This window comes from Chryseobacterium sp. ISL-6, from assembly GCF_018613715.1.
Taxonomy (GTDB): Bacteria; Bacteroidota; Bacteroidia; order Flavobacteriales; family Weeksellaceae; genus Chryseobacterium; species Chryseobacterium paludis.
Genome location: NZ_JAGGPT010000011.1, coordinates 1 through 57,671, shown reverse-complemented (window position 1 = coordinate 57,671; position 57,671 = coordinate 1). Strand labels below are relative to the sequence as shown.

The window sequence follows — 57,671 nt, the reverse complement described above, 5'->3', positions numbered from 1 at the left end:
TTTCCAGGTCTGTTTCAAGTTTTTTATAATCACTGTGAGATTGAAATAATCCGGCTAATATTTTTGTCATGATCGTGTGTTTTAAATTTCTACTTAAAGGTAATAATTAAATTTCAATTTTTTTGAATAAAATGTAATAAAATTAACTATATAGTAGTTTATCTATAATTTTATGTTAAAATGTTTGATGATCTCTATCAATCGAATGTTTGAATTTTTTGAGACATTAGCACTTGATCAGTTGCTGTATTAATTGTTTTCAGGACTATTGTGTACTTGTCTTAAAAAGCTCAAATTAGCGGTAAAAATAAATAACTATGAAGAGAATTTTACTTGCTTTTTCTCTGTTGTCTTCGTTCTTAGATGCGCAGCAATATAATTGGACCGCTTTTTCTAATCCACCGCCTGCTAGTGGGGTTGGAAGATATGATGACGTCTTTTTTCTTGATGAAAATGTAGGTTGGGCTGCACGTGGAGGAAGTGCTGCTGTTTTTAAAACGATCAATGCCGGTAGCACCTGGACTCAACAGGTTGTAAGTTCCACTCCAAATGAGTATTATAGAAATATTGAGTTTTTAAATGAAAATATTGGCTTTTTAGGAACTTTGAACAATAATTTCTATAAAACTACAGATGGAGGAAGTTCGTGGCAAAGAGTCAATAATATATCACCCTATCCTCAGGGGATCTGTGGTTTGGATTGTGTAGGAACTTCTACTGTTTATGGATGTGGAGCTTGGTTTTATCCCGCTTATATTATAAAATCAACGGATAGTGGGAATACGTGGCAATATATTGACATGTCTGCATATGCTACGGCCTTAGTAGAAATTACTTTTATCGATGAAAATATTGGTTTTGCAGCTGGAAGTGATGATGATGGAGCAGTAGTTCTTAAAACTACTAATGGAGGGGTAAGTTGGACGAAAATTTATAACAGTAACATTCCGTTTGAATACGTTTGGAAAATGCAGCTTCTGGATAATAATAAAATATTTTGTTCCATTGAAGCAGAGTCCCCGAATATTGGTAGATTGTTAAAATCATTGGATGGGGGACTTACCTGGGAAACTAAGGATTTTCCAGATACTTATGTGCAAGCTGTTGGTTTTACTTCTGCAACACACGGTTGGATGGGTGGACATAACACAGGCTTCTATGAAACTTTTGATGGAGGTACTACCTGGAACAATACGGGTGTAGGAGGATCTTTGAACAGGATTTTTTTTGTTAATAACAGTCTCGCTTACGCAGCTGGAAAAAGTATTTATAAAATGACCACCGGAAATCTTGGAATACATGAAAGTACAGATGACCATTCGGAAGGAAAACTTCAGATTGATGTTGCTCCAAATCCTGTTAAAGACAAACTGAATTTAAATATTCATTTTGAACACTCGGACCATGTTATTATTGGTTTATATGATGGGTCTGGAAAGTTTATCACAAATATTCTGAAAGATAACATCAGTGAAAAAGGAATGAAAAAATATTCTTTGGATTTTAATTATCCTAAAGGAAATTACTTACTCAATGTGCATTCTAATCTCGGAAGACAAGCTATTAAAATCATAAAAGAGTAAATTGATAAAAGAAGGCGTAGAAATTTTCTACGCCTTTTTATTATACCTGTCTGTTTAGATTAATCTAGTCTTTCGTTTTTAATTTCCTCGACAATTTCAGGATTCAATAAAGTTGAGATATCTCCGAAGTTGCTAAAATCTCCTTCAGCAATTTTTCTAAGAATTCTACGCATAATTTTTCCTGAACGTGTTTTAGGAAGTCCTGAAACAAACTGGATCTTATCAAGTTTCGCAATAGGTCCGATCTGATCGGCAATAAGCTGATTGATTTCCTTTTTAAGGTTTTCTCTTTGACGGCCCTCTCCTGTTTCTTTTAAAACGACATAGCCGTATAAAGCATTCCCTTTGATATCATGGGGGTAGCCTACAATAGCAGATTCTGCGACTGCAGGATGCTGATTGATGCTGTCTTCAATAGGAGCAGTTCCTAAATTATGTCCGGAAACAATGATCACATCATCAACACGTCCTGTGATTCTGTAATATCCAACTTCATCTCTCAAAGCACCATCACCGGTAAAGTATTTCCCGGGAAAAGCGGTGAAATAAGTTTCCTTATATCTTTGATGATCGCCCCAGATCGTTCTGGCAATACCAGGCCATGGAAAACGGATACAAAGATTTCCTGTAACCTGATTTCCGGTAATCTCATTACGCTTGTCATCCATTAAAACAGGTTGCACACCTGGAAGTGGCAGCGTAGCGTAGGTGGGTTTGGTAGGGGTTATAAACGGAAGCGGTGAAATCATAATTCCTCCTGTTTCTGTTTGCCACCAGGTATCTACAATAGGACATTTTTTTCTTCCTACATGATCGTTAAACCAATGCCAGGCTTCATCATTAATAGGTTCTCCAACAGAGCCAATTACTTTCAGGGTACTTAAATCATGTTTATCCACCCATTCTGCGCTTTCTTTTGCTAAAGAACGAATGGCAGTAGGTGCAGTATAAAATTGAGTGATTTTATGTTTTTCAATGACCTCCCAAAATCTGTCAGGCTCCGGATAAGTAGGAATACCTTCAAAAATAACGGTGGTCGCTCCATTCAGTAATGGACCATAAAGAATATAAGAATGTCCTGTGATCCAGCCAATATCTGCGGTACACCAGTAAATGTCATTTTCCTGATAATTGAAAATATTCTTAAAAGTATATGCGGTGTACACCATATATCCTGCACAGGTGTGAAGCATTCCTTTAGGCTTTCCTGTAGATCCGGAAGTATAAAGGATAAATAACGGATCTTCTGCATCCATAATTACAGTGACGAAATCGGCAGAAGCTGTTTCATAGAGTTCAGAAAGCCAATGGTCTCGGCCTTCTTTCATTTTGATTTCATTATCTGTCCTTTTTACCACCAATACATTTTCGATGGTTGGAGTCTTTTCAAGAGCTTCGTCTACGATGCTTTTTAGGTCTAAAACTTTATTTCCCCTGTAGCTTCCATCGGAAGTGATCACCAATTTTGCTCCACAATCATTTATTCTTGAAGCAACAGCATTAGCTGAAAAGCCTGCGAAAATAACAGAATGTACAGCTCCTAATTTTGCACACGCTAACATGGTAATTGCTAGTTCAGGGATCATCGGAAGATAGATACAGACACGATCTCCTTTCTCAATACCCATTTCCCTTAGGATATTAGCTGTTTTATTGACACGGGTATATAATTCGTTATAAGATATGTGCTGTGCTTTTTCTTTTGGATCGTTAGGTTCCCAGATAATCGCAGTTTTATCTCCTCTTTCGTTCAAGTGCCTGTCGATACAGTTTTTTGTAATATTTAATTTAGCATTCTTAAACCAAGTGATCTTTGCCTCATTCATATCATACTTAACCACTTTGCTCCATCTTTGGTACCAGACAAAATTTTGATCAGCTATTTTATCCCAGAATTTTTTAGGATTTTTAATAGACTTTTTATATTCCTCAAAATAATGTGGTAAATCTTCTATTAAGTAATTTCTCATATCCCTTTTGTTTTTGAAATTTGAATTTTATTGATATTTAAATTTATGTTTAATTTGTGAATTTAGTCCTGTAATCCACGATTTTTTCTTGTATTTCTTCTATGATCTGATCGTCATCTATAGTAGATGGTATCTGAAATTCTTTACCATCTAAAAGTGTTCTGATGAGTTTCCGTAAAATTTTTCCTGAGCGGGTTTTAGGTAAGCGTTTCACAACCATAGCATTCTTTAAAAAAGCGACAGCTCCTATTTTCTCACGAACCATTTTAATAATTTCTTTTTCTAAATCTTCCTCGGAGATTGTAGACCCATTTTTTAAAACAACAGTAGCAAAAGGTACCTGTCCCTTTAATTCATTATCAATTCCTACCACAGCACATTCTGCAACCTGTGGATGTGAAGAAAGAATTTCTTCCATTTCTGAGGTAGAAAGCCTGTGTCCTGCGACATTGATTACATCATCCACTCTTCCCGTGATAAAGAAGTATCCATCTTCATCCTGTATAGCACCATCTCCTGAAAAATAATAACCTTTATATTGAGATAAATAACTACTTTGAAAGCGTTCATAATCTTTCCAGATTCCTAAAAGAGCACCTGGAGGAAGAGGAAGTTTGATAACCAGATAACCTTCCTGGTGTGGATCAAGTTCAAAACCATTTTCGTCAAAGATTTTAATATCATATCCGGGGATCGGTTTTCCGGCTGAAGCTCTTTTAATCTTATAATGATCATCAAAAGTCAGTAATCCAAGCATTGGCCAACCTGATTCTGTTTGCCACCAATGATCGATGGCGGGAACTCCAATATGCTCATTGAACCAATCTAAGGTAGCAACATCGCAGCGTTCACCAGCAAGAAACTGTTTTTTGAGATTTGAGAGGTCGTATTTTTTAACCAATTCACCATTAGGATCTTCTTTTTTTATGGCTCTGATAGCAGTTGGGGCAGTAAACATTGCAGAAACTTTATATTCTGAGATGATACGCCAGAAAGTTCCTGCATCTGGAGTCATAATAGGTTTCCCTTCAAAAACAATGGTGGTATTACGGTTCAATAAAGGTCCATAAACAGAGAAGCTGTGTCCTACAGCCCATCCAAAATCAGATGCAGCCCAATAAGTTTCTCCAGGTTCGATTCCATAAATATATTTCATGGAAAATTTCAAAGCGGTAGCATAGCCTCCCGTGTCACGGACAATTCCTTTAGGCTTTCCTGTAGTTCCTGAGGTGTATAATAAATAGAGTGGGTGTGTAGATGCTACAGGAACGCAGGCTACGGAAGAAGATTGCTGAATAAGTCCCTCATAATCTATTAATCCATCAAACATTTCGTCCTGGTTATCGATTAGTTTCCGGTTGTAAACGATGATGTGATCTACTTTATCCTGGGCTAATTCAATTGCTTTTTCTACCAATGGTAAATAAGGGATTCTTTTAGCAATCTCAACTCCTGCAGTAGCTGTGATCAAAGCTTTTGGTTTGCAATCATCTATTCTTACCACAAGTTCGTGAGGCGCAAAACCACCGAAAACAACATTGTGGATGACTCCGATTCTTGCACATGCTAACATGGCAAAAAGGGTTTGCGGAATCATCGGCATGTAAATTACCGCTGTATCTCCTTTTTCTAATCCCAGAGAAACCAAACCACCTGCAAATTTTGAAATCTCTTCTTGTGCCTGGTTAAAAGTGTATGTTATCTTCTGATCAGTAACCGGAGAATCATAAATAATGGCAATTTGATCACCATAGCCATCTTCAACGTGCTTATCTATGCATAAATAACAAATATTAAGTTTTCCATCGGAATACCATTCAGTGTAATTGTTTTCATTTTGTGAAAGAATCTGACCAGGAAACTCAAACCAACTGATTTCCTGAGCTTGTTCTTTCCAGAAATTTTCTTTGTCTTCTATACTTCTTTTAAATAAATCGTTTGCATTCATATCAATAATTGTGTTTCGTATTTTGCTGGTTCTGTCACTGCAGGCAACGGGGAGCTGTCTTTTAGGAGACTCTGGTTAACTATATTTTAAGTTTAGATTCCTTATTCCCCTTGCTGCATTCTGAATGACAGGATATATGTTTTGATTATGTAAAATAATAACGCTTCATTTTCAACTTTTATCCTGACTCTTATACCTCAAACAATTCCTCTATCTGCTGCATCAGCTTCTTGATTGAATATGGTTTGGTAACATATGCGTCAGCACCCATTTTCAGTCCTCTTTCAATATCTTTTGGATTGTTTTTGGCACTCAGGAAGATTACTTTTGTGTTCTTTAGCCTTTCCTGTTCTTTGATTATTTCAAGTGTACTATATCCGTCTAGATTGGGCATCATGATATCTAGTAAAATAACATCAGGAACCATGTCTTTTAAAAATTCTAATACTTCCGTTCCATCCCTGGCAATGAAAACATCATAACCGTTTTTCTTAAAACTGTACTCCAGGGACATTAATATTTTGTGCTCATCGTCTGCTATGATTATCTTTTTCATAATGTGTTTGTATGGTTATTCAACTTCATTTTGATTTTCTTTTATATCTTCAGGAAAGCTTATCGTAAAGGTGACACCCAAGCCATTATTTTCAGCAAGTATTGAGCCTTGATGGGCTTCAACGATTTGTTTTGAGATGGCAAGCCCAAGTCCGCTTCCTGTAGGTTTTAAAATATTCTGATTTTTAGATTGATAAAATTTGTTGAAAATCATTTCCAGATCTTCTTCCGGGATCTTTTTTCCGGTATTAAAAATGGTTATGACCAAATGATCTTCTTTTTTAGAAAACTTCGTTTGTATCGTTCCCTGATCATCTGCAAATTTTAAAGCATTTCCAAGAATATTTTGAAATAACTGAATGAATCTTGCTTCATCATATTCAAACAAATGGTCGCTGAGAAGGTCCACTTCACTGATGTGGATATCTTTCTGTTGTATCAAATGAAGTAGTGGATTGAGCGCTTTTTTATAGGTGTCAAGGATGTTATTCTGTTTAATATTTAAAGCAATTTCACCATGTTCTAATTTATCAAGATAGAGGATGTCGTTGATGATCTCACTTAACCGGTCAGATTCTGTAATGATATTGTTTAAAAATTCCCTTTTAATATCTAAAGGAATATCGTCATCATCAGCCAGGATTTCCCCGGCGGAACGAATTGCTGTAATGGGTGTTCTCAGCTCATGCGCAACAGAATCCAGGAAGTCATCCTTTTGGCGATCTTTAATAATTAAACTTTCGTTAGCTACAGTTAACTCCTCTGAAAGTTGCTTTAATTCCTCAGATTTTTCTGTTAGCTTTTTGTTTAAAGTAATATTCTCTTTAGATTCTTCCAGTATATCTAAAACTTCTTTTAAAGATATTTTATCCTCCTTTGTGACACCTTCAATTAGGATTTTAGCAGAGGCGGTTCCTATTCTTCCTGCTAAAAGGTTTTCAGAAAATTTAATAAATCTTGAATCTGCAGTTTCAGTTTGGGAATCAATATTGTATTTTAAATTAAATATTCTCAATGCCTGTTCTGTTTTCTTTTTACCTAAAAATCGTTCCAGAATATTTTTGATATCTGAAACATAAGCAGTACCGCGCCAGATGAAAGCATTCTCATGGTTTTGAATATATTTATCAACATCCACATAAAGTTCAGCGAAATTTCTTTCCCTGTAGTTTCCTTTAACGCTAACAGAAATAATAGTAAATAATCCCGTATTAATTAAAATAGACCAGAAGAAAATTTCCGGAATCCTGCTTAAATAAGGAATGCTAAAGACATCAAAAATGTTATAAATATCTCTCAAAACTCCTTTGAGCTCTTGATTGTAAGAGAAGTAATATTGAGGAATAATTAGGCCGAAGTAACAAATTACCAATCCGGCAAGAAGTCCTGCAACAGCACCCTTATAAGTTCCTCTACGCCAAAATAAAGCGCCAAAAAATGCAGGTGCCAGCTGACCAATTACTACAAATGAGATTAGTCCTACAGAATCTAATGAGGTTTTAAGGATGAAATACTTGTAGAAGGCGAAAGCCATAATAATCAAAGCAAAAATGCTTATTTTCCTAATATTGGTAATGTTTCGGGTGTTCTGAGTCTCATTCTCAGATTTAAATTTCCCAAGCAGTCCATAGGGAATGATGAGGTTGTTGGAAAGCATGATCGATAAAGTAATAGCCGATATGATGATCATAGAGATACATGAACTTAAGCCACCAAGAAAAACCAAAACGGTAATTAATGTATTGTCAAAATATTGTGGAATTAATATAGAGTAAAACTCAGGATTTACATTTTGTCCATCAAAAATAATCCTTCCACCCCAGGCAATAGGAAAAATAAAAATGGTAAAAATTAAAAGATAAAGCGGAAAAAACCAGATCGCTGTTTTTATATGTTTTTCCTGTCTGTTTTCTACAATAGCTGTATGGAACTGTCTGGGAAGAATACAGATCGCCGTTCCCGAGATCATGCACAAGATCATCCAGTTCATGGCTCCTTCAATTCCATTAAAAGTATTTTTCTGTTTAAAGTCCTCAAATTTGCTCGCTTTTTCATAAATATCTGAAAAACCGTCAAAGGCAAAATAGATAACAAATAATCCGAGAATGATAATGAAAAATAATTTTAAAAAACTTTCTAAGGCAATAGCAGAGATGATTCCAAGGCGTTTTTCTGAAGCGTCTACATACCGGGTTCCATAATATGATGAAAACAAAGCAATTAAAACAACAACAAATGTCGCGTTGTCCGTAAGTATATTTTGAGATGTCGGAGTCTTTGTTACCAGGTGAAAAGTTTCAGAGATCGCTTTGATCTGTAATCCGATATACGGAATAATGGCTAGAAGGCAAACAATAGTAATAATAGCGCTAAAGTTTCTGCTGTTACCATATCTCAAAGAGATGAAATCTGCCAGGCTGCTTATTTTATTGATCCTGGAAATCCGCACAATTCTGGTATTAATGAAAATCCATGCGGGAATAACAATGATAGGGCCAACATAAATAGGTAAATAATTTAATCCACTTGTTGCCGCAACGCCTATACTTCCATAATAAGTCCATGCTGTACAGTAAACGGCTAATGATAATGCGTAGATATAGGGATTGTTGATCCAGAGCTTACTTTTTTTCTTTTCTGCCAAATAGGCAACCAGGAATAGGAGAGCCAGATAAAGGAGAACAACAGCAAATAGGGCAAAACTACTCATCATACTTTTTTACAATTATAAAAGATATGATGATAGAAAGCATCCAGACAGCGAATATATAGATCAGAATTATTGGATAGCCAAAAGTATCTTTTTCACTGTTAAATAACAATGAAATGGGAATACTGAAAGCGATCATTAATCCAATGCTTAAGATGATCAGTTTTTGTTCGTGTCTCTTCTTCATAAATGATGATTGATAAAAGATAATTGATGAACAGATTCTTTAATATAGATCATTCATCAATTATCATATATCATTTATAATTAAATTTTGTCGTCAGAATATTCTCCTGTTAGAGCATAATAACCAAAAATGGCTAGTCCACCTGAAATAATTGGCATCAATACAAAAAGGATAATAATACCAAATACCAGATCCTCCTGCTTTCCTGAGGTTATTTTTGGAATACCTAATACGGTTATCCCAAAATAGCCCACAACTAAAGCAATTAAAATCCATAGAATGCCTAATATTTTTTTTAGTCCGTTCATTTTAGTAGTTTTAAAATTAATAAAAATTTAAGTGATTCCGTTCCTAATCGTGAATATTATTGTTTTTCCTTTTAAGATAAAATAATCCGATCAACAAACAGACGCCTGCAACTCCTATAGGATACCAAAGCCCCTGAAGATACCAGGTAGGATGGCCGGCATCTTTTCCTGCTGTTACCAGATAAGTAGCCACTGCCGGAAGAAGTCCTCCAAATACCCCATTACCAATATGGTAAGGTAATGACATTGAGGTGTAGCGGATTCGTACCGGGAACATTTCTACAAGGAATGCTGCTATGGGTCCATAAACCATGGTTACAAATATCACCTGAATAAACACCATAAAGACCAGATACCATTTCGTGTCGTCATTAAGTTTCAACGATTGAGAAACTTTTGGTTCTTCCGCTTTACCGTCTTTTATTACCGGACCACTTGCTGACCAATGAACGATGCTGTCTTTTTTAATTAAAGTACCATCTGTAAACAGCGTTTCCTTATGGAAGGTGACCAGGCTGTCGCTTGCGATATCTTTATGGATTTTAGCAGTTCTCTTTTCTGTAATTCCGTTTGTGGCAATGGTTTTACTTTCGATATTAACACTTTTATACATGCTGTCATAAATAGGACGGTAGGCTAAAATAGCAACCAGCATTCCGGTCATCATAATGGCTTTTCGACCAACCTTATCAGAAAGCCACCCAAAGAATACAAAGAATGGAGTTCCTAAAAGTAAGGCCGTAGCCATTAGTGAATCTACCTGTGCAGATTCAACATTCATTACCTTTTGCAGGAAGCTCATTGCATAAAACTGTCCCGTATACCAGATGACTCCTTGTCCCATCGCAGCTCCGAATAAGGCCAGTAAAACAAATTTGAAATTGTATTTATTTCCAAAACTTTCTTTTAAAGGATTTTTAGAGGTTTTACCTTCACTTTTAGCTTTTGCAAAAAGAGGAGATTCTTTCATGTTTTTTCTGATGACATAAGAAACGCCAACCATTAGAATAGAGATCCAGAATGGAACTCTCCAACCCCAGCCATCAAATTCTTCTGCTGAAAGGGTATTTTTAGTGATTAGAATAACAATCAATGAAATAAATAACCCTGCCGTTGCGGTAGTCTGGATCCATGAGGTCCAATATCCTCTTCGATGTGGTTGTGCATATTCAGCAACATAAGTGGCAGCACCCCCGTATTCGCCTCCTAATGCTAATCCCTGTAATAATCTTAAAATTAAAACCAGAACAGGAGCCATGAATCCAATGGTTTCATAACTTGGAATACATCCGATTAAGAAAGTGGAAAACCCCATGATTAATAGTGTGACAAGAAAAGTATATTTCCTTCCGATAATATCTCCCAATCTTCCAAAGAATAAAGCTCCAAATGGTCTCACTACAAATCCCGCTGCGAAAGTCGCTAAAGTAGATAAAAATGCAGCTGTAGGATTGTCTGATGGAAAGAATTTGGTAGCCAATACAACGGCTAAACTTCCGAAAATATAGAAATCATACCATTCTATCAATGTTCCGAGAGATGATGCAGTAATAACACTCCAGATGGTTCTGTTTTTCTGCTTTTCAGTCATATTCTCGTAATTTTCATGATGAGTATCGCTCATATCACTTGATTTTTGATGTTAATTAAATTTTTTTTAAAAAGTATATTCGATCATCCTTTTTATAGATAAATCTGAAACTGCACAATAAATTCTCCTTTTGATTTTGGTTTTTCAGTAGGATTATAGTAAACAGGTCTCGTTGAATACTGTGTGGTAATCTTTGCGTGATGACCATCGATGAACCAATTGGCTCCGACATCAAATTGAGAAGAGGATTTATCAAAAGCTTCAAAATTCTTATGGGTGTAGGCTGCGAAAGGTTGAATTCTGATCTTCGGTTTTTCTGCCTGACTTGGTAATAGTAAACCGGCCTGTGCGTAGATAATATTACCTGTTCCGATCGTAGGCTGTAAATTTCCGGGACCGGCAATTGCTTTTTGTCCAACAAAATTTGGATCGGTAGCAGCAATATTCATGGTGCCTAGATTTCGTACATAATTAGGACCGAACTGATAATTATAATACCCGGCATAAGCTGAAACAGCCATTTTATTTTTAGCATTTCCTAATGGAATATCTGCAAAAGCATCAACAGCTAAAAGGGTAATATCATGTTTTTCAATATTGGAATTCACTGAAGTTCTTGTACCGTCTGCCTGGTGGTAAAAACCTGCACCAACATTGAATACTCTTTTAGTTCCGAGATAAGATCCAACTTTGAAAGGAAGCGTGTTAGATTCCTCATCTAGAAACTGATATTCTAAATATCCTGCTTTCGAAAAACTAGGGTTTCCGTTATTGTCTACGGCAATAGCTCTTGAAGGATCCGTAACATTTACGGGAACCAGATCAGTAGCGAAGGGCTTATTTAAGCTTAACCGGTATTCAAGTTTTCCATATTTTCCTTTAGCAAACATTCCCAGCTGTCTTGCAAACTGATCGGAACTATCAATTAAAGGCCATGAAAAAACAGGAGAATCAAGGGTAAGGAAATTGAGGGTTGAGGCCATTGTCATTCTGGATAATCCCATGTAGTAATGGAGACCGGCTCCTAAGGTTAGGCTGAATTTACCTGCTTCTCCAGGCATAATTACGGCATATTCGTTCCATGCATCATGGAAAAAAAGCTGTGGCTTTTTCCCATTTCCGTAACCACCTGTTCCTGTTGTTCCTGTTGCTCCGCCATTAATAAAGGTTTGGTTGTTAATTCCGAAATGAAGCAAGATCATATATCTTTTGGTGACCTGTGCATAGGCTAAGGCCCGAAGTCTTCGGTTTCCTACGCTCCAGGTATTGTCTGTGGGTTCGCCTCCAACCATACTTCCGGGATTCATTTGGGAATTTCTTAGCCAGAACTGGTCCCATAAAATGAATCTGACAAATTTATCTCCCTCTGGATTTAGATTTATTTTTAACCCATTTCCATAATCTGGTGATCCTTGGGAGTATAGAGAATTACTGATTAGAGCTAATCCAATAAAAGTGAGTATTTTCTTCATAAATTATCAATTTTTTGGCGTTAATTTTGTGAAAGCCAAATTGTAATTAATAATTTAGTTATAAAAATTTAATATATATTATTGGTAATTATATAGTTATTACCTGTATCGCAGGTTACTTGTTGAGAGTTAAAAGTTTCGCGATCTAGGATTCGAGTTAGGTGGTGGCTTGTTTAAAACAGTTTTCGCAAATAAGTAATTTTACAATTTTAGTCTTTATTTTTTAAATCGTTCCCATTTGATCAACATGTATTTATCTGCAAATTGGGTAATAATTAATCCGGAGTTTTTAATATTCTCTTCATTGGACATATATTCAATAAGTTCATTTTGTTTTAAAATTTTATATACGGGATGGAACTCAGAATGAGGCGGTCTGGTGATGTTGTACTTTTTGATCCACGAGCTGATCGTGACATGAGAAACCCCGATAATTCTTTCTATTTCACGAAAACTTAGCCCCTCAAGGTATAGTTGGAGAGCTTTGGTTACGTAATAATCATCAATTTGTTTTCCTATTTTTTTTACAGTAAAATAATACTTACAGTCTTTGCAATGGAATCTTTGTTTCTCATTAATAACCCCGCTTTTTACGAAATTAGTGCTATTGCATTTGGGACATTTATTTTCCATATATAGTATTTTAGCAAATATATAATAATTTAGCAAAATTATATATTTCAAATAAGATATATTATCTTGTAAAATTGATTTAAACAAAAATAATATCTTTTTAATTTGGTTTTTAAAGTTATTATGCTTTAAATTTGCTAAAAAATTCAGATAAATAAATGGAAATAGAAATTTCCTCATGCGAGCATTTAATGTATGTGAGTGAAATACAGCAGGAAATGTATGATTCTGCACAACGGAGAGGGACGGGGATCGCAAAACGTTCCATAGAATATTTAAGTAAAAAGATTTCAGAAGGTAATGCCGTGGTTGCTACTGAAAATGGAGAATGGGTGGGATTCTGTTATATAGAAACCTGGTCACATGGTCAGTTTGTGGCAAATTCAGGACTTATTGTATCTCCAAAATATAGGAACGGAGGTGTTGCCACTTTGATAAAGAATAAGGTTTTTCAATTATCAAGAGACAAATATCCGACCGCTAAAGTATTTGGATTAACGACAGGGCTTGCGGTGATGAAAATCAATAGTGACTTAGGATATAAACCGGTTATTTATTCTGAATTGACGCAGGATGAAGAGTTTTGGAATGGGTGTAAGAACTGTGTGAATTATGAAATTTTAATGAAGAAGGAACGTAAGAACTGTTTATGTACAGCGATGCTTTTCGTTCCGCAAAATAATGTAATTAACGGGGTTGGAAATGAACATCCCCAAAAAGAATATAACAAGGAAATGATTCAGGAAAGTTTTTTGTCCTCAGAACAAATCACGGCTGATGAATTAGATCTTGTAAATAACAATACGAAAAAGAAGACAGATGAAAAAGAAAGTAATCTTAGCGTTTAGTGGTGGTTTAGATACCTCTTACTGTGCTAAATATCTTAGTGAAACACTTGGATATGAGGTGTATGCAGTAACTGTAAATACAGGGGGCTTTTCTAAAGAAGAAGAAAAGGAACTGGAAAAGAAAGCCCTGAATCTTGGGGTGAAAAACTACAGGTGTATTGACGCTCAGGAAGATTACTACAATTCTTGTGTAAAGTATCTGATCTTCGGGAATGTATTGAAAAATAATACCTATCCGCTTTCCGTAAGTGCTGAACGCACCATTCAGGCTCAGGAGATTGCAAAATGTGCTTTGGAAATTGGGGCTGATGCTATTGCTCATGGAAGTACAGGAGCAGGCAATGATCAGGTGCGTTTTGATTTGATCTTTCAGGTGATGGCTCCAAATGTGGAAATCATTACGCCGATTCGTGATATGGCATTGTCAAGAGAAGAAGAAATTGAATTCCTGAAAAGTCATGGTTATAATATGGAATTTCATAAAGCTCAATATTCGGTTAATAAGGGACTTTGGGGAACTTCTGTAGGTGGAAAAGAAACATTGACTTCAAGAAATTATCTGCCTGAAGAAGCCTTTCCTTCACAAATTAAAGAGAGCCAACCTTCTGAACTGGAAATAGAATTTAAGAATGGAGAAGTGGTAGCAGTGAATGGCGAATACTTTAGCCATTCTGTCTATGCGATTCAGAAGATTGAAGAACTGGCTTCCGCTTACGGTATTGGTCGTGATATTCATGTAGGAGATACGATCGTTGGAATTAAAGGACGAGTAGGATTTGAAGCTGCTGCTGCATCAGTCATTATCAAAGCGCATCATTTATTAGAGAAGCATACTTTATCTAAATATCAGCAAATGATGAAATCGCAGTTGTCCGATTGGTATGGCAACTGGCTTCATGAAGCATTGTTTCTAGATCCGGTAATGAGAAATATAGAATCTTTCTTATCTGACTCTCAGGGAATGGTAACAGGGAAAGTTTTTGTAACACTTTATCTATACCGATTTGTTCTGAACGGAATCGAATCTGAACATGATCTGATGTCTGATAAATTTGGAAGCTATGGAGAAGCTAATCGAGCATGGAGTGGTGAAGATGTGAAAGGTTATACTAAAATCGTGAGCAATTCCCTAAATATTTATCATCAGATTAACGGAGTGAAAGCATGATAAAGACGGTAGGAATTGTTGGGGCTAACGGATATACTGGTAGTGAATTGATTCGTTTATTAGCTTTTCATCCTAATATTAAATTGAGTTTTTTATATAGTCGTTCTAATTCGGGTACTAAGATTTCAGATCTGTATCCGGATTTAACGACGGTTTGTGATATGGTTTTAGCAAATAAGCCTTCACAAGTTGATATTCTTTTTCTTTGCTTACCACATAAGGAAAGTCAGAATTGGTTAAGTCAAAATGTTGTTAGTGATGATACACTGGTTGTTGATCTGGGAAATGATTTCCGTTTAGATGGGAAATTTGCAGATAGAAATTTTATCTATGGATTACCGGAAATCAATAAAAAAAATCTTTTAGGAGTTAAAAGTATTGCGAATCCTGGTTGTTTTGCGACAGCAATTCAGTTGGCTTTATTGCCATTAGCTGAAAAAGGATTGCTCAATGAAATATTTACTACCGGAATTACAGGTTCTACAGGTGCTGGGCAGTCTTTACAGTCAACAACGCATTTTACCTGGCGCAACGATAATATTTCTGCTTATAAAACATTGACACATCAGCATGTGGATGAAGTTTTACAGCAATTGAATTCTTTTAATGATAAAGAGGTTAGCTTAAATTTTGTTCCATGGCGTGGAGATTTTACGAGAGGGATTTTTACCAGCTCAACGGTTAAATCAGATTTGAAGCTTTCAGATTTGGAGCGATTATATAGGGAATTTTATGAAGAAGCAGTTTTTGTAAAGGTTAGTGAGAGGGCAATTGATTTAAAACAGGTTGTCAATACGAATCGCTGTGTGATTCATATAGAAAAGAATGAAAATGTGGTCGTTATTCATTCAGCGATCGACAATTTATTAAAAGGAGCTTCCGGACAGGCGGTTCAAAATATGAATCTTGCAATGGGCTGGGAAGAGAGGACAGGATTGAACTTAAAGCCAATAGGTTTTTAAAAATAATGAAGAGGTAGCAGATAGCAGATAATAAATAAGATCGTTGATCAAATCAATCTCAATCTCGGATGCTGGAATTCGTAAACCAAACTTTAAACTTTCAATTATCAACTTTCAATTTAAAAAAACATGAACTTATTCAACGTATATCCATTATTTAATATAAATCCTGTAAAGGCTCAGGGATCATTTCTTTGGGACGATAAGGGAGAAAAATATCTTGATTTTTATGGTGGTCATGCTGTGATCTCTATTGGTCATAATCATCCGCATTATCAAACGAAACTTAAAGATCAATTAGATAAAATTTCTTTTTATTCTAATTCTGTTCAAAATGAGCTGCAAACGGAACTTGCTGAGAAATTAGGGAAGTTATCAGGTTATGAAGATTATAATCTTTTCCTGTGTAACTCAGGAGCAGAAGCCAATGAGAATGCTTTAAAACTGGCTTCTTTCCATAATGGAAAAAGCAAAGTTCTTTATTTTTCAGGGTCTTTCCATGGAAGAACTTCTGCAGCAGTTTCTGTGACAGATAATCCAAAGATTGTGGCTCCCGTTAATTATTCTGAACGATTCATCAAATCGGAATGGAATAATGTAGAGCAGCTGGAAAAGGTTTTTGAAACTCATGGGGATGATATTTCTTCTGTAATTATTGAAGGAATCCAGGGAGTAGGTGGGATTATGATTCCAACAGCAGAGTTTTTATCTAAAATTAAAGAACTGTGCGAGCAGTATAATACTGTTTTGATTTTGGATGAAGTACAATCCGGATATGGAAGATCGGGTTATTTCTTTGCACATCAGGAGTTTGGTGTTCAGCCGGATATAATTACAACAGCTAAAGGAATGGGAAATGGTTTTCCGATTGGTGGTGTTTTGATCCATCCGAAATTTGAAGCCAGCAATGGATTACTGGGAACTACTTTTGGTGGAAATCATTTAGCTTGTGCTGCAGCGATTGCCGTTCTGGATGTGATGAAAGATGAAAATCTTATGGATAATGCTGAAAGCATGGGAAATTATATTGAAAATGAAATTAAAGATTTTCCACATGTTCAATCTATTCGAAGGAAAGGATTGATGATCGGGATAGAGCTTGACAGAGATTGCGCTGAGGTGAGGAAAAGCCTGCTTTATGATCATCATATTTTTACAGGAAATTCTAATGATAAAGCTGTGCTGAGAATTCTTCCGGCTCTTACCATTAAAAAAGAAGAGACTGATCTTTTCATTAATGCTTTGAAAGAGATCCTTCATCAAATAGATTAAATATTCAAACTTCAAAAGTTTGATTCAGACTTTCAAATTTTAATAAAATGAAAAATTTTACCGCTGTAAGTGATATTGAAAACTTACAGGAAATCATAAAAAAAGCTTTATATATAAAAGAAAACCCCCATTCAGAAACTGAAAAAGGAAAGGGGAAAACTATAGGATTGGTATTCTTAAATTCAAGTTTAAGAACCCGTTTAAGCAGTCAGATTGCAGCCCAAAACTTGGGATTAAATGTCTTAACACTAAATGCAGCCCAGGAAGCATGGAATCTTGAATTTGCTGATGGAGCGGTGATGAATGGCGATACTGTAGAGCATATCAAAGATGCTATCGAGGTGTTGAATCAATACTGTGATATTATTGCGGTTCGTTGTTTTGCGGGAATGAAAAACAAGGAAGATGATGTAAATGAAAGTATTTTAAGTCAGTTCCTGAAACATGCAAAAGTTCCGGTAATTTCTTTGGAATCGGCAACCCGTCATCCTTTGCAAAGTTTAGCAGACTGTATCACCATCACTGAAAACTGGAAAGAAGAGCGTAAGCCAAAGGTTGTATTGACCTGGGCTCCACACATTAAGCCAATTGCTCAGGCTGTAGGAAATTCTTTTGCTGAGTGGATGCAGGAAATGGATGTGGATTTTGTCATTGCGAATCCTAAAGGGTATGATCTGGATCAAAATTTTACAAAAGATACCAAGGTTATTCATAATCAGGAAGAAGCTTTGAAAGATGCGGATTTTATCTATGTTAAAAACTGGTCGTCTTTTGATGAATATGCTGCCATACCTGAAGTAAAAGAAAATTGGATGCTGACTGCTGAAAAGCTGGCAGAAACGAATAATGGAAAGGTCATGCACTGTCTTCCGGTTCGTCGGAATGTAGAACTAAGTGATGAAGTAATGGATGGTGAAAATTCGATTATTTATCAGCAGGCTAAAAACCGTATTTTCTCTGCACAGGCTGTGTTTAGTGAGATTTTAGATGAAATCAAATCCAGTAAATAATCTATTATGAAAGAGAAACTTTTTGTTGTAAAAATAGGAGGTGCCTTGATTGATGATGAGGTAATGCTAAATCAGTTTCTGGAAGAATTTTCCAATATTAAGGAAAAGAAAATTCTGATTCATGGTGGTGGAAAACTGGCAACGATACTGGCGGCTAAATTGGGAGTAACTCAGCAGTTGGTCAATGGAAGAAGAATTACGGATAAATCGACATTAGATATTGTGACAATGGTGTATGCGGGAAATATTAATAAAAATATCGTTTCGAAACTACAGTACAGAAATTGTAATGCTTTAGGGCTTTCAGGTGCTGATGCTAATGTAATTCAGGCAAAAAAGAGAAATCACTCTGAAATTAATTTTGGATTTGTTGGTGATATTGATGAGGAAAGCGTCAACAAAAAAATGCTTTCTTATTTTCTTTATCTTGATCTGGTTCCTGTTTTTTCTGCCATCACACATGATAAGAAAGGAAATCTCTTAAATACCAATGCAGATACCATTGCTTCGGTAATTGCTCAGTCTTTATCAGAAATATATGATGTTGAATTGTTGTACTGTTTTGATAAAGAAGGGGTATTGGAAGATGTTGATGACCCTGATTCTGTTATTAAAAGTGTATCTCAGGAAGATTTTTCAACTTTAAAAGAAGCAGGAAAATTGCATAAAGGGATCTTGCCGAAACTTGAAAATGCACTTGGAGCCATTAAAAATAATGTAAATAAGGTTTTCTTAATTAAAGAAACCCAATTGAAGAACCATATAGAAAATCATCATGCAGGAACTGAAATCTGTTTATAATCAAGAAGAGTTATTCAATAATGCAATTGAATTGCTTAAAAAACTGATTGAAATGCCTTCATTCAGCAAGGATGAATATAATACTTCTGTAGAAATAGAAAGTTTTTTTCAAAAACACGGAATTCCTGCGAAGCGTTTTAAAAATAACATCTGGGCGGTCAATAAACATTTTGATGAGGCTAAACCTTCTGTATTGCTGAATACACACCATGATACGGTAAAACCTAATAAGGCCTATACTTTAGATCCGTTTGTAGCAATTGAAAAAGAGGGAAAATTATATGGATTGGGTAGTAATGATGCCGGGGCTTCCCTGGTTTCTTTAGCACAGACGTTTTTATATTTTTATGAAAGAGGAGATTTAAAATATAATTTAGTTATTGCTTTAACGGCAGAGGAGGAGATTTCAGGTTTTGATGGGATTGAAGCCTTATTTCCACGACTGCCCAATGTGGAATTGGCTATTGTAGGAGAACCTACGCAGATGAACCTTGCGATTGCTGAGAAAGGACTTTTGGTAATTGATGGTGAAATGAAGGGTACAGCTTCTCATGCTGCTCATCCTAATAATGATAATGCTATTATAAAATGTATGCGGGATTTGCAGCATATTACAAATTTTAAGTTTCCAAAGGTTTCAGATTATCTGGGAGAAGTTAAAATTACGCTATCTGCCATTCATGCCGGAGTTCAGCATAATGTAGTTCCTGAAGCATGTCAATTTACTTTGGATGTAAGAGTGACGGATGAATATAGCAATGAGGAAGTTTTTGAAATTATTCAATCACAAATGAAATCAAACCTTACGGCAAGATCCTTCAGGTTAAATTCTTCGAAAATAGAATTGGATCACCCTTTTGTGCAGGCTGGTTTGGCAATTGGAAGGACAACGTACGGATCTCCAACCTCTTCAGATCAGGCAATCATACCTTGTACCTCTGTTAAAATGGGTCCCGGAGACAGTAGGCGCTCTCATACGGCGGATGAATATATAGAACTCAGTGAAATAAAAGAAGGAATTGAAATTTATATCCGGATTTTAGAAAAGGTGTTATAAAAGACGTAAGATCTCAGACATCAGTTATCAGACATTTAAATGGATTAAATAAGTCTAGCATCTGATATCTAGTATCTGAAATCTGAAAAAAAAATATTGGTTTTAGTTAGTTTTTAAATGTTTTGACTCAGCATGATTATAATGAAGAAAGCAGTTTTTAATAAGATTTATGCAAGAAGACCATTAAAAATGAAAGACTTTATTGAATGTGGAAGATGTTAAAGTTTTTAGCAGTAAGAAATATCATGCTGAGCACAAAACAGCTCTAAAACCGAATTATAGTAATATTTTAAATAGACAATTATGAAAAAGATATGGCAGAAAGATAATCTTGCCACCAATATATTAGTCAACCAGTTTACAGTAGGAAAAGACCTTGATTTCGATGAGCGATTAGCAAAATATGATGTTAAGGGTTCTATGGCTCACTGTAAGATGCTTGCAGAAGTTGGAATTATTTCCAATGAAGAATCAGAACAGATGACCTCTGTTTTGGAAATTATATTAAAAGATATTGAAAACGGAAGTTTCGAACTCGACAAAGAGGCAGAAGATATCCATTCTCAGATTGAAGCGATCTTAATTGAAAAATTAGGAGATGTAGGGAAAAAGATTCATACGGCAAGATCCCGAAATGATCAGGTTTTATTGGATATCAAGCTTTATTTACTGGATGAGATTCGTGAAATAACAAGCCTTACTGACGAGTTTTTTCAGCTATTGATAGGATTGGCAGAAGAGCATAAAGAGGTTTTGCTTCCAGGATATACACATTTGCAGATTGCAATGCCTTCGTCTTTTGGATTATGGTTCGGAGCGTATGCAGAGGCTTTATTAGATGATGTTGAAATGCTGTTCTCGGTAAAGAATATCATTAATAAAAACCCATTAGGTTCTGCAGCTGGTTATGGTTCTTCCTTTCCGATCGATCGAGAAAGTACAACCTACAACCTTGGGTTTCAAACGATGAATTATAATGCTGTATATGCTCAGATGACCCGTGGGAAATCTGAAAAGTTACTGGCAATGGCCATGGCAACAATAGCAGGAACCCTTGGGAAATTTGCCTATGACGTATGTTTGTATTTAAGTCAGAACTTTAATTTTATAAGCTTTCCTAAAGAATTTACAACGGGAAGCAGTATTATGCCTCATAAAAAGAACCCGGATATTTTCGAGTTGGTGAGAGCGAGATGTAATAGAATTCAATCTTTACCGAATGAGCTTATACTGTTGACGAATAATCTTCCTTCAGGATATCACAGAGATGTACAGCTGACAAAAGAAATTCTTTTTCCAGCTATTGATTCCTTAAAAGAATGTCTGGAGATCTTAAATTATACTTTGCCCAACATAAAAGTGAGAGAGGGTATTCTGGAGGATGAAAAATACAAATATCTTTTCAGTGTAGAGAAAATTAATGAAGAGGTTAAAAATGGCAGTTCCTTCCGGGATGCTTATGTAAAAGTAGGCCAGGAAATAGAGAATAATGAATTTGATTTTAAAATTGCGAATCTTAGCCATACCCATCAGGGAAGTATAGGAAATCTATGTCTGGATAAAATAAGTTATCAGTTTAATAAACTGAAAAATAAAATACTGGGTTAGGCGAGATCAATTTTAAATTTAGTGGATTTTTTCACTTCATGTAAAACGATGGAACTGTGGTATTGTCCGATATTAGGAATATTTGAGATCACACTTACAGCAAAATCATTATAAGAGTTGATATCCTTGGCAATGATCTTCAGCATATAATCATATTCGCCAGAGAGGCTGATGATTTCCTGAACTTCGTCATATTTTCCAATGTTCTTCTCAAAAGTCTCCAATACCTTTTTGGACTGCTCTTTAAGACGGACATTACAATAAACAACAATATTGAGTCCCAGTTTTTCACGGTTCAGAAGGCCAACATATTTCTCAATAACCCCTTGTTTCTCTAATTGTTTGATACGCTCATAAGTTGGAGTGAAGGTAAGACCAATCTTCTCGGAGATTTCTTTTACAGATAGAGTAGAGTCTTCCTGAATAATACTGAGAATCATTTTGTCTTTAGCGTCCATAGTGTAGATTTGAGATTTAACAAAAATATTAAGAAAAAATGAGAATAATGGGTGATTGAAGTTTTTTAATTTATTTGGGATTTTGATTTTGTAGTATCGCTGAAATGTTATATCTTTGCACCTAATGAATAAAAGAGTATTTATATCATTAGATTTACCGGGCGACAGCGCCCTTTACGATATTTATTGTTATTAAGCGAAGATTTTGTCTTCGCTTTTTTTATGTAAAAAATTAAGATATTATGTTTACGATTACAGAACTAAGTACCGAGAAAATCAACAGTATACTGGCAGAAGCACTGGCTTTTGCTAATGGAAAAACTGCTAAAATAGAGGGCGAAGTTTTTTGCTCAAATCTATTCTTTGAGGATAGTACAAGAACAAAGACAAGCTTCGATTTAGCTGAAAGAAAATTAGGATTGCAGGTCGTTCCATTTGATGCTTCACACAGCTCAGTAAATAAGGGCGAAAGTTTATATGATACAGTGAAGACGATTGAGAGTATAGGGGTAGACTTAGTTGTAATAAGAGATAAAAAAGACGGATTCTTTGAAGAATTAAAAAATATTAATATTCCGGTGATCAACGGTGGCGATGGAAAGGGAAACCACCCATCGCAGTGTATGCTGGATCTTATGACGATCCATCAGGAATTTGGAAAATTTGAAGGTCTGAAAGTTGGAATTGTAGGGGATGTAAAGCACAGCAGAGTCGCTAACTCCAATGCAGAAGCATTAAGAAGACTAGGTGCTAAAGTATATTTCTCAGGACCAGAGGATTGGTTTGATGAAGGTGCTTTGATTAACGGAACTTACCAGTCGGTAGACCAGCTGATCAATGAAGTGGATGTTTTAATGTTATTAAGAATTCAGCATGAAAGACACGACGCTAAAATGAGTTTTTCGGCTTCAGATTATCATAGAAAATATGGTTTGACGAAAGAAAGGGAAAAAGCGATGAAAAAAGAAGCAATCATCATGCATCCAGCTCCTATCAACAGAGGAGTGGAAATCGATACCGATTTAGTAGAATGTGAGCGTTCAAGGATTTTTAAGCAAATGCAGAATGGAGTTTTTGCAAGAATGGCGATACTTAAAAATACGCTCGAAGAAAAAGGATTTAAGTTTAAATAATTGTAAAAAGTATTAATGTAAAAGGTATTCATGAAAATCGTCTATAGGTTTATATATGAATACATGGTACAACAAAAATAAAAATGAAAAAGAAATTAATATTAGAATCCGGAGAGGTTTTTAACGGAGAAGGTTTCGGAGCAGAATTGGAAACAGCAGGAGAAGTGGTTTTCAATACCGGAATGACGGGATATCAAGAATTGATTTCCGACCCATCTTATTGTGGTCAGATTGTATGTATGACTTATCCGTTGATCGGAAATTATGGGATCAACCGCGATGATTATGAAAGTATTGAACCAGCTATTAAAGGTCTTATTGTAAAGGAAATTTGTGATCTACCATCCAATTTCCGTACTCAGATCACCTTGGATGAATTGTTCAAAAAGAAAAACCTTTCAGGAATTTCAGGAATAGATACAAGAAGACTGACAAGAATTCTTCGTAACTCAGGTGTGGTAAAAGGAAAAATTGTAAATGCAGATGCTGATGAAAACGCAATTGTAGAAGAGTTAAAATTAACAACTTTCCCTACCAACCAGGTAGAAACTGTTTCTACTAAAACACCTTACGCAAATCCGGGAAGAGGTTTCAAAGTAGTATTGGTAGATTTCGGTTCTAAATTAGGAATCATCAGAGAGCTTTCTCAAAGAAACTGCGACATTATCGTTGTATCACATGATACAACAGCTGAAGAGATCTTACTAATGGATCCGGATGGTATTATGCTTTCAAATGGTCCTGGTGATCCTGAAGATAACCAACAGGCCTTAGAAATGATCCGCGGTCTTTTAGGAAAAGTTCCGATCTTTGGAATTTGCTTAGGACACCAGTTAATAGGGTTAGCTTGTGGAGCGAAAACATTCAAACTGAAATTCGGACACAGAGGAGGAAATCACCCGGTTTTAGATTTAGTGAAGAATAAAGTTTCGATCACTTCCCAAAACCACGGTTATGCAGTAGATCAGGAAAGTCTTAAAGGAACAGACCTTATCGAAACCCACATCGCTCTAAACGACAGAACAAATGAAGGATTGAAACACAAAATCCACCCTTGTTTCTCAGTTCAGTATCACCCGGAAGCAAGTCCAGGCCCGGAAGATGCGAATTATTTGTTTGATGAGTTTATTGATTTAATGGAAGACTTTAAGAAGCTATAATACAGACATCAGATAGCAGACACTAGACATCAGACTTTTGAAAATTAAAGTAATTATGCACAATTTTGAGAAATTAATTTTAACAAAAGAGTTAGAACTACTTAATGTGGAAAAAGTTGATAGTCTAATATCAAATCTGAATGAAATTCAAAGAATGATTTATACATTCAAATCTAATTTAAAAAAGTAAAAACAGAATGTTGGAAGTCTGAAATCTGGCATCTGACATCTTGTATCTAAAAAAAGAAAATGGCAAAACGTACAGATATAAAAACAATTTTAGTAATCGGTTCTGGTCCTATCATCATTGGGCAGGCGGCAGAATTCGATTATGCAGGAACGCAGGCTTGTTTATCCTTAAGAGAAGAAGGTTACAAGGTAATTTTGATCAACTCAAATCCTGCAACGATTATGACGGATGTGGAGATCGCTGATAAAGTATATATCGAGCCGATATCCCTTCAGTTTGTAAGTCATATCATCAGAAAGGAACGTCCGGATGCGTTGCTTCCTACTTTAGGGGGGCAGACTGGATTGAATATGGCAGTAGAATTGGAGAAATCAGGGATCCTTGAAGAATGTAAAGTTGAGGTATTGGGAACTACACTTTCAGCGATCAACAGAGCGGAGGACAGAGATCTGTTCCGTGAATTAATGAGAGAGCTGAACGAGCCGGTTCCGGAATCTGATATTGTAACTACAGTAGAAGGAGCTCTTCATTTCGCTGAAGAAATCGGATATCCTGTTATTGTTCGTCCTGCCTTTACCATGGGAGGGACTGGAGGTGGAATCGCTTCCAATGAGGCTGAATTAAAAGAGATCGCAGAACTGGGATTGAAATACAGTCCGGTAACGCAGTGTCTTATTGAAAAATCAATCGCAGGTTTCAAAGAAATCGAATACGAAGTAATGCGTGATGCGAACGACAATGCAATTGTGGTTTGTAACATGGAAAATATAGACCCGGTGGGAGTTCATACGGGAGACTCAATTGTGGTAGCGCCTTCACAGACGCTTTCAGACAGAGAATACCAAATGTTGAGAAATGCTTCCCTAAAAATCATCAGAGCACTGGGGATTGAAGGGGGATGTAACGTACAGCTGGCTTTGGATCCACATTCATTTGAATACTATATCATTGAAGTAAACCCGAGGGTTTCAAGATCATCAGCTTTAGCAAGTAAAGCGACGGGATATCCGATCGCTAAAATTGCAGCTAAGATTGCAGTTGGGTTAACCCTTGATGAGATCATGAATCCGGTTACAGGAAAAACTTACGCATGTTTCGAACCAGCTTTGGACTATGTGGTAACTAAATTCCCAAGATTTCCTTTCGATAAATTTGAAACTGCGGACAGAAGACTTTCAACACAGATGAAAGCGACCGGAGAAGTAATGGCTATCGGAAGAAACTTTGAAGAATCTTTACAAAAAGCGGTACGTTCCCTGGAAACAGGTTTAAGACACTTAGGATTAAAAACAAAACAAGCTGCAGCTTTAACAGACGAAGACATCGAAAGAAGAATCAGAGTTTGTGATGACGAAAGATTATTCATCATTTGTGATGCTTTAAGAAGAGGTTACGATTGGGAACAGATTGTAGAATGGAGTAAGATTGACAAGTTCTTTATCTATAAATTAAAGAAACTGGTTGACTTCGAAAAAACAATTGCTGAACATAAATTTGATAAAGAGATTTTAATTAAAGCTAAAAAATTAGGTTTCTCAGATCAGAATATCGCTCACTTATGGGAATCTACTCAAAGAGAGGTTTACAATTTCAGAAAAGAAAATGGAGTGATACCGGTTTACAAAATGGTAGACACCTGTGCGGCAGAATTTGAAAGTGAAACACCCTATTTCTACGGAACTTATGAAGAGGAAAATGAAAGTGTGGTTTCAGATAAACAAAAAGTGGTCGTTTTAGGCTCAGGGCCAATCAGAATAGGACAGGGAGTAGAATTTGACTATGCTACAGTACATTCAGTTTGGGCGATCAAAGAAATGGGCTACGAAGCGATTATCATCAACAATAACCCTGAAACAGTTTCTACAGACTTCTCAATCTCAGATAAATTATACTTCGAACCTTTAACGGAAGAAGATGTAATGAGTATCATCGACCTTGAGAAACCAATGGGAGTAGTTGTTCAGTTTGGAGGACAAACGGCGATTAACTTAGCAGATAAACTGGCAAGCTATGGAGTAAAGATCTTAGGAACTTCATTAGAAGACCTTGACAGAGCTGAAAACAGAGATAAATTTGAAAAAGCGCTGCAGGAAATGGGAATTCCTCAGCCTTTAGGAAAAACCTCGACATCAAAAGAAGAAGCGATAAAAATTGCTAATGAGATTGGTTATCCGGTTTTAGTTCGTCCAAGTTATGTACTGGGAGGGCGAGCCATGGAAATCGTGTATACAGAATCAGAATTGGCTCATTATATGGAATTTGCGGTAGATGCAAGCCCGGAACACCCGGTATTGGTAGACCGTTACATTACCGGAAAAGAAGTTGAGGTAGATGCGATCTGTGACGGAGAAACGGTAATCATTCCTGGAATTATGGAACATATCGAAAGAGCGGGAGTTCACTCCGGAGACTCTATAGCGGTATATCCACCACAAAATGTTTCTCAAGCTGAAATTGACACCTTAGTAGATTACACCCAAAGACTGGCAAAAGGCTTGAATGTTATTGGATTAATGAATATCCAATATGTTCTGTTTGATGGAAATGTATTCGTGATCGAAGTGAACCCACGTTCATCAAGAACAGTTCCTTTCCTTTCAAAAATTACAGATGTACCGATGGCTAACTTAGCGACAAAAGCTATCTTAGGTCAGAAGCTGAAAGATCTGGGATATAAAAACGGATTGGTTCCGAAAAAAGAAGGTGTGTTTGTAAAAGTTCCGGTGTTCTCATTCTCAAAATTAACGAAAGTTGATATCTCTTTAGGACCAGAAATGAAGTCTACAGGAGAAGTGATGGGGAAAGACACCACTTTAGAAAAAGCTCTTTATAAAGGACTTATTGCAGCAGGAAGAAAAGTTCCGATGCACGGATCAATATTATTCACAGTAGCTGATAAACACAAGCAGGAAGCTGCTGATCTGGCTGCAAGATTCCATGAAGTTGGATTCAGAATCTGGGCAACAGAAGGAACGGCTAAATTCTTTGAAGAAAAAGGAATCCCTTGTAAAATAGGATACAAAATCGGAGAAGAAAGTGTAAACCTTATCGACCTGATCCAAAAAGGAAAAGTACAATATGTAGTCAACACCATGACCAAAGGAAAGCAGGTTGAAAGAGATGGTTTCCAGATCCGAAGAATGAGTGTTGAAAATGGAGTACCATGTTTAACATCAATGGATACGGTAGAGGCTATTTTAAAAGTGATCGAAAGTATGACTTTTAAAATGAATGCGATGTAATCTTTGAAAAGCAAATATATTTTAAAACCCCGTAAGAAAACTTACGGGGTTTTTTTATAAAAATTAAATTATTTGTATAATTTAGATAGTATTAATATTATATAGAAATTCAAATAAACTCAAAGATTTTTTATAAACAATGAAAACTAAAATAACAATTCTAGGAGTCCTAATATTAGGTTTTTTAGCCGCTTTCTTTTATGTGTTGTTAGCGAATCCATATAAGACTGAAAAAATAAAAATACTTGATTGTGAATCTACTTACAGGGACTATTATTTTGATGATTGGAGTTTAAGAGATTACTACATAAAGCCTAGGGCAACAACGTCATTCGGAAAACAATTTGCTGAAAAAGAAGTTGGAATATGTTTGTATGATAATTATTTTAAGTCACTCAACTCTAAATATAAAGCTGAACTTTTAAAATTATTCAAAAACAATAAAGAGATTATTATTACAGAGAAAAATTTTGAAATTGAGGAAGATTTTAAAAATAGGACAGGAATAAATAAACCTAAAAATCCTATTGAATTTGATCAATATTATCTTGAATAGGGAGTATTTAAAAAGTAATCGAAAGAATGTGATTTATCAAAACCTAACTAATTAATAGGATTTATGATTAAAACTTACAGAGAAGGTGCCGTTGGTGCATTGCTCGACGAATATGAAAGGGCAATTAACGACTTGCAACAGGTAATTACTGACATTTCAGATGATGAACTAATTACAATTATTGATGCTGAAACAAGTGACTCTAACTGCAAATCGATTCAGACAATACTGGCACATGTGGTTAGTGCAGGATTTGCTTATGCTATCGATATCCGATTAATGGGGCAAAATGTAAAATATCCAGACATTGTACTTCGTTGGACAATAGATGATTATCGTAAAGACTTTGACCGCTTATTCGTCTTTACCGTAGAAACTTTCAGAAATATTCATGATGATCAGCTTGAAGAATTTGACAACACCAAAAAAATAAATACTTTGTGGGGACAAGTTTATGACATAGAACAGTTAACGGAACATGCAATTGTTCATGTTTTACGTCATAGACGACAAATTGAAAAATTCAAAATTATATTGCATGGGCAAAAATAAAAATAGTTGAACATGTTATTGTTGAATGGGTAAATTGATGTAATTAAAAATTAATTTTGCAGAGTTTTGTGAGATCAGTTTAAAAATAAATAATATTTGCTGATTTATTTATAAATTAGAGCGTTAAAATTCAGGCTGTTAATACTATTTAAAAACCAATAGAAATTCCACCAAATTAAAAAATAACCATGGCAGAATATCAAGCAAAATCAAGCAATTCTTTATTTTTTGAAGTAACAAAAGAGAGCAGGTTAATTGGAAAACTTATTTATAATAGTTGGTTTAAGTTTAATGCTGTAATAGAAATTGTAGATGGTTTGGAGTATCATATTGAACCGAAGGGGTTTTGGGGAACAACCATTGAGTTAAAGGACAATGAAAAGATCCTTTTAAAATTCAGACTGAACTGGAATGGGGAAATTGTTATACAAACCTACTTTGACGACTTGAAGAGAAGCTATGCTTTTAAGCACAGAGGTATTTTTAAAGAATCATTTGTACTAACAGATCAGGAAGGACTTGAACTTTTGGTAATGAAGCCGGATCTCAAATGGAGCACCATGAATTATGAATACCAAATAACAACATCAGAAGCTTTTGAGATTCTACCCAGTAAAGAAATACTATTGATCAATTCTCTACATTGTGCCAATTATTATATGTCTATGATGATGTCATCAATGCTTACATAGATTATGAAAAAATAACATAGATATCAAAAGGATGCAGCGATGCATTCTTTTCTATTTTAAGAGGAAACAGCTTCAAAATTTATATCTTTAGAAAGTAAAAATAATATTTAAACACCAAATGACGAAACATCAGCAAAGAGTAGCGGACGTGTATCATTTCTTTGATAATAAAGACACTATTCTCGGATTCAGAAAATTGCTTGACTGTGCTATGGATACTCAGAATATGGGTATTTACAACGAAGCAATTTCTTTAACGGACTGGAAGGAACAATACCCAGATAAAACCGAAGAATTTATTGATAAATCAAAAGATCTGCTTCAGAAAATTGAAGCAATTAAAGTTCCTGAATATCCTTTAGAAAAATCAGTGCTTCACGCAGAGCATATTTCTAAATCATATGGTAGTAATCGGTTTTCTTTAGGACCTGTTTCCATTTCAATTAATAAAGGTCAGGTTTATGGATTAGTTGGTGAAAATGGTAATGGGAAAACCACCCTTTTAAGAATTTTAGCAAAAGAAATTTCTTATAATCAAGGTCAGTTGCAATATTCATTTAACCAGGAACCAAAGAATGATTATGATCTTCGTACAAAATTGGTTTACATTCCGCAACGAACTGCCAAATGGTATGGAAGTCTTAAAGACAACCTTAAATTTGTCCTTGCCAATTACGGGGTGAATACAGAAGAAAATGAAACCCGAACGCTAATGATGATCGCCCGTCTCGGATTGTGGAATTATAAACATTTAAAATGGAGCGAACTATCCTCAGGATATAAAATGCGCTTTGAACTGGCACGCACTCTTTTGAGAAAACCTGAAATTCTGTTGTTGGATGAGCCTTTAGCTAATCTTGATGTGGTGGCCCAACAGGTGATTCTGGAAGACTTGAAAGCGATTGCTAATTCAGTAAATAATCCCATTGCTTTGATCTTAAGTTCTCAGCAATTGTATGAAGTGGAAAAGGTTTCGGATAAAGTTATTTTCCTGAAAAACGGACAATACAAGGATAATTCTGATCTTAAGAACAATGAAGAAAACCATTTGATCATTGAAATTGATACTCCCAGTTCCAGAGATGAACTTTTAGAAGTTTTTAAAGCTTTAAAACTGGAAAAACTCAATTATAATGGTGGAGTATATGTTGCCTATTTTTCTGTAGAAACAGAATTTTATGATGTAATGTCTTCATTGGGAAATGCTAAAACCAACATTGTTTATATCCGTAATATTTCATCTTCCACAAGAAGATTTTTCGTTAGTTAATCTTCTTTAATTCGATCAAAATGCAAAAAATAAATCAACTCAATCAATATTTACTGGAGCGATACCCAACCATCTGGAACACAAAAATCGTGTGGATGCTTTTGGTAAGTGCACTTATTCATATCTTGTTTTTCGCAATAGGATATTGGTCTCATATGGATCCGCGCTCCCTTCAGACCTATAGTGTAAAAGATGATTATTTTAAAAATGGTGTTATATTCATTCATCTCATCATCTCTATTTTAATGATTGTAGGTTGGCTCATAATGATGTTCAAAAACAATGCGTTCAAGAATTTTTATCCTGTTTCAAAATGGAAATTATTCTCACAGTTTGTTCAGTATTTTATCATCCTTTTTACCAGTACTACCTTCTTTTTCTCTTATATGATAGGTTTCAGGATGTTTATTAATCATCAGTACCCTGATCAACAAGTAGAGAAAAATATAGATATTATTAATAGAACCTCACCCTTTCTTTCACAGGAACTTGAAGCCTATACCTTGGATAACAGAAAGTTTCCAAAACCTTTTGCAGATCTTTTCTGTGAAACGGATATTAATAAAATAAACACGGCTAAAAAATATTTTATTTATTATAACAGGGTATATCAATACTATTCTGTGTATTCCAAGACGTCTGCTAAAAAAGATAGATATGGAAATTTTGCAATTCCTGAACCGGAAAGAACTAATAAAACGGCTGTCGCTTATTCTGAACTGAAAGAAAATTCTGGTACATTCTATTTCAAAAAAGAGGTTGTGGATCTTTCATCATATATTCAGACAACAGGTTTAAGCTATTATAATTTTTCTAAAATTTTCTATGATGAGACTTCTAAGGATGTTCATTATGTAAAAGAGCAAAATTATAATGATATGAATACGGAAGGTTATACAAGCAGTGACTACAAAAAATTAGCTTTTGAAATTAATAAAAAGACTACTGATCTTTTAAATAAAAACAATCCTGCAGAATTAGAAAGCTTACTTTCTGATTTTTTGAAAATATCAAAAGAATATAAAATACAGACTAATCTGGAAGCTAAAGAATGGGCGAAAATGATCTATTCCACACAGAATAATAATTTTGAACCCAAATATTTTATACGAAAGGTTAGAAACTACAATGAAGCTGATGATCCATCAACCTCCAGAGAATATGAAGCTGATTATGCTGTTACAGATACCGAAGCGGCTATTGCGGATAATGGAACGATCGTAAGGGATTCTTTAGCTATAGTAGCTCTTAACCCTGATATTCATCAACAGGTTTCTCCTGAAAAGTATTTTAAAAATAATCTTACAGACTATTACTTTTACACAGATTCTTTGAAAGATGTTCTGAACAATGTTAATACAATAAAAAATATGGATTTCTTCTCGGAGAATATTCATATCTACTTATGGATCTCTTTTTTCCTGGCAGCTTTTATTTTTAGTTTTAGAATTGTAGGATTGAAATCACTATTATTCAGTGTCATCAGTGCCGGAGTATTGATTTTAGCCGTCACGTTACTTACCGTTTTATATTCTGTGTTAGTCCGGGGAAAGGAAGAGTTTTTTGCTTCTTATTTTACTCTTTTTATCTCTTTGATCATTCTTTTAGTTCCCTTATTGATGATGCGAAAAGTTGGAAAGCTGGTATCTTCGATTTTTATTACTATTTCAATGAGTGGATTTGTGCTTTTCTTATTTCTTATCTTCGGAATTATCACTATCCATCAGAAAGCGACGTGTATAAGTACGAGTACTGTACATTCGTATGCCGAATGTCCAACAATTATTGATTCTATGGGCCTTAATCTGAGCTTTATTATATTTGTATGTGGTTTTATATTTATGTATTTCTATACTTCCATTCTTCAAAAATGGAAAGCAATGCCACAATAATTTAAACAACATAAGAAAATCCTCATCACATATTAAGATGAGGATTTTTATTTTTAATTAATTTTATAATAAGGTACTGAAAAATATTTGCTTGGCTTTATATATGCTGTTTTTCTGTCAGCATCAAAGATCCAGATAAACCTTCGTATCATATCGGCTGCAAAATAGCTTACTTTTTGTGTTTTAAGATCTCCCGCAAAGAACCCGGCAGATACATTTTCCATCATTATATTTCCTATTTTGAATTTGGGCAAAATACCTTGCTTTGTGATGACACTTTTACCACTGGAGTTTTTTAATGTTTTTTCTCCTGTTACTTCCAGTTTTTTGTCTAATCCGTTGTCTTCGGCAAATTGATTATTGTAAAGCAATCCTCCGGAATATCCTGATTGTAGAAGAAAATGACCTTCAACTGATTTTCCATCAATGATATTCTCTGCATTAATGAATAGCTGATCTCTTTCAGGATACAGTTTAATAGCCTGATAACCTTTTAAATCTGGCAGCTGATCGTAGATAACGAACTTATTATTATCATAATCGATCTTGAAAGCTTTTCCCGAAAAAATACCTGTTCCAAATTTCCCGTCGGCTTCATGTCCTGTCAGCTCATTATCGAAAAACCGAACATTTTTTGTTACTATTTTTCCTAATTGTATGGTATTATTTTCACTGATCTCATCCTTGAAAATAATATGATCTGCTTTTCTAGTACGTTCAGGGGAAATGGAGGCATCTGCCATAGCAATTTGAAACATCAGATCCAGAGAGTCCTTATCATTTATCAAAGCTTTGACAATGATATTATTGTACTGAGTAAGTCGAAAAGGAATTGTTTCCTGTGCCTGAACTACAATAAAATATGAAAGAAAAAGAAATAGAATGTTAAGTTTTGTAAACATCAGTAAAATGGTTATTGGTTGAAACTTTAAGTTTAGAAAATTACCTTTTATTTTTGAAATGCGAAAGAACATAAAAATACTTGTCTGTTTTTCGGTTGCAGTGCGGATTTTCTGTATTTAAATTTGTAAGAAAAAATATGAACAATTTTAAATTTGAAGCACTGAATGATGTAGATTTTGCTTACTTGAGTCGCTTATCAGATGCTGAACTTTCAGAAAAAAATATTAAAAAGTTAGTGGTAGATAAATTTCCTGGTTTTCCATGCCGGGTTACTTTGGAAGATGCAAAGGTAGACGAGCAGGTTTTCCTTCTTAATTATGATTTTCACAATGTAAATTCCCCATATAAAGCCAGCGGGCCTATTTTTGTAAGAACAAACCACTCAACAAAAATGTATGAAATTAATGAGGTTCCAATAATGTTTAACCATAGACTTCTTTCTGCTCGCGGCTATACCAAAGATGGGATGATGTTTTTTGCAGACGTTTTTGAGGGAAAACTTTTGAAAGAAAAGATTCAGGAGATTTTTGAAAATCAGGAAATCGAATATGTACACATTCACAATGCAAAACCAGGATGTTTTAATGGTGTTGTAAGAAGAGCATAAAAATACTTGTCCATTTTTCGGTTGCAAAATAAGCCATACTCTTATTAACTTTATAAAAAAATAACAATGACAAATATTCAAATTTTTAAAGATCTGCATATAAATGATGACCTTTTATTAGTAGGAAATGTCTGGAATGTACAAAGTGCTAAAGTATATGAAAAGTTAGGATATAAAGCATTAGCCACTTCTAGCTCTGCGGTAGCTCATAGTTTAGGATACGAGGATGGAGAGGAGATGAGTTTCGATGAATATTTCTATATTGCTGAAAGAATATTAAAATCAGCGAATATTCCTTTATCTGTAGATTTAGAAGGTGGATACGGAAATACAAGCGATCAGATTGTTTCAAATATTTCAAGGTTAGCAGCCATTGGTGCAGTTGGTATTAATATAGAGGACAGTGTTGTGGTTGATGGAGCCAGAAAGTTATTAACGAAAGAAGAGCTCCATGAAAAATTTAAACCGGTTATTTCAAAATTGAAAGCGGACAATATTGATATTTTCATCAATTTCAGGACTGATCCTTTTTTGTTAGGAATTGAAAATCCTGTAGATGAAACACTGCAAAGAATAAGGATTTTTGAAGAATTAGGAGTAGATGGAATTTTCGTTCCTTGTATTACGGATGAAAACGATATCAAAACCATTGTAAATTCTACAGAAACTCCAATTAATGTAATGTGTATGCCCGATTTGCCCGATTTTGAGACCCTTAAAAATTTAGGAGTTAAAAGAATTTCTTCAGGAAATTTTTTAAATGGGTATATTTATAATCATTTGGAAGATGCAGGCCGTGAGGTACTCGTAAAACAAAGTTTTTCACCCATTTTTATGTAATGATGAGACTTACAGAAGATAGAATGTATCAGGCCTCTTTGGAAAAAGATTCCACATTCGAAGGAACTTACTGGATGGCGGTAAAAACGACAGGGATATTCTGTCGGCCCACCTGTACTGCCCGAAAACCCAAAAGAGAAAATGTAGAATTCTTTTTAGATACAAAAGAAGCTATAGAAAGTGGATATCGAGCCTGCAAAGTTTGTAAGCCTCTTGAAAAACTAAACGAAACACCACTTTATATTCAGGAATTGCTGAATGAACTAATGCGCGATGAATCTTTAAAAATCAAAGACGCCGATTTAATGACCAGACATATTGAACCGGTAACGGTTCGTCGGTGGTTCCTGAAAAATCATGGAATTACTTTTCAGGCCTATCAAAGAAAATTGCGCATGAATAAAGCTTTCAAAAAGATAAAAAATGGTGAGAGTATTATAGCAGCTGCGATCGATTCAGGATATGAGAGCTTAAGTGGATTTAATGAACGTTTTAAAAATATAGTAGGTGTCTCACCTAAAAATACCAAAATGCAAGGAATAATAGATCTTAAAAGAATTGAAACTCCACTGGGACCGATGTTTGCCTGTGCAGTAGATGAAGGGATTTGTTTGCTGGAGTTTACAGATCGGAAAAATATGGATAAACAGTTTGCATCACTGTCAAAATCTTTAAATGCAGAGATCGTTCAGGGTGAGAATAAACACTTTCAGCAATTAGAAAAGGAGCTACAGGAGTATTTTGAAGGAAAGCGAAAAACTTTTGATGTTCCGTTATATATCACCGGAACTGAATTTCAGGAAAAAGTATGGCATCTCTTATGTGAAATTCCAATGGGAGAGACCAGAACTTATAAACAGCAATCAGAGTTTTTAGGAAATCCAAAAGCAATACGTGCAGTCGGAACAGCAAATGGAATCAATAAAATAGCTATTTTAGTTCCCTGTCATCGGGTCATCGGCTCTAATGGTGATCTCGTAGGATATGCAGGAGGAATCTGGAGGAAACAAAAGTTATTGGAGTTAGAGAAGGCAATATTATTCTGATTTTATTTAAATTTATAGACCCTGATATTAAGGTCATTTTGAATCTATGAGTTCTGTAAATATAATCCAAACACTGATTGATGCTGATCTGTTTAAAACTGAAAAAAACATTCAACGTTACCAGTTTCTAAAAATAAAAGACGAGATAGACACGAATGTTTATTTTGTGGAAGAGGGAAGTGTCCGTATTTTTATCATGGATGAAGATGAAGAACGGATCATTAGGTTTGGTTATAAGGATAATATCATTGTTTCCCTGGATTCATTTTTATCAGATAAGCCATCGGATTTCTATATTCAGGCGATTAAAAAGACAAAGGTAAAAGTAGCAACAAAAAAGGATTTTTACGAATTTATTCAATCGAGTGATGAGCATTTAAAATTATGGACTTTTATTTTAGAAGATCTTGTTTTACAACAGATTGAAAGAGAAAAAGATCTTTTGATCAACTCACCTCTTGAACGTTACGAAAGGGTTTTAAAAAGAAGTCCGAAGCTATTTCAGGAAATCCCCAATAAATATATTGCCAATTACCTTAGAATGAGTCCCGAAACATTATCGAGATTAAAAAAATCTTGAGTTCAGTCAATATTTAGAAATGTAGGAATACAGAAATTTGCATAAAAAGGATCAATGAAAATTTCTTCTTCGCAATTAATATCAGAATTAACGACGATTACCCAACAACACATCCAATATGTAGAAACACTTTTGCAGAAAACAGATCAAGAGCTGAATCACAAAACATCCGAAAATAGCTGGAGTGTTCTGGAGTGTATTGAACATCTTAATCTTTACGGAGATTTTTATATTCCGGAGATTACACACAGGATATCTTCTTCTCATTCTACTACAAAGACTACATTTTCACCGGGAATCCTTGGTAATTATTTTGCAAAGTCGATGTTGCCAAAAGAAAAGCTAAATACAATGAAAACATTTAAAACAATGAATCCTATCCGCGCTAAGCTGGATAAAGGAGTATTGAAAAAATTCATTTGGCAAGAGCAACAACTATTAGTTCTGTTGGAAAAATCCAGAAACATTAATCTGGAGAAGACAAAAACAAGTATAAGTATTTCAAAACTGATCAAACTGAAACTAGGTGATACGTTACGTTTTGTTATTTATCATAATGTTAGGCATATTGAACAGACAAAAAAGGTTTTACTGGCTGTTTGAAATTTTTGAAAAAATAGAAAAGTTAATAATGTGGATATTATAAAAATTATTGAAATTGGAGCAGACTATTTTGTTTTGATTTCGTACTTTTAAACAAAAATTTACACGTGAAAAAATTAGTATTCGCACTTTGCCTATCGGCTTCAGCTTTAAGTTTTGCACAAGACTATTCAGTACCGGCTGCAAGTCCGCGTCAGAAGGTGGAACAGCAGTTCTCTATGTCTAAAATCAGTATCGATTATGGAAGACCTGGTGTAAAAGGTCGTAAAATCTTTGGAGAATTAGTTCCTTATGGACAGGTTTGGAGAGCAGGGGCCAACTCATCTACAAAAATTACATTCGGACAGGCTGTTAACTTCGGTGGTAAAATGGTGCCTGCAGGAACATATGGATTATTTATCGTTCCAACGGATAAAGAATGGAAAGTGATCTTAAATAAGGATTTTCAACAATGGGGTGCTTATACCTACGATCCGAAACAGGATGTGGTAGATGTTACTGTCCCTGTTAATAAATTAGCTGACAAGCAAGAATGGTTTGAAATTACATTAAATCCTACGGATGAAAATTCTGGGAATTTAGTGATCAAATGGGATATGGCTCAGGCAGAAGTTGCCTTAAAACCTGCAAAATTAGATGCCGTAATCAAAATTTCAGATAAACTGAAAGAAATCAAAAAAATAGAAACTGACGCTGCTAAAACAAAAAGCTAAGACAATGAATTTTTCTATTCAATCTATTTTAGAAGATAATGAATTTCAATTAATCCCCTTAATACAAGGGGATTTTGAATCTGTATATGAAGTAGCTTCTGATCCCAGAGTCTGGGAACAGCATCCTAATAAAGACCGATACAAAAGAGAGGTTTTTGAGAGTTTTTTTAAAGGTGCGATTGAAAGTAAAGGTGCTTTTAAAATTATAGATAAAGCTTCCGGGAATATATTGGGAAGCAGCCGATACTATGATTTTGATGAAAAGGACAATCATATTTTTATTGGATATACTTTTTATGGCACAAAATCCTGGGGAAAAGGGGTAAATCCAAGAGTTAAAAAACTGATGCTGGATTATATTTTTCAATTTGTAAATAAAGTTCATTTCCATATTGGGAAAGAGAACTTCCGTTCCCAAATTGCCTTGGAAAGATTGGGTGGAGAAAAAATAGGGGAAGAAGAAGTAGCCTATTTTGCAGAACCCACAAGAACCAATTTTGTATATGAAATAAAAAAGGAAAATTGGCTGAAATGAAAAAATATAAAATTCAGAAATCACCATTTGTAGTTCCTACAACAGACGGGAAATTGATCGAGGAGCATTGGGGAAATTCTACGCAAAATCCTAATGTATCCATCGCTCATATGGTAGCACCACCTGATTGGAGTGAACCCCATCAGACGCCTCAATTTGATGAATTTACAATTATTATTTCAGGAAAAAAGCAGTTTGAAATAGATGGTGAAATAGTCACCCTTGAAAAAGGACAGAGTATTATGGTGGAAAAAGGAGCAAGAGTCCGCTACAGCAACCCTTTTACCGAGCCTTGTGAGTACATTGCAATCTGCCTTCCTGCTTTTTCGATGGATTTGGTGAATAGAGAAGGATAATTTTTTTAATGTAACAATTTACCAATAAATTAATGCTGCAAAATTGAATCAAGTGACCATATCATTGCTACATTATTAAACTGGTAAATTGTTAGATTGAAGCTTTCACTTCAAAATTTCTTTCAGGAACATCAACGTATGATTCCAGGCTCTTTTTGCCATTACTTCATTATAATCAGGAGATTTTGGATCCGTGAAAGTGTGCTTAGAGTGTGCATAGGTGATAATTTGCCAGTCAGCATTTCCTTCATTCATTTCTTTGATCAGATTGTCGTAATCCTGTTGGGTTACTCCTTTGTCTTCTGCTGGATTTTCAATTAACATCTTAGGACCTATTGCTCCATTTTTTCTAGTTTGGTCCTTACCAATACTTCCATGAATGGAAACAATGCCGGCTACGGGCATATTAGATCTGGCAACTTCTAATGCTCCAGTTCCACCAAAACAGTATCCGATAACTGCTAATTTATTAGCAACAGCACCACTTTTTTTAAGTTGATCCAGTGCCAATGAAATACGCTTCTGATATTCTGCATAATTTTGTTTATAATGTCCTGAGGTTTTTCCCGCTGCATCATTATCCGCAGGGATATTTCCTTCTCCATAAATATCTGCTATAAAAGCAATATAACCTTGCTTCTCAAGTTCTATGGCTGCATTTTTAGCTTCATCATCAATTCCTTTCCATGCGGGTAATACCAATACTCCCGGAAGTTTTTTTCCGGCGTTTGAAGTTACTAGGCCATTCAGTTTTTGTGAGCCGTCCTGGTAGGAAACTGTTTTAAGGTTTTGGCTGAATAGAGCTCCAGATGTCATAAAGAGAGTTGTTAATAAGATTGAACGTATCATATTTTGTAATTTTTTAAATAAGATTTGATCCTGTCATTTCAATTGGCAATGACCTATCATATCAATAGAAATCTACATCTAAATTAATAAAAATAACTTATAATAATGATTGTCAAAATATTATTATAAGTTATTAGAACTTTAGCCCTATATCAATCAGTTCCTGTTCTAGATTAGTATCTGCATACACCTGAACAGTATGAAAGCCCAGGGTTTTTGCCATTTCTATATTTTTGGGATTATCATCAATAAAAAGGGATTCGTTAGCTTGAATGTTATAACGCTCCAATAAAAGATGCCAGATTTTAGGGTCAGGTTTTATTAATTTTTCAGTTCCTGAAACGACGATCTTACCATCGAAAAGCTGAAAAAAGTCATAGTTTTCCAAAGCATAAGGAAAGGTTTCTTCGGACCAGTTGGTCAATCCATACAAATGATAATCTGTTTTGCTTAGTTTTCTAAGAACTTCTACATTTTGTGGGATCTCGCTTTTCAACATGACATGCCAATTGTCATAATAAGCCCTGAGTTCTCTCTCCCAATCAGGAAATTTCTGAACCTGTATATTGGTTCCTTCCATGAGACTTCTTCCCCGGTCCTGTTCTTCATTCCATTCCGATTGAGCAATGTGGGTAAGGAAATATTCCATTCTGTTATCGTCATTAAAATAATCTTTAAAAAAATATCTTGGATTCCAATCCATTAAAACGCCCCCGAAATCGAATATTATGTTTTTGATGTTCATATCAATCATTTAAATTTTATTTAACCATATTTTATCTGACCACAAAAGGAACAAAAGTTTTTTTTGGGTATTTAAAATTTGAAGTTTTTTGTTTTGAAAAATAAGGAGATCACCTAAGACGAGAATCAAAAGATTTCCAAAATGCTTATGTGTCCTTTTATTGTGACTTTAATTAAAGCACTTTAAATTTATAAAAATTTAAAGTCATATTAACTATCATATGTATTTAAAAATTGTGAACTTTAGTTAACAACAGAGCCAAAGAAGATTCTTTTTAAAATTTAGTATTTTCAAAAACTCAAATGCAGTCTTTGGGGTACATTAAAACTTTTATGACTTTTTTGGTTTATATCTATGAATAGGCAAGACTGAGATTCCAGACGCCAATTCGCTTAGATCTGAATGACAAACTTTGCGCAGGATTTTCCCTAGATAAATATATAAACTGATTAATTATCTGCTTTATAAAATTGATACTGGTCATTCTCAAAATAAGCATTAATATGCTGCAAGCCGTTGGTTAAAATGATCTCTTTAGCGCCAATAATTGAATTGTATCTTGCGGTTTGCTCAAAAGTTTTTTCAGTCAGTTTGATCTGTGGAGCCTTACATTCGATTAAAATTTTTGGCTGTGCTTTTTCTGTAATAAGCAGGTCAATTCTTTTAGTAAGACCATTTAAAACGATCTTTTTTTCTGTAATCAATGCAGATACAGAATAGGATTTTACTGTGAGATAATAATGTATCCAATGTTGTCTTACCCACTCTTCAGGGGTAAGCAAAAGGTAAGTTTTACGAACTAAATCATAAATAAAAAACTTATCTTTGTCTTTCTTGAATTTAAAATCAAAAGTTTCCTGAAAATTCAGTTTTGGAAGTTCCATTAAAAGATGAAAGAATTAGATTTAATCCTCAAAAATATTAAAAATAAAGAAGTTTTACCGATTTATTTTTTCCACGGAGATGAACCTTATTTTATTGACGTTGCTGTAAAAGCTCTTGAACACGACTTTTTGGAAGAAGATGAAAAAGCTTTCAACCAGACCGTGACTTATGGAAAAGATACTTCTTATCAGGAAGTTCTTTCTTTGGCAAGGCAGTTTCCTATGATGGGAGATAAACAGGTGATTATTGTAAAAGAAGCTCAGGATCTAAAACTTAATGAAGAAGAAAATAGAATTCTGGAGGCGTATGTTGAAAATCCGATTCCATCAACAGTTCTGGTTTTTGCCCACAAACATAAAAAGCTGGATAGCAGGAAAAAGGTGACAAAAGCTTTAGATAAGGCCAAAGCACTTTTCCTCAGTGAATCGATCAGAGAGAATAATCTTCCAAAATGGATTGCTGATGAATGTTCTAAATTAAGCATAAAAACAGCCCCAAATATTTCTCACCTTTTAGCAGAATATCTTGGAAATGATCTTTCAAGGATCGCCAATGAACTGGGTAAATTAAAAATAATCCTTAAAGAAGGAGAGCTTTTGGATGGCACGATTATCGAAAACCATATCGGAATCAGTAAGGAATATAATGTTTTCGAACTCCAAAAGGCTCTAGGAACGAAAAATGCAAATGCAGCATTTAAAATTGCCCATTTTATGGGAAAGAATCCTAAGAATAATCCTTTTGTAATGATGTTGGCGAGTTTGTATAACTATTTCTCAAATGTTATTATTTATCAGACAATGCCGGGACAGTCGCCACAGGCTATTGCTTCCCAAATGGGGATTAATCCTTACTTCATCAAAGATTACGCAGAAAGTGCAAGGTTATATCCTTTAAAACACGCTACGAGAGTGGTTTCTATTTTAAGGGAATTTGATATGAAAGGAAAGGGTCTGGGAGCGGTAAATATGAGTGAAGCGGAGTTGATCAAGGAATTGGTATATAAGATTATTAATGTCGATAAATTTAAGATGAAAGTTTAGGTTATTGTAGAGTTGGGAGGTCCGGGATGCGAGTCACGGGGAAGGAAGTTAAATGTTGTTAGTTGCAAGTTGTTTAAAAGCCGTTTCGCGATTTCGAAAATGAGCCCCAATAACGGTCAGCAACGTATAAAACAATCATTGACAGTCGACATATTGATTATTGACAAGTATCATTAAAATTCCTTTAATAAAACATTAAAAATTACGAAATTAGCAGACTTTAATTTTAATCTTTTTGAAAAGTAAATTATGGAGCAAAACATTTTAGATTGTGTAATAGTTGGATCAGGGCCTTCTGGCTTTACAGCGGCAATTTATGCTGCAAGAGCAGATCTGAAGCCTGAATTATATACAGGCTTAGAGCCAGGCGGACAATTAACAACGACAACGGAGGTTGATAACTTTCCCGGATATCCTGCTGGTATTACAGGTCCTGAAATGATGATGGATTTGCAAAAACAAGCGGAAAGATTTGATACCAAAGTTCATTATGAAATGATCACGAAAGTGGAACTTTCTAAAGAAAAGGGTGGTGTTCACAAATTATTTGCCGGAAATAAAGAGATCCTTGCTAAAACCGTGATTATTTCTACAGGAGCTACAGCTAAGTATTTAGGTCTTGATGACGAAAAAAAATATAATGGAGGTGGAGTTTCTGCATGTGCTACTTGTGATGGATTTTTCTACAGAGGAAAAGATGTAGTAGTAGTAGGAGCCGGTGATACTGCGGCGGAAGAAGCAACTTACCTTGCAAAATTGGTTAATAACGTGACGATGTTGGTGAGAAAGGATGTTTTCAGAGCTTCAAAAGCGATGATCCACAGAGTAGAAAATACACCAAACATTGAAGTGAAATTCAACCACGAATTAATAGGAATAGAAGGGGAGAATAATCTTGTTGAAAGAGCGGTTGTTATTGATAACCAAACTCAGGAAAAATCTACGGTTGATGTTCACGGAATTTTTATCGCTATTGGTCACAAACCGAATACTGATATTTTTGTAGGACAAATTGACTTGGATGAAAACGGATATATCTTAACAGAAAAGGGATCTACAAGAACAAACTTACCTGGAGTTTTTGCTGCTGGTGATGTTCAGGATCATATTTACAGACAAGCAATTACAGCTGCTGGAAGTGGATGTATGGCGGCAATGGATGCTGAAAAGTATCTTGCTGAGTTACATTAATACTTATTTTGATATAATATACAATAAACGCATCATTGATTTGATGCGTTTATTTTTTATCTGATTTTCTCAAATTTTGTTGATCAGTAAGTAGATTACAGAAAATAATTAAGTTGATTTTTAGTGGATTATTTCAATTTGCTAAAATTTATCTAATAATTATTTTGTCAGAATTAAAAAACATTCTATATTTGCACCACTGAAAACGACAGTATAACTGGAGTTTAAGGAGAGATGGCAGAGTGGTCGATTGCGATAGTCTTGAAAACTATTGACTGTAACAGGTCCGGGGGTTCGAATCCCTCTCTCTCCGCAAAAGTCCCTGTAGATTACTATCTACAGGGACTTATCATTTCTAGGTGCTAAAATAGGTGCTAAATATTTTGATAGGTAATTATATATTGTTTATCCAATTACATTACAAATTCAGATTTTTACTGTCCCTAAGTTTTTCGATTTTATCTTCTATTGTATCCAAAAGTTCAAAAAGTTCTTTACAAGCAAATAAAATATCATCAAGATTTACAGGACTTCCACTGCCTAAAGAATAAACAAACTCTAAAAATACAGAAAAAAGATTTTTTTTGAGTTTTTTTGGAGGATGATATTCTATAAACCGAATCAAAGCTTGGCGTAAGGATTCACCCAACTGATTTATCTTGTTCTTTATTAGAAATTATTCCATCTTGTATAACTAATCTATTAAGTTTATTCAACAGTTTTTTTACAATGACCTTCATTTGATTTATTTCACCTTTCCCGAGATGAGTAATTTGATGCTGAAGAACCATATGATAATCGAGATAAGGAAAGAAATTAGTCTAGAACAGATCCAATTAATGATTGTATTTTCTCATTTCAGGATTTGCACACATCATTCACAGAGTTTTTATACAGCTGATTAGCTTTGTAAAACCCACTCGCTGTATTAACATCATTGGGAGAGACCTTTAGTATAGAGTTGGCTATTCCTTCCAGAGGAGTAGTGGTGGTCACATACTTTCCGACATCCGTAGCGGTATTGGATAAATATTCCAGCAAAATAGGTTTTGTAACCCATGCTGTACTCACTTGTTTCTGGTTCAACATCCTATCCAAAGGAGAATTCTCCAGTGTTTTCTCAGAAAAAGATTTTTCACCCCGTATACATTGCAGAAGGATCACCATCATATAAATAGGGGTTACCACATCTTTTCCCTGGGGTGATGCTTTTACATTCCAAGAGGGTTCATCAAAGTATTGACCATTATTGTATCTGTAGGCTCGTATTTGAAGAATAAGGTTGCATCGGATCGATTCTCATCTAAATCAGATATAAACTCACTAAGATTAATCAACGAATCTTTTATCTTATCATATTCTATTTGAACACCTAAAGTTATTCTTGGGATTTCTTCTATTAATTTTTTTTCGATTTCTTCTTTTTGTTCATCATCAACGATTTCCAATAATTCTTCGCTGTATTTTATATAACAATCATTAAAAGCTTCGTGGCTATTTAGGGAGAAATCGTGAAATGAAATTCGATTTTTATCATTAAAAAATAAATTTATGATCTCAAATAGAGAGGTCTTACCTGAATTGTTCTTACCAACAATTAATGTTATATAGTCTTCGATATTGATTTCTATATCATCTAAAAGTCTAAAATTGGTATTACTGAGTTTTGAAATTTTCATAGTATAAGTCTTCGGCGGTTTTTTAATATTAGTTTTATAATGGTACTTTACTTCAGGAACAAACTCGCTCTATATTTGTTGCTAAGTCTTCAATTTTTAAATTAGCAATAATAGAATTGATTAACTGGACATAAATAACCAATACAATTTTAGAAGTAAACTCTGTCTAATTTAAAATATATTATAATTAAGTTTCATCATTTATATTTTTTAGACCTTCCTATTTTTGAGATTTTTATATATAAATAAAAAAACCACCGCAAAAGCAGTGGTTTATTTTTATTAATCAAAGTCGCAGAATTTGCGCAACAAGAATAGTCTTTTAAAATCCAGAAGTCCATAAAAGATCATTTATTTCTATTTCACTAATATCAAAATCGTTAGGATATTTTCTAAACCCTTGTTGTTTTTTCAAATCTTCTATTGCTATCTCTGCTTTTGCCGCTGTTGAATATACTCCAATAAATCTTTCATCATCTAAATATCTATCAATAGTGTAGCTATGACTTACACTAAAAATAGTTTCTAGACTTAACTCTTTTACAGATGCATAATTCTCATCAAAAACATCACTTGCTAAAAGATAATCTCTTCCAATTTCTCCAACAACATCTTCAAATCCATTCTCCCAGTGTGTCTTATCTAATATATATTTATTAATTACAAAACTATCAGGATACGCCTTAAATCCTGATAGTTTTAGTGCTTCTTTTTTTATTTTCTCAAGACCATCTATATCATTGCAAAATCCCAAAAGCTTAGTACAAGTATTTAATTCATCTGTATAGGTATGATCAATTGCATATATAAAATATTTCATTTTTAATTATTTTTTTGGTTTTACTTCAAATCCTCTATCTCCCCACTTTTTTATCTTATTATAATCTGATGTTGGACCTGTATCTTTTTTACTGTTATTCCATTTGCCTTTACCATGGTGTTCATCTAAAACTCGTTTAGCAAATGTTTTTCCATCCTCATCCACATATGGTGCTTCTCCTTTTTCTTTAACCCATGATGGAACTTCTTTAGAAGCTTCTTTATCACTTTTACCACTCACTGGAACTTTTTTCTCTTTTGGAACATCTTGACCATTTGTATCTTTATCCTCATCTCCAGCAGTATCTTCCGTCTTCATGGTTGAAGGAGTGGTCATCATTGGATCTATGGGTGTATACCATTGTAAAGGAGGTCTTGTAGCCTCACGGTATATCTCATATCCAATCAATCCAACCAATGCAATCCATCCAATAGGATTCTCAATATTAATAGTTCCAACAGTCAGAGCCGTTGCATATCCACCATCATTACTGCTTTTGGATTTCCCTAGCATAGAAACTTGTGTGATTACAGCACTTTTATCTTTGAAATCTATCCATGTTTTTTTGTTTGCATCCCAATAAAACATTCCATCAGAATCATTCCAAACTTCTCCATCTTTTTTTCCATCATTAATTGGAAATCCTATTTCCCCCTGCATTCCAGTAGGATCATTAAATGAAATAGGATTGTTCCAAACATAACTATAAGCTTCATGAGTATATTGGCTTCTAGGATCTATCACGCCCCATCTTCCAATATCAGGCATATAGAATCTCGTACCATAGTCATACATCCCAGTCTCTTGCAGCTCCTTTCCGTTGTACTTGTAATTCTACAATCCTGCTCAACTCTCTGCAAAATCCCTACTTCAGTTTTTTTGCGCGGAACTTTACATTGTGATCGTCTGCTCTTACCCCGCTTTTTCAAAGATAATTTTTTTCTTTCAGTTGAAAAAAAATTATTTATCAACATGTTTTCCCCTTTATTAATAAGGGTTTAAAGGCTTTATGGAATAAACCTTAAATTTCTAATTTAATTTTTCCTTTTTTGTCCATTATCTTTACTACAGTATCAAATAGACCATAGATAAAATCGTATACAAAAAGTATAAGTAACTTTTAAATTTAAATATGATGTAATAAAAGCGGCTTTAAAAAAAAAATATCGCTTACTCGATATAGATTGTTGAATACTATTCTGTTTTCTTCTTTTCTGTATGTTATCTTTGCTTATAACATTATTAAAGAGAGACGATAGATTTAATTTTGACAAAAAAACTGTAAGTAACTCGTGTAAAAATAAATTTATTTACAAATTGACATTACTGTAATTTGTAATATAAAGAAATGCGGACAAGATTTTCGAACACTTTTTTAGCAAACCAATAATTTATATAACTCTATATTATATTTGTATTATGAACGAAGGAATAACACTTTTCGCCCTGCTTTTTCTAATTATTGTAGCGATGACCACTTTGGTTATTGTTTCCAGTAATGCTAGAAAAACAAAAAGTGACCGCGAACAATAGTAGCGCAATCACTTAACGATTTCATTTTTGATAGTCCGCCGTGCCAGGCGGGCTATTATTTTACAAATATATACTTTTTTTGATAGGTTTTGTTGTTCTGATTGTTTCGTTATTTATGCTGTTGTTATAAATGTGGACTAAGTCACAATGGTAAAAGATTCCATATAAAAATTACTAGATTACTTTATTATTGTTTCGTAGAGGAATTTGATCTCAATGACAAAACACTTGTTATGGTAAATGAAAACGAGCCATTGTGGGATATGGATATCTCAAAACTCTCATTACGTTCTTCTCATTCTGTGTTTAAAAGAAAAGGTAAAAATTAAAACAGTTAATTGTATAAAATTATAATTTAATATCAAACTGGTTTAAAAAGATAGCCATTTCAATCAACCTTACATCAGTAACTTCGTATTCCAGTTGCTCTCTCGGATTATCAAAATCATTAGGTAAGCCAAGTTTTATAGTTTCGCTTATTGCTTCTACATATTTTAGATAATTTGGAATACTTTGAATTTGATAATGAAAGCTACTTGAAAAAAAGTATTTACAAATCTTACTGTCCCAAATAGAGTAAACATTTGGATTGATAAATGAAGAAGTTTAGATAATCCAACCAAAGACTTATTTGTAAAAGGTTTTAAACTTTCAATCTCAATTTGAGTTAGTTTTATTTGAAACGAAAAAAAAATTCAACGGATATTTTAAATGTTTTTTTATGCGAAGACTTTGAATTAGCTATAATAAAAACACCTTTACCGAATTTGATAAAGGTGTTTTATTTTTAATATTGAATAATTATTTTAATAAATATGCTAGTCTTTATCTTCTAGATTATCAATAAACTTAGTAAATGATTTAACTATCAAATATATACTTGAATAATTACTATCATCTGATTTAGAATAGTCAAGCTCTTGTTTGTATTCCTAAAAGTCATAATTATAGTAGTTTATTAATTCCCATTTTTATTCTAAAACCAACATATGAGGATAGTTAAAATATTCTATATATAATTTATTTTCTTTTTCATAATAGCAAACACCAATGTAATCATATCCATCTTTCTGATTAATGAAAAATTTTCTTCCATCTGATAACTTAATTTTTATATCTCCAAATTTTTTCTCAAATGTTGCAAATCGTTGGCCATAATGGTTTTTATTTGAAATCTTAGGAAACTTTGTTTCATATCCATTATTTAATTTCAGACTTTTGTCAAAAAAACAATTATATTGGAACATCAAAACTATCTCAGATTCCTTTTTAGATATTAATTTTTTAGCATCTGTTAAATATTCATCTATTTCAGCTTTCTTTTCCAAATTCAAATTCTCATACTTTTCATAAGAAATTATTTTTTTAGTCTGACATGAAACAAGAGCCAATATAAAAAAGCTCACTATCAAAGATATTTTTTTATTAATTTCCATTTTGGGTTTGATTTGGTTTTTGTTGTTCTTTTTCTTTTTCTTTCCTTTCTCTATTCTCATTGATAATCTTAATATGGCTCTGCATATCAGTTGACTGAGAAGAAGTTAAATCGGTTCCTGAGCTATTACGTAGTTCTACTTTATCATTTTCTCCTGAATTCATAAGATTATTTTGATTTGCTTTTGTATTATCATCCTTACTTTCTTTATCAAAAATATGCGGTAATCCTGCTTTATGTCCTAATTCGTGGGCTAACGTTCTAGGCTTATTTTTTGACACTACCTTTCCATCATAAGTATTACCATCAGGTACGGTATACCCGTTTGTTGTTATAGGGTCTCTTGTAATAGGGTCTTCGGTAACTTTCGCAGGAGCTAATTCTATAGTAAACAAAGCTTTAGGGTCTTCAATGATTTTATAAGTCACCCCATTTTGACTTAGTATACCTGCAGCATCCTGTAAAAGAGTTTTACTGTAATCATGTCCATACTTATTATCAATTTTAACTCTCCATTCAATCGTATTATCATTTATTGGTTTAGCCTCAAGCCCTTCCAATTCTCTTGCATTTACAACTCTATTCTCTGAAAAATTATAATGAGATTGATAAGCATACTTTTCACTTAAAGGATCTATATTAAAAAATCTGCCCATCGCTGCATCATAATTTCTCCATTTAAAAGAAGTCCATCCGCTCTCCTGTTGCTGTTCTTGTTCCTGAAAACCATAAGTATAGTCCAGAGATAAACTTCCAGATGTACTCAGGGAATTGCTTCCTCCAAATTCTAACCCGAAAGGATAAAAGTCAGTCGTTCTGTCTATTGCTACATTACCTGTATCATTTTTATAGAATGCCAGTCTAATATTTCCTATCTGATCTTTATATTGATAAATATACTTATTTTTCACAAAATCAAAATAGCCCTCCGATGTAGGTGTGAATTGTAAACCTTGCCCGGTTAAAGGCACTCCTTCTATATTAACATCATAGTTGTATTGGAATCCGTCAAAGTATTCAGTTGTTTTTGATGCATCCGATTGTGCACGGCCCGAAAAATAATTATGTACTTTTTTCAGCTTTACCCCATTTGCACGATAAAGGTAACTGGTATTTTTATATTTAGTTGCTAATCCTGAGCCAAATGGATCATTCCTTTGTACAAATTGATCAAATTTAATATAATTTGGAAGGTTGAGATGGTTATATTTAATTTCTAGTATACCCTTGTCAACATGATCAGTCATATTTCCATTATTATCATAACTCATAACATTACCAGATGAATCTGGATACCCAAAATAGTTAGAAGAAGAATCTGTTACTGTATTAGGTCTGTTCCCTATATAAACATATGTTAGATTATCCATTAATTGAACCCCTATATTTTGTGCATTTCTATTTCTTTGCAATGATATAATATTTCCGTTCAAATCATAACTTAAAATTTCATTATAGTAGTTGTTTTCAGGAATTGAGGTATTAGGTTCTGAATAAATCCCACTTTTCAATCTATTCAGTCCGTCATATTTGTAAGAATATCTTTTCAATACTCCATCATTAGAGGCCTTCCAGTCAACTTCTGCAATATTTCCATTAAATTTCCCTATAGAAGAACCAGTATTAACAGGGTTTGTATATTTCATTTCATATCCAAACAAATCTGTTCCTAAAGTAGATGGATCATTGATCTTTGTCATCCAACCTCTGATATTGTATTTGTAATCTATTTGCTGAAGTGGAGTTGTTGCACTAGCACCGCCCACTTTCTTGCTTTCTAATTGAGAAAGCTCGTTGTATTTATTCTGTGTTAAGATTTCAACAGGATTACTATCAACTTGGTGGGTATTTGTAAGAAGTCTATTCTGAGGATCATAGGTGAATAATTCAGTAATAGTTCTTGGAGTATCACTACTTAATCTTTGATGCTTCGTAATGGTTTTTTGAGGTATTCCTGCAAAATCCAATTGCCTTTCTACATTAGTATATCCTCCCAAGTGGTTAAGAGCGAATTCCCTTATACCTCTTCCTTTAAGATCGTAATACAGATAGGTTTTTGTCCAGTTATCATCTTCAATATTTTTTACGTAATTGGAGACAGGCAGGCCTTTTGTACTACGTCCATATTGTTGTACATCCGAAGGAAGTACAGTCTGGTCGAATACCAAAGTAGGAAAAGGATCACCTATGAGATAGGAATCATAGTAATTAATAGACAATATCGTTTCAAAATAAGGAAAATGATCATTAGAATATTGAATTTGCATTCCATTCCTTGTAAAACCTGTTGTATTTCGATTCTCTACAATTATATTACCTGAAATCATATCTTGCATTGCAACTCTACTTGCTCCAGGAACAATTCCTGTCATAATGATTCTTCCAAACTGATCATATTTGGTAAAAAGCCATTTTGCAGTAGGAGCCATTACTGCATCTTGCGTGAAAATAAGTCTGTCAGCTTTATCATACACCATATATTCCCAACCTTTACCCGGAAGTTTCTTTTCCACTAACCTGTTTTTACCATCGTAGCGGTATTGGTAACAAAGATCAGTTAAAATAGGATCAGTTTCGAGAATCTGTGTTCCTGTAGCCAGGCCTTTAATGGCAAAAGAAGCCTTTGGGGGAATTACAAAAGCCAATTGATTATATTCATTGTAAATATAATAGGTATCTGCATTATCAGTCGCACTGATGACTTTTCTCACTAGGACAGTTTGTCCTCGTCCATTTTTAAACTCTATCGTTTCATTAGCATCCTCATCTTTTACAGAGTTTTTATAGAGTTGATTGGTTTTATAATACCCGCTGGCAGAATTAGCATCGTTAGGAGATACCTTCAGTTTAGAATTGGTTCTCCCTTCTACAGGGTCAGTGGTAGTAATATATTTTCGAACATCTGTAGCAGTATTGGCTAAGTATCCAAACAAAACAGGTTTTGTAGTCCATACTATTCCTACCTGCCTCTGTTCCAATATTCTGTATAAAGGAGATTTTTCCAATTCCTTTTCAGCATAAACTTTTTCTCCAGCAGGGTAAGCACCTGTTGGATCGGATATTGGTAATGGAACTAATCCTGGATTCTGTCCGTATATAGCTCCATTGGTCGTTGACTGTTGAGGAACAGGGAGATAATCCCTTGTTTGCTTTCCAAATCCATCATACACAATAGGGGTCACAACATCTCTTCCTAAAGGGGATGCTTTTATATTGACTACTTGTTTAGGTCTTCCTAATCCATCGAAATACTGAACCGTTTCTGAGGTTCTAACATTAGGAAGTGTAGGGTCTGACAAATAGGTTTTTGAATAAACATAGTTTTCTGTAGAAGAAAGCTGGGCATGAGCTAAACTAGCTATAAGCAAAGCACCAACATATATTATTTGATTTATTTTCTTCATCGTGTTTTAGTTTTTATAGTTGTATTTGAACTCTTTTACTACTTTATATACCAAATTTCCTGAACTGTCTTTTTCCTGCTGACGGATTTCTTTTAATCTATTGGCAGTATCATAGAGATACACTTCTCTGATTCCTGAAGGAGGAGTAATACTAGTCACTCCAATTAAAGGATCATAGGTATAAGTAGAAACCTGATAAGCTGATAACCCAGAGTTCTTTCTGAAATTATCTAATGCCGTAATTAAGGCAGGTTCATTAACTGGATTTGCTGCATCCAAATCTGAGGCATCAACGATGGCTGTTATAATTCCTAAGCTTACCAATTGAGCATAAGTTGCACCCTGTACTTTTGCAATAGGCTGGGTGTTATTATACCCCACAACAATTGCTGTTGGGACTCCATCTTTTGAAGTATATTGTTGTAGATTACCGTTAGCATCATATTTATTATAGGTAATTTCAGTGGATGGAGTATTATCTAGAACATTGTAAGATAACACAGAAGTTGGAAACAGGTTAGCAGGATCATCATACTTTATTTCAGATCTTGAAATTGTTTTTCCAGCATCGTCAGCGTTTTGTTTCTCAACCACAGTTGTTTCTAATGGGATTCCAATCATATTGGCAGCAATCAGCTTTTGATTCCCTTTTTCGTGGGCATATTGGTAATTAGTCTCTGTGACTTTTCCATCAGTACTTGTATTCTTAACCTTGGACAAATCCACTCCGTTGGCCGATTGATAGAAATATTCTGATTTAGATGATAATAAATTATTGTTTAAGTACTTTTTAGTGACATTAGAACTCATGAAGTTATTGTAATAATAATTCCTTAAAGGATTCATCCATGCATTTGATATGTTCATTGAAATATGATACTTATCCAGTCTTGACGGGTCTTCATTATATAAATAGACTTGTTCTTCCAAAAGTTTTCCTGATTCATCTTTAATAAGTCTTCTAGAAAGCTTATCCCTTTCAATACTCCTGCTTGCTGGCATGAATAAAAGATTCTTGACCGCTGGCATTGGGCTGTAATCCCCTGCTGTAAGTTGTAATGAATTATCAAAATGCACGTCTGGCCTATCTATATAAGTTGTAAAATAATCAGTAGTGCTTCCATTACCAGATAACTTTTCAGTTACCTTTGAATAACTTATAACAGCCCCTTCCGTTAAACTTCTTGAATAACCTGAGGCAGTCTGAATATATTTTGTACCATCAATTGACCATGGAATACAGAATAACCAACCACTACCTCCTGAACAGAATTTACCACTTATCTGTGCATTGTAGGAGAAAAAATATCTTGGCCACTCGGTAAGGATACCAGAGGACTGGTCAAGATCATTTGTGTATATAAATTCCCTAGTATTTTGATTTGCATTAAGATCATAATCATAAATTTTCTGTAACCTTGTTCCTCCCACAATCCCATTTACTGAGTAAAGCTTAGGGAGAAAACTATTATCAGATCTTCGTTCTAATCTAAAATTGTAACTATGTGGTTCATAATCAAAGAAAGAGCTTCCTTTTGTGGGGTATTTAACACTCTGCAGGGCATACATCTTTGAATAAGAAAAATTAGGTTCCCTTACATCTGAAGTATACTGATAATCCCCATTGCTTGAGTAATTTACCGAAGGGAAAATAGCTAAAGGAGCATCGTTAGAGGTCTTTCCATTATAATACCCCCAGTAATCTACAGCAAAAGTGATAGGGCTTGGTGTATTAGCCGCACTGCTGGTGTCATACGAAAATTCGTAGGGCTCTTTTCCCATTTCTTTTACCGTTTTAAGAAATATTCTTGGGTATTGGGTATTGTATACTTCATACCCAAAATCAATCGTATTAGTCAGGTTGGTTTGATTATATAACTGTATTTTTTCCAGTTTCTTTTGAGGCACTTTTCCAAACTGGCTACCACTAATGGCTACATTTTTATAAAGGTTATCCTGATCAGAGTAGGAGAAAACAATTTTGTAATCCTTATACTCAATATTTGATAGATAAGCTTTTTTTACCAGGTTAAAAACTTGTTTCCAATTGCTATCTCCCATAGAATGAAGATCCAAAAACTTTTTCAGATCACTGTACTGTGGAAGTGGCTTCCAGAAATTATTTTGATCTATAATACAAAAACTGCTATAAACATTATTGGGAGCAATATTATCTGCTTGATAATTATATTTTAAAACATCCCCATTCTGATATTCTGTTTTATATTGATACCAGCTGCTGATCACAGGAGTTTGAGCATTAATACCTGTTGCAATTCCTCCTAAAAAAACATTATACTCTAAATTTTTACTCTCTTTCCCAAAGTAATATTTATTCCCTACTTCATCTGTTATGATGATTTCTGATTCACTTAACGGACTGCAAACACTGGTGTAAGGCTGGGAATTCATTCCCGAAAGGTCTACTTTAAGTTTATGAGGTTCACTGGTAACCACCTCTACTTTCCCATCAGGGGCTATGAAGAAACTTCCAGAAATACCATTAAAATTAAATGAATATTTATCAGACGTTGTTTCATATTTTGTAGAATTAGTATTAGGATAGCCATTTAATCGTACCTCAAAAAAGTCGTCATTCAAATTGTCTACTGCACCAGATAATTTATTAGGATTGATCGTTGATAAGTCATTATCTGTTGGAAGCTCAGAGGTATTAGTACCGAACTGCTTTATTCCTACCAGATATCCATGCTCATAATGACCATTAATACCATTACCCGTTTGTGGGGATCCTGCTTGGTCATCAGCTTCACCCACAACACTTCGTGTAATAACTCCTCCTGACATCAGATTCCAGTTAAACCCTACAATACCAGACTTCTTGTCAGGTATAAAACCAGATGCATTATAATTGAGATCCAAACTTACTTTATCCCCATTTTGTGTAGGAATTGATAATAAAGGGATGCTTAAATCAAGTTCTCCTATGTTCTTTTTGATAGGGATATTACCATATCTTATAAAGTCCGTAGCTTGTGGGCTTTTTGTATTTTTACTAAATGAGCCGGTTAAGTCTTTAGCAGATTGAGCATTGCCCAAGATACCAGACAATGTAATTGCCAATAATGTGATCTTCTTCATTATTTCTTGATTAATTTAGCATTAGCAGTTTTATTAGTATCCGTTTTTATTACTATTAAATAAGCTCCCTGTATTAAAGATTGCGTATTGATTTTAGTCACTTCATTCTTTGTTTTCAAATTCTGTAATTGTCTTCCTCCCATGTCATACAGAGTAATATCAGCTTCTTTAAAATCAAAACCTATTTCTACATAAGCATAATCTGATACAGGATTCGGATAGATCTTAATATCTTGTTTTACTATGAGCTGATCGATCTGCTTATCTCCCAGTTTTATAATCTTCCAGTTTTCTTTTCCGAGTTCCTCAGCACTGGTTCCTGCAAGTATAATTGAGCCATCTCTATTTAGTTTAATATCAGATAATCTTTCTTCTCTTTTTCTGGAAACCCCTTCTACATGTTTCCTCCACTGTTCATTTCCGTTTTGATCCAGATACAGCATCCAGAACTTCTCATCATTTGCTTCTATCCTTCCTTCTGCCTGAGTGTAACCACCTAAAAGAAGCCCTTTAGTTTTATCATCTGCTGAATGAATCACACTCATTCCCATTAAGATATCTCTGTTTTTAAAATTGTAAGATTTCTGCCACTCTTCATCTCCTCTTTCATCGAGTGAGATTAACCATAAATCGGTTCCTTCTTCAATACCAATGGTCTTATTTCCTGAGCGCTCAGAACGACTTTCACCTCCAATAATATATCCGTTTGAAGTTAAAGCGAGGGTTCTTAAATGATCATCACCTTTTCCTCCAAAATTCTTTTCCCATTCTACTTTTCCTGATTTGTCCAATTTGACAATCCAATAGTCTCCTTCTCCAAAGTTTTCAGTTTGTTTTGAACCTCCAGCACTGCTTCTGGAATAGATTCCTAACAAAGCTCCACCGTCACGGGTTGGAATCATCTTTTCAACTTCATCATTTCCCCTTCCGCCAAACAAAGATTGTGAAAGTTCTTTTCCGTTTTTATCGAGTTTTATAATTAAGACATCTTTTGAACCATAACCTTTAGCTGAGTTTTGAACATTCCCAGCTACAAAGAATCCTAAATCAGTAGTCTGAACAACAGCTCTTGCTTCCTCCTTGGCACTTGTTCCTAGAGTTTTTTGCCATAATTCATCGCCAAATTCATTGATTCTAACCAGCCAAATATCAGATCCACCTTTAGAATCATCTTTTTTGTCCAGACTTTTTGAGGAATATGAGGTGCCTGAAATTATGAAACCTCCTTCCTGAGTTGCAACTGTAGCGGATAAATAGTCATGATTTTGTCCTGAGAAGTATTTTTCCCAAACCTGATCACCTCGCTGGTTCAGTTTTACTAAATGAAAATCGTACCCGTTATTTTGTTTACCTTCAATTTTAGATGCCTGAATAGCACTCCCAGTAATTAAATACTGTCCATCGATCGTTGTAGTGACTTGACTAAGAAAATCCTGCGTACTGGATTTAATATCTTTTTGCCAAAGTATTTCCTGAGATCTTACAAATAAAAATGTGCAGATAGTCAATGCACCTATGTAGATTTTTTTCACCTATTTTGTGTATTATAATTAATATTAGTTTTCATTATATAAATTTTACAAATTTAACCCTTTTTAGCATTCATTAATTTCATATTAAGAAGAATTAACATGAATTACATCATGTTTTTAACTTTATCCTACGTTCTCATTTTAAGTTGTTATGGTTATTAATTTTTACAATGCAAAGATACTCCTGCTATACGACAGAACTTGTCGTATTATAAATACTCAAAAGTTTTTTAATTTGTATTTTAAAAATATTAGTATTAAAAATAGTTTCATTATGGGTTACCATAAAGCAAGATAGGATCATAATATTCGTTCCCTGGATAAAAATAGCTTATAATAGACTTTAAAGCTGAACCTGCGTAATTTTTACGCAGGTTTTCACCTAACCAGAGTAAATTTCACCTACCTAATTGTAACATCTTGTCTTGTCCTAAAATAGGTT

Annotated in this window: 49 protein-coding genes, 1 tRNA gene and 3 pseudogenes (1 of these 53 running past the window's edge); 29 read left to right on the top strand and 24 right to left on the bottom strand. The window is 34.4% G+C overall.

Features of this window, described 5'->3' with window-relative positions; genetic code table 11:
• Positions 1-70: the beginning of a hypothetical protein gene (locus J7E44_RS21080; RefSeq protein WP_214833323.1), read on the bottom strand. 296 nt of this gene lie to the left of the window's left edge; only the first 70 of its 366 coding nucleotides appear in the window; its start codon is at positions 68-70; its stop codon lies off the left edge, out of view.
• 247 nt (positions 71-317) lie between these two features.
• On the opposite strand from J7E44_RS21080, the gene J7E44_RS21075 reads away from it, so the two are divergent.
• Positions 318-1,583, top strand: a complete 1,266-nt coding sequence (locus J7E44_RS21075; RefSeq protein ID WP_214833321.1) for a T9SS type A sorting domain-containing protein — start codon at positions 318-320, stop codon at positions 1,581-1,583.
• A gap of 59 nt (positions 1,584-1,642) precedes the next feature.
• Here J7E44_RS21075 and acs read toward each other — a convergent pair.
• The 9 genes and pseudogenes from acs to J7E44_RS24005 all read right to left on the bottom strand — a co-directional run.
• A pseudogene (acs, locus tag J7E44_RS21070) lies at positions 1,643-3,559 on the bottom strand (acetate--CoA ligase); the annotation flags it as partial.
• Between the two features lie 43 nt (positions 3,560-3,602).
• Positions 3,603-5,501, bottom strand: coding sequence for an AMP-binding protein (locus J7E44_RS21065; protein WP_214833317.1), 1,899 nt, complete (start codon positions 5,499-5,501; stop codon positions 3,603-3,605).
• Positions 5,502-5,691: 190 nt separating this feature from the next.
• Positions 5,692-6,057, bottom strand: a complete 366-nt coding sequence (locus tag J7E44_RS21060; RefSeq protein WP_214833314.1) for a response regulator transcription factor — start codon at positions 6,055-6,057, stop codon at positions 5,692-5,694.
• Between the two features lie 15 nt (positions 6,058-6,072).
• Positions 6,073-8,766: an ATP-binding protein gene (locus J7E44_RS21055; RefSeq protein WP_214833517.1), complete on the bottom strand. Its 2,694-nt coding sequence runs from the start codon at positions 8,764-8,766 to the stop codon at positions 6,073-6,075.
• The gene (locus tag J7E44_RS21050) at positions 8,759-8,953 is read right to left on the bottom strand and encodes a hypothetical protein (RefSeq protein ID WP_214833312.1); all 195 of its coding nucleotides are present in this window, start codon (positions 8,951-8,953) and stop codon (positions 8,759-8,761) included. Before J7E44_RS21050 ends, J7E44_RS21055 begins: the two co-directional genes overlap by 8 nt.
• 80 nt (positions 8,954-9,033) lie before the next feature.
• Positions 9,034-9,261, bottom strand: coding sequence for a DUF6814 family protein (locus tag J7E44_RS21045; RefSeq protein WP_089025812.1), 228 nt, complete (start codon positions 9,259-9,261; stop codon positions 9,034-9,036).
• Between the two features lie 43 nt (positions 9,262-9,304).
• Positions 9,305-10,885 (bottom strand): MFS transporter, encoded by a 1,581-nt coding sequence (locus tag J7E44_RS21040; protein WP_214833310.1) that lies wholly within the window; start codon positions 10,883-10,885, stop codon positions 9,305-9,307.
• A 59-nt stretch (positions 10,886-10,944) separates the two neighbouring features.
• Positions 10,945-12,324, bottom strand: coding sequence for a porin (locus tag J7E44_RS21035; protein ID WP_214833308.1), 1,380 nt, complete (start codon positions 12,322-12,324; stop codon positions 10,945-10,947).
• A gap of 216 nt (positions 12,325-12,540) precedes the next feature.
• Positions 12,541-12,957, bottom strand: a complete 417-nt coding sequence (locus J7E44_RS24005) for an IS1/IS1595 family N-terminal zinc-binding domain-containing protein (RefSeq protein ID WP_214833306.1) — start codon at positions 12,955-12,957, stop codon at positions 12,541-12,543.
• Positions 12,958-13,115: 158 nt separating this feature from the next.
• On the opposite strand from J7E44_RS24005, the gene J7E44_RS21025 reads away from it, so the two are divergent.
• The 8 genes from J7E44_RS21025 to argH all read left to right on the top strand — a co-directional run bounded on the left by J7E44_RS21025 (position 13,116) and on the right by argH (position 21,683).
• Positions 13,116-13,805, top strand: coding sequence for a GNAT family N-acetyltransferase (locus tag J7E44_RS21025; protein WP_214833304.1), 690 nt, complete (start codon positions 13,116-13,118; stop codon positions 13,803-13,805).
• Complete coding sequence (gene argG, locus J7E44_RS21020) at positions 13,777-14,973, top strand: argininosuccinate synthase (RefSeq protein WP_214833302.1); 1,197 nt, start codon at positions 13,777-13,779, stop codon at positions 14,971-14,973. The genes J7E44_RS21025 and argG overlap by 29 nt, the downstream gene beginning before the upstream one ends.
• Positions 14,970-15,935, top strand: a complete 966-nt coding sequence (gene argC, locus J7E44_RS21015) for an N-acetyl-gamma-glutamyl-phosphate reductase (protein WP_214833300.1) — start codon at positions 14,970-14,972, stop codon at positions 15,933-15,935. The genes argG and argC overlap by 4 nt, the downstream gene beginning before the upstream one ends.
• A 129-nt stretch (positions 15,936-16,064) precedes the next feature.
• Positions 16,065-17,207 (top strand): aspartate aminotransferase family protein, encoded by a 1,143-nt coding sequence (locus tag J7E44_RS21010; protein WP_214833298.1) that lies wholly within the window; start codon positions 16,065-16,067, stop codon positions 17,205-17,207.
• Positions 17,208-17,254: 47 nt separating this feature from the next.
• Positions 17,255-18,217, top strand: a complete 963-nt coding sequence (locus J7E44_RS21005; RefSeq protein ID WP_214833296.1) for an N-acetylornithine carbamoyltransferase — start codon at positions 17,255-17,257, stop codon at positions 18,215-18,217.
• A gap of 6 nt (positions 18,218-18,223) precedes the next feature.
• Positions 18,224-19,018: an acetylglutamate kinase gene (gene argB / locus J7E44_RS21000; protein ID WP_214833294.1), complete on the top strand. Its 795-nt coding sequence runs from the start codon at positions 18,224-18,226 to the stop codon at positions 19,016-19,018.
• Positions 18,993-20,075, top strand: a complete 1,083-nt coding sequence (locus J7E44_RS20995) for a M20 family metallo-hydrolase (RefSeq protein ID WP_214833292.1) — start codon at positions 18,993-18,995, stop codon at positions 20,073-20,075. Before argB ends, J7E44_RS20995 begins: the two co-directional genes overlap by 26 nt.
• Before the next feature lie 303 nt (positions 20,076-20,378).
• On the top strand, positions 20,379-21,683 hold the full coding sequence (argH, locus tag J7E44_RS20990; RefSeq protein WP_214833290.1) for an argininosuccinate lyase: 1,305 nt from the start codon (positions 20,379-20,381) through the stop codon (positions 21,681-21,683).
• Here the strand turns inward: argH and J7E44_RS20985 are convergent.
• Positions 21,680-22,141: an Lrp/AsnC family transcriptional regulator gene (locus tag J7E44_RS20985; RefSeq protein WP_214833288.1), complete on the bottom strand. Its 462-nt coding sequence runs from the start codon at positions 22,139-22,141 to the stop codon at positions 21,680-21,682. The two genes, argH and J7E44_RS20985, sit on opposite strands and share 4 nt — an antisense overlap.
• Positions 22,142-22,383: 242 nt before the next feature.
• Here J7E44_RS20985 and J7E44_RS20980 point away from each other — a divergent pair, with 242 nt between their 5' ends.
• The 8 genes from J7E44_RS20980 (at position 22,384) to J7E44_RS20945 (ending at position 32,828) form a co-directional block, all read left to right on the top strand.
• A complete protein-coding gene (locus J7E44_RS20980) occupies positions 22,384-23,274 on the top strand; it encodes an aspartate carbamoyltransferase catalytic subunit (RefSeq protein WP_214833286.1) in 891 nt (296 codons plus the stop codon).
• Between the two features lie 83 nt (positions 23,275-23,357).
• Positions 23,358-24,434, top strand: coding sequence for a carbamoyl phosphate synthase small subunit (locus tag J7E44_RS20975; RefSeq protein WP_214833284.1), 1,077 nt, complete (start codon positions 23,358-23,360; stop codon positions 24,432-24,434).
• Between the two features lie 249 nt (positions 24,435-24,683).
• Positions 24,684-27,866, top strand: coding sequence for a carbamoyl-phosphate synthase large subunit (gene carB / locus J7E44_RS20970; protein ID WP_214833283.1), 3,183 nt, complete (start codon positions 24,684-24,686; stop codon positions 27,864-27,866).
• 139 nt (positions 27,867-28,005) lie between these two features.
• The gene (locus J7E44_RS20965; RefSeq protein WP_214833281.1) at positions 28,006-28,422 is read left to right on the top strand and encodes a hypothetical protein; all 417 of its coding nucleotides are present in this window, start codon (positions 28,006-28,008) and stop codon (positions 28,420-28,422) included.
• Positions 28,423-28,485: 63 nt separating this feature from the next.
• Positions 28,486-28,974: a DinB family protein gene (locus J7E44_RS20960; protein ID WP_214833279.1), complete on the top strand. Its 489-nt coding sequence runs from the start codon at positions 28,486-28,488 to the stop codon at positions 28,972-28,974.
• 188 nt (positions 28,975-29,162) lie between these two features.
• Positions 29,163-29,666, top strand: a complete 504-nt coding sequence (locus J7E44_RS20955) for a hypothetical protein (RefSeq protein WP_214833276.1) — start codon at positions 29,163-29,165, stop codon at positions 29,664-29,666.
• A 118-nt stretch (positions 29,667-29,784) separates the two neighbouring features.
• Positions 29,785-30,936 carry an ABC transporter ATP-binding protein gene (locus J7E44_RS20950; protein ID WP_214833274.1) on the top strand — a complete coding sequence of 384 codons (1,152 nt, stop codon included), beginning with the start codon at positions 29,785-29,787 and terminating at the stop codon, positions 30,934-30,936.
• A 20-nt stretch (positions 30,937-30,956) separates the two neighbouring features.
• The gene (locus tag J7E44_RS20945; RefSeq protein ID WP_214833272.1) at positions 30,957-32,828 is read left to right on the top strand and encodes a hypothetical protein; all 1,872 of its coding nucleotides are present in this window, start codon (positions 30,957-30,959) and stop codon (positions 32,826-32,828) included.
• A 53-nt stretch (positions 32,829-32,881) separates the two neighbouring features.
• Here the strand turns inward: J7E44_RS20945 and J7E44_RS20940 are convergent, their stop codons facing one another.
• On the bottom strand, positions 32,882-33,730 hold the full coding sequence (locus J7E44_RS20940; protein WP_214833271.1) for a pepsin/retropepsin-like aspartic protease family protein: 849 nt from the start codon (positions 33,728-33,730) through the stop codon (positions 32,882-32,884).
• Between the two features lie 137 nt (positions 33,731-33,867).
• On the opposite strand from J7E44_RS20940, the gene J7E44_RS20935 reads away from it, so the two are divergent.
• The 9 genes and pseudogenes from J7E44_RS20935 (at position 33,868) to J7E44_RS20900 (ending at position 39,011) form a co-directional block, all read left to right on the top strand.
• Positions 33,868-34,338 (top strand): DUF1203 domain-containing protein, encoded by a 471-nt coding sequence (locus J7E44_RS20935; RefSeq protein ID WP_214833268.1) that lies wholly within the window; start codon positions 33,868-33,870, stop codon positions 34,336-34,338.
• 66 nt (positions 34,339-34,404) lie between these two features.
• Complete coding sequence (locus tag J7E44_RS20930) at positions 34,405-35,178, top strand: isocitrate lyase/PEP mutase family protein (protein ID WP_251040641.1); 774 nt, start codon at positions 34,405-34,407, stop codon at positions 35,176-35,178.
• Positions 35,178-35,696: pseudogene (locus J7E44_RS24000) on the top strand (bifunctional transcriptional activator/DNA repair enzyme AdaA); the annotation flags it as partial. The gene J7E44_RS20930 and the pseudogene J7E44_RS24000, both read left to right, overlap by 1 nt.
• Before the next feature lie 12 nt (positions 35,697-35,708).
• Entirely contained in the window at positions 35,709-36,224 is a 516-nt protein-coding gene (locus J7E44_RS23995; RefSeq protein WP_251040646.1) for a methylated-DNA--[protein]-cysteine S-methyltransferase, read from the top strand.
• Positions 36,225-36,270: 46 nt separating this feature from the next.
• Positions 36,271-36,804 carry a Crp/Fnr family transcriptional regulator gene (locus J7E44_RS20920; RefSeq protein ID WP_214833265.1) on the top strand — a complete coding sequence of 178 codons (534 nt, stop codon included), beginning with the start codon at positions 36,271-36,273 and terminating at the stop codon, positions 36,802-36,804.
• 54 nt (positions 36,805-36,858) lie between these two features.
• Positions 36,859-37,407, top strand: a complete 549-nt coding sequence (locus J7E44_RS20915) for a DinB family protein (protein WP_214833263.1) — start codon at positions 36,859-36,861, stop codon at positions 37,405-37,407.
• A 107-nt stretch (positions 37,408-37,514) separates the two neighbouring features.
• Positions 37,515-38,120 carry a DUF2911 domain-containing protein gene (locus J7E44_RS20910; RefSeq protein ID WP_214833261.1) on the top strand — a complete coding sequence of 202 codons (606 nt, stop codon included), beginning with the start codon at positions 37,515-37,517 and terminating at the stop codon, positions 38,118-38,120.
• Positions 38,121-38,124: 4 nt separating this feature from the next.
• Positions 38,125-38,655, top strand: coding sequence for a GNAT family N-acetyltransferase (locus J7E44_RS20905; protein ID WP_214833258.1), 531 nt, complete (start codon positions 38,125-38,127; stop codon positions 38,653-38,655).
• On the top strand, positions 38,652-39,011 hold the full coding sequence (locus J7E44_RS20900; protein ID WP_214833256.1) for a cupin domain-containing protein: 360 nt from the start codon (positions 38,652-38,654) through the stop codon (positions 39,009-39,011). Before J7E44_RS20905 ends, J7E44_RS20900 begins: the two co-directional genes overlap by 4 nt.
• A gap of 105 nt (positions 39,012-39,116) precedes the next feature.
• Here J7E44_RS20900 and J7E44_RS20895 read toward each other — a convergent pair whose 3' ends face one another.
• From J7E44_RS20895 to J7E44_RS20885, 3 genes are all read right to left on the bottom strand, one after another.
• Positions 39,117-39,860 (bottom strand): dienelactone hydrolase family protein, encoded by a 744-nt coding sequence (locus tag J7E44_RS20895; RefSeq protein WP_214833254.1) that lies wholly within the window; start codon positions 39,858-39,860, stop codon positions 39,117-39,119.
• 133 nt (positions 39,861-39,993) lie between these two features.
• Entirely contained in the window at positions 39,994-40,605 is a 612-nt protein-coding gene (locus J7E44_RS20890; RefSeq protein ID WP_214833252.1) for an HAD family hydrolase, read from the bottom strand.
• 449 nt (positions 40,606-41,054) lie between these two features.
• Positions 41,055-41,489, bottom strand: a complete 435-nt coding sequence (locus tag J7E44_RS20885) for a type I restriction enzyme HsdR N-terminal domain-containing protein (protein ID WP_200245366.1) — start codon at positions 41,487-41,489, stop codon at positions 41,055-41,057.
• Between the two features lie 6 nt (positions 41,490-41,495).
• On the opposite strand from J7E44_RS20885, the gene holA reads away from it, so the two are divergent.
• The 3 genes from holA to J7E44_RS20870 all read left to right on the top strand — a co-directional run bounded on the left by holA (position 41,496) and on the right by J7E44_RS20870 (position 44,037).
• Positions 41,496-42,533 (top strand): DNA polymerase III subunit delta, encoded by a 1,038-nt coding sequence (gene holA, locus J7E44_RS20880; RefSeq protein WP_214833250.1) that lies wholly within the window; start codon positions 41,496-41,498, stop codon positions 42,531-42,533.
• A 249-nt stretch (positions 42,534-42,782) separates the two neighbouring features.
• The gene (trxB, locus tag J7E44_RS20875; protein WP_214833248.1) at positions 42,783-43,724 is read left to right on the top strand and encodes a thioredoxin-disulfide reductase; all 942 of its coding nucleotides are present in this window, start codon (positions 42,783-42,785) and stop codon (positions 43,722-43,724) included.
• Between the two features lie 228 nt (positions 43,725-43,952).
• Positions 43,953-44,037 (top strand) — tRNA-Ser (locus J7E44_RS20870).
• Positions 44,038-44,142: 105 nt separating this feature from the next.
• On the opposite strand, the gene J7E44_RS20865 is transcribed toward J7E44_RS20870, so the two are convergent.
• The 9 genes and pseudogenes from J7E44_RS20865 to J7E44_RS20825 form a co-directional block, all read right to left on the bottom strand.
• Positions 44,143-44,373: a hypothetical protein gene (locus J7E44_RS20865; protein ID WP_214833246.1), complete on the bottom strand. Its 231-nt coding sequence runs from the start codon at positions 44,371-44,373 to the stop codon at positions 44,143-44,145.
• Positions 44,374-44,582: 209 nt separating this feature from the next.
• On the bottom strand, positions 44,583-44,894 hold the full coding sequence (locus tag J7E44_RS20860; protein WP_214833244.1) for a hypothetical protein: 312 nt from the start codon (positions 44,892-44,894) through the stop codon (positions 44,583-44,585).
• A gap of 41 nt (positions 44,895-44,935) precedes the next feature.
• Entirely contained in the window at positions 44,936-45,403 is a 468-nt protein-coding gene (locus J7E44_RS20855; RefSeq protein ID WP_214833242.1) for an AAA family ATPase, read from the bottom strand.
• Between the two features lie 322 nt (positions 45,404-45,725).
• On the bottom strand, positions 45,726-46,223 hold the full coding sequence (locus J7E44_RS20850) for a DUF7336 domain-containing protein (RefSeq protein WP_214833240.1): 498 nt from the start codon (positions 46,221-46,223) through the stop codon (positions 45,726-45,728).
• A gap of 6 nt (positions 46,224-46,229) precedes the next feature.
• Positions 46,230-47,045, bottom strand: a pseudogene (locus J7E44_RS20845) (RHS repeat-associated core domain-containing protein); the annotation flags it as partial.
• Positions 47,046-48,727: 1,682 nt separating this feature from the next.
• Positions 48,728-49,192, bottom strand: a complete 465-nt coding sequence (locus tag J7E44_RS20840) for a hypothetical protein (RefSeq protein ID WP_214833236.1) — start codon at positions 49,190-49,192, stop codon at positions 48,728-48,730.
• Positions 49,182-52,595: a DUF6443 domain-containing protein gene (locus J7E44_RS23990; protein ID WP_251040640.1), complete on the bottom strand. Its 3,414-nt coding sequence runs from the start codon at positions 52,593-52,595 to the stop codon at positions 49,182-49,184. Before J7E44_RS23990 ends, J7E44_RS20840 begins: the two co-directional genes overlap by 11 nt.
• 6 nt (positions 52,596-52,601) lie before the next feature.
• Entirely contained in the window at positions 52,602-55,697 is a 3,096-nt protein-coding gene (locus J7E44_RS20830) for a hypothetical protein (RefSeq protein WP_214833234.1), read from the bottom strand.
• On the bottom strand, positions 55,697-57,229 hold the full coding sequence (locus J7E44_RS20825) for a T9SS type A sorting domain-containing protein (protein WP_214833232.1): 1,533 nt from the start codon (positions 57,227-57,229) through the stop codon (positions 55,697-55,699). The genes J7E44_RS20830 and J7E44_RS20825 overlap by 1 nt, the downstream gene beginning before the upstream one ends.
• Between the last annotated feature and the right edge of the window lie 442 nt (positions 57,230-57,671).

Excerpts from the sequence above, each read along its gene's own strand:
- J7E44_RS21075 (WP_214833321.1), top strand. The coding sequence starts at position 318 with ATGAAGAGAATTTTACTTGCTTTTTCTCTGTTGTCTTCGTTCTTAGAT.
- J7E44_RS21065 (WP_214833317.1), bottom strand. The coding sequence starts at position 5,501 with ATGAATGCAAACGATTTATTTAAAAGAAGTATAGAAGACAAAGAAAAT.
- J7E44_RS21060 (WP_214833314.1), bottom strand. The coding sequence starts at position 6,057 with ATGAAAAAGATAATCATAGCAGACGATGAGCACAAAATATTAATGTCC.
- J7E44_RS21055 (WP_214833517.1), bottom strand. The coding sequence starts at position 8,766 with ATGAGTAGTTTTGCCCTATTTGCTGTTGTTCTCCTTTATCTGGCTCTC.
- J7E44_RS21050 (WP_214833312.1), bottom strand. The coding sequence starts at position 8,953 with ATGAAGAAGAGACACGAACAAAAACTGATCATCTTAAGCATTGGATTA.
- J7E44_RS21045 (WP_089025812.1), bottom strand. The coding sequence starts at position 9,261 with ATGAACGGACTAAAAAAAATATTAGGCATTCTATGGATTTTAATTGCT.
- J7E44_RS21040 (WP_214833310.1), bottom strand. The coding sequence starts at position 10,885 with ATGAGCGATACTCATCATGAAAATTACGAGAATATGACTGAAAAGCAG.
- J7E44_RS21035 (WP_214833308.1), bottom strand. The coding sequence starts at position 12,324 with ATGAAGAAAATACTCACTTTTATTGGATTAGCTCTAATCAGTAATTCT.
- J7E44_RS24005 (WP_214833306.1), bottom strand. The coding sequence starts at position 12,957 with ATGGAAAATAAATGTCCCAAATGCAATAGCACTAATTTCGTAAAAAGC.
- J7E44_RS21025 (WP_214833304.1), top strand. The coding sequence starts at position 13,116 with ATGGAAATAGAAATTTCCTCATGCGAGCATTTAATGTATGTGAGTGAA.
- argG (WP_214833302.1), top strand. The coding sequence starts at position 13,777 with ATGAAAAAGAAAGTAATCTTAGCGTTTAGTGGTGGTTTAGATACCTCT.
- argC (WP_214833300.1), top strand. The coding sequence starts at position 14,970 with ATGATAAAGACGGTAGGAATTGTTGGGGCTAACGGATATACTGGTAGT.
- J7E44_RS21010 (WP_214833298.1), top strand. The coding sequence starts at position 16,065 with ATGAACTTATTCAACGTATATCCATTATTTAATATAAATCCTGTAAAG.
- J7E44_RS21005 (WP_214833296.1), top strand. The coding sequence starts at position 17,255 with ATGAAAAATTTTACCGCTGTAAGTGATATTGAAAACTTACAGGAAATC.
- argB (WP_214833294.1), top strand. The coding sequence starts at position 18,224 with ATGAAAGAGAAACTTTTTGTTGTAAAAATAGGAGGTGCCTTGATTGAT.
- J7E44_RS20995 (WP_214833292.1), top strand. The coding sequence starts at position 18,993 with ATGCAGGAACTGAAATCTGTTTATAATCAAGAAGAGTTATTCAATAAT.
- argH (WP_214833290.1), top strand. The coding sequence starts at position 20,379 with ATGAAAAAGATATGGCAGAAAGATAATCTTGCCACCAATATATTAGTC.
- J7E44_RS20985 (WP_214833288.1), bottom strand. The coding sequence starts at position 22,141 with ATGGACGCTAAAGACAAAATGATTCTCAGTATTATTCAGGAAGACTCT.
- J7E44_RS20980 (WP_214833286.1), top strand. The coding sequence starts at position 22,384 with ATGTTTACGATTACAGAACTAAGTACCGAGAAAATCAACAGTATACTG.
- J7E44_RS20975 (WP_214833284.1), top strand. The coding sequence starts at position 23,358 with ATGAAAAAGAAATTAATATTAGAATCCGGAGAGGTTTTTAACGGAGAA.
- carB (WP_214833283.1), top strand. The coding sequence starts at position 24,684 with ATGGCAAAACGTACAGATATAAAAACAATTTTAGTAATCGGTTCTGGT.
- J7E44_RS20965 (WP_214833281.1), top strand. The coding sequence starts at position 28,006 with ATGAAAACTAAAATAACAATTCTAGGAGTCCTAATATTAGGTTTTTTA.
- J7E44_RS20960 (WP_214833279.1), top strand. The coding sequence starts at position 28,486 with ATGATTAAAACTTACAGAGAAGGTGCCGTTGGTGCATTGCTCGACGAA.
- J7E44_RS20955 (WP_214833276.1), top strand. The coding sequence starts at position 29,163 with ATGGCAGAATATCAAGCAAAATCAAGCAATTCTTTATTTTTTGAAGTA.
- J7E44_RS20950 (WP_214833274.1), top strand. The coding sequence starts at position 29,785 with ATGACGAAACATCAGCAAAGAGTAGCGGACGTGTATCATTTCTTTGAT.
- J7E44_RS20945 (WP_214833272.1), top strand. The coding sequence starts at position 30,957 with ATGCAAAAAATAAATCAACTCAATCAATATTTACTGGAGCGATACCCA.
- J7E44_RS20940 (WP_214833271.1), bottom strand. The coding sequence starts at position 33,730 with ATGTTTACAAAACTTAACATTCTATTTCTTTTTCTTTCATATTTTATT.
- J7E44_RS20935 (WP_214833268.1), top strand. The coding sequence starts at position 33,868 with ATGAACAATTTTAAATTTGAAGCACTGAATGATGTAGATTTTGCTTAC.
- J7E44_RS20930 (WP_251040641.1), top strand. The coding sequence starts at position 34,405 with ATGACAAATATTCAAATTTTTAAAGATCTGCATATAAATGATGACCTT.
- J7E44_RS23995 (WP_251040646.1), top strand. The coding sequence starts at position 35,709 with ATGCAAGGAATAATAGATCTTAAAAGAATTGAAACTCCACTGGGACCG.
- J7E44_RS20920 (WP_214833265.1), top strand. The coding sequence starts at position 36,271 with ATGAGTTCTGTAAATATAATCCAAACACTGATTGATGCTGATCTGTTT.
- J7E44_RS20915 (WP_214833263.1), top strand. The coding sequence starts at position 36,859 with ATGAAAATTTCTTCTTCGCAATTAATATCAGAATTAACGACGATTACC.
- J7E44_RS20905 (WP_214833258.1), top strand. The coding sequence starts at position 38,125 with ATGAATTTTTCTATTCAATCTATTTTAGAAGATAATGAATTTCAATTA.
- J7E44_RS20900 (WP_214833256.1), top strand. The coding sequence starts at position 38,652 with ATGAAAAAATATAAAATTCAGAAATCACCATTTGTAGTTCCTACAACA.
- J7E44_RS20895 (WP_214833254.1), bottom strand. The coding sequence starts at position 39,860 with ATGATACGTTCAATCTTATTAACAACTCTCTTTATGACATCTGGAGCT.
- J7E44_RS20890 (WP_214833252.1), bottom strand. The coding sequence starts at position 40,605 with ATGAACATCAAAAACATAATATTCGATTTCGGGGGCGTTTTAATGGAT.
- J7E44_RS20885 (WP_200245366.1), bottom strand. The coding sequence starts at position 41,489 with ATGGAACTTCCAAAACTGAATTTTCAGGAAACTTTTGATTTTAAATTC.
- holA (WP_214833250.1), top strand. The coding sequence starts at position 41,496 with ATGAAAGAATTAGATTTAATCCTCAAAAATATTAAAAATAAAGAAGTT.
- trxB (WP_214833248.1), top strand. The coding sequence starts at position 42,783 with ATGGAGCAAAACATTTTAGATTGTGTAATAGTTGGATCAGGGCCTTCT.
- J7E44_RS20860 (WP_214833244.1), bottom strand. The coding sequence starts at position 44,894 with ATGATGGTGATCCTTCTGCAATGTATACGGGGTGAAAAATCTTTTTCT.
- J7E44_RS20855 (WP_214833242.1), bottom strand. The coding sequence starts at position 45,403 with ATGAAAATTTCAAAACTCAGTAATACCAATTTTAGACTTTTAGATGAT.
- J7E44_RS20850 (WP_214833240.1), bottom strand. The coding sequence starts at position 46,223 with ATGAAATATTTTATATATGCAATTGATCATACCTATACAGATGAATTA.
- J7E44_RS20840 (WP_214833236.1), bottom strand. The coding sequence starts at position 49,192 with ATGGAAATTAATAAAAAAATATCTTTGATAGTGAGCTTTTTTATATTG.
- J7E44_RS23990 (WP_251040640.1), bottom strand. The coding sequence starts at position 52,595 with ATGAAGAAAATAAATCAAATAATATATGTTGGTGCTTTGCTTATAGCT.
- J7E44_RS20830 (WP_214833234.1), bottom strand. The coding sequence starts at position 55,697 with ATGAAGAAGATCACATTATTGGCAATTACATTGTCTGGTATCTTGGGC.